Raw genomic sequence first — 55581 nt, 5'->3', positions numbered from 1 at the left:
CGATCAGGACGGGCAGCAGCACGCCGGTGGAGGCGCGGGCGGGCAGGACGGCCGCGAAGACCGCGAGGCTGACCGTGTTGGCGCCGCTCACCGCGGTCTTGGAGAAGCCGACGAGCAGGGCCGCGGTGGCGAGCGCCGCGAACCCCCAGCCGGATATGTGCCAGAGCGTCATCGTGTTCATGCGGGGACCGATGCTATGTCCGGACAAGCCTCCGGCGTAAGGACCGTCTCGCCAGGTGATCCCCGCCGGGCTCCCCGGCTGCCTCCCCGGCTGCCTCCCTGACGGCCGCTTATGGCCGGTTCTCCCCCTTGTCCCCGTAATGCGCGCGGAGTTCCCGCTTCAGCACCTTCATGCTGGGGCCCAGCGGCAGCGTGTCCGTGAACTCGACGCGGCGCGGGTACTTGTACCGGCCCAGGTGCTCCTTGGACCACTCGGTGATCGCGGCGGCGTCGGGGGTGGCGTGCGGCTCCGGTACGACGACGGCGCACACCTCCTCGCCGTGCAGTTCGTCGGGCAGGCCGATGACCGCGACCTGGGCGATCGACGGGTGGCGCATCAGGACCTCCTCGACCTCCCTCGGGTACACGTTGTAGCCGCCGCGGATGATGACGTCCTTCTTGCGGTCGACGATCCTGAGGAAGCCCTCGTCGTCCTTGGTGCCGAGGTCGCCGGTGCGGAACCAGCCGTCGACCAGGGCCTCGGCGGTGGCCTCGGGCCGGCCGAGATAGCCGGAGAAGACGTTGTGGCCGCGGACGACGACCTCGCCCAGCTCGCCGGCCGGCAGCAGTTCGACGCGGTCCTCCAGCTCGGCGCGGGCGATCTCCACGTCGACGCCCCACAGCGGGTGCCCGATGGTGCCGGCCCGGGTGCCGAACAGCGGCTGGTTGACGGCGGCCGCCGGCGAGGTCTCCGACAGGCCGTACCCCTCGTAGACCTTCGCGCCGAACGCCTCCTCGAACCGCTCCAGCACGGCCACGGGCAGCGAGGCGCCGCCGGAGACGCAGACCCGCAGGTCGGGCAGCCGCTCGGCCCGCGCCGCCGCGGCGGCCAGGGAGACGTACATCGTCGGCACGCCGTGGAAGGTGTTCACCCCCTCCGCGACCATCAGCTCGATGGCGCGGGCCGCGTCGAAGCGGGGCAGCAGGACGAGCGTGGCGCCCGCCCGCCAGGTGGAGTTGAGGGACACGGTCTGCCCGAAGGCGTGGAAGAGGGGCAGCGCGCCGAGGGCGATGTCGTCGGCGCGGATGTCGTTGGCGTCGAAGGCGTTGACGGTCGCGTTCATCACGATGTTGAAGTGACTGAGGACCGCGCCCTTGGGGACGCCGGTGGTGCCGCTGGTGTAGAAGATCACCGCCGGGTCGTCGGCAACGCGGGTGACGTACGACCGGAGCGGCTCGGCGTCCGCCGCCAGCGCGTCGAACTCCGCGCCCAGGGTGACCACGCGGACCCCGAGCACGTCGGCGGCGGCCCGGCCGGTCTCCGCCTGGGCCGGGTGGACGAGCAGCAGGCTCGCCCCGCTGTCCCTGAGCACGTGCTCGACCTCGCCCGCCGACAGCAGCAGGTGCACCGGTACGACGACCCCGCCCGCCGCGGCGACGGCGAAGTAGGCGATCGGGAACTCGGCGGTGTTGGGCGCCATGAGGGCGACCCGGTCCCCCGGCCGTACCCCGAGCGCGCCGGCGAGGGTGCCCGCCCGGGCGAGGGACCGCCGCCACACCTCGGCGAAGGACAGCCGCAGATCGCCCTCGACGAGCGCCGTCTTCTCGGGACGGCGTTTGGCGTTCTCGGCGAGGATGGCGGCGACGGACAGGGTTGCCATGCCAGTGGTGCTCCGTTTCCTTGCTGCGGCCCGTGGGGCCGGTGGCTCCCGTGCGAGGAGCCGGGGTTGATGGGGCGTCAGACGCTCTCGACCAGCACCGCGCTGCCCTGGCCCACGCCCACGCACATGGTCGCGAGCCCGCGCCGCGCGCCCGTGCGGCGCATCCGGTGCAGCAGGGTCGCAAGGATGCGGGCGCCGGAGCAGCCGAGGGGGTGGCCGAGGGCGATGGCGCCGCCGGTCGGGTTGACCAGGTCCGGGTCGATGCCCAGCTGGTCGACGCAGGCGAGGGCCTGCGCGGCGAACGCCTCGTTGAACTCGGCCTCCTCGAGGCCGGCGACGTCCCAGCCGGCCCGGGCCAGTGCCTTGCGGGTGGCGGGGACCGGGCCGATGCCCATGACGTCGGGGTGGACGCCGGCGGAGGCGCCCGCGACATAGCGGCCGAGGGACTCAAGGCCGAGTGCGGCCAGGGCCTCCTCGCTGACCAGCAGCAGCCCGGCCGCGCCGTCGTTCATCGGCGAGGCGTTGCCCGCCGTGACGGTGCCGCCCTGGCGGAAGACCGGCTTGAGGCGAGCGAGTTTCTCCAGCGAGGTGTCCTCGCGGACGCACTCGTCGTGCTCGACCGCGCTGCCGTCCGGGCACGCCACGGGCAGGAGTTCGGCGTCGAAGTGGCCGTTCTTGCGTGCGTCGGCGGCGCGTCGGTGGCTGCGCAGGGCGAACTCGTCCTGCCGCTCGCGGGAGATGCCGTAGCGTGCGGCGACCTCCTCGGCGGTCTCGCCCATGGACAGCAGGCCGTGCAGGTCCCTCATCGCCGGGTTGACCAGCCGCCAGCCCAGGCGGGTGTCGTGGGTCTCGATGCGCTGCGGCAGGGCCTCGTCGGGGCGGGGCAGCACGAAGGGGGCGCGGCTCATGGACTCGGAGCCGCCCGCGATCACGATGTCGGCCTCGCCGGCGGCGATCGTGCGGGCGGCGGTGGTGACCGCTTCCAGGCCGGAGGCGCACAGCCGGTTGACGGTGGCACCGGGCACGGACTCGGGCAGCCCGGCCAGGAGGGCGGCCATGCGGGCGACGTTGCGGTTGTCCTCGCCGGACTGGTTGGCCGCGCCCCAGTAGACGTCGTCGACACGGGCCGGGTCGAGGGCGGGCACACCGGCGACCAGGCCGCGGATCACCGTGGCGGCCAGGTCGTCGGGCCGGACGCCGGACAGGGCTCCGCGCAGCTTGCCGATGGGGGTGCGGCGAGCGGCCGCGAAGTGGACGGGACGCACGGCTTCGACTCCTGACCTCCGACCGGCCGACGGCACTGTCGGCCGGCGACCACACAGGGACGCTGACTTAATTAGCACTGCTAGTTTTCGACTATAGACCTCCGACCCGCCCGCTGGGAAGATCCCCTCGGACCGCCACCGCCGCGCCGCGCCCCTTCCGGAGGAGACATGCCCCACGTCCGCGAGCACACCCTCGACGGCACCCACGGCTCGATCGCCGTACGGGAGTGGCCGCACCCTGCGCCGCGCTGCCTGGTCCTCGTGGTGCACGGGTACGGCGAGCACGCGGGCCGGTACGACGAGCTGGCGGCCGTGCTCACCGGGCACGGGGCGGCCGTCTACGCGCCCGATCACATGGGTCACGGCAGATCGGCCGGGGAACGGGTGGTGATCGAGGACTTCGAGGACGTCGTCACCGATGTGCACGCGGCGGCGGAGCTGGCCCGGGCCGCGCACCCCGGTCTGCCGCTGGTCCTGCTCGGCCACTCCATGGGCGGGCTGATCGCCGCCCGCTACGCGCAGCGGTACGGCGCCGAACCGAGCGCGCTGATCCTGTCCGGGCCGGTGATCGGCGCCTGGGAGCTGCCGGCACGGCTGCTGGCCCTGCCGGAGATCCCGGACACCCCGGTCAGCCCGGCCGCGCTCGCCCGGGACCCGGCCGTGGGCGCCGCCTACGCCGCCGACCCGCTGGTGTGGCACGGGCCGATGAAGCGGCCGACGCTGGAGGCGTTCGTCCGCACCCTGCGGACCGTCGAGAAGGGCGGTGACGTCGGCGGGCTGCCGCTGCTGTGGCTGCACGGCGACGACGACCGGCTGGTGCCGCTGCCCGGCAGCCGGATCGGAGTGGAGCGGCTGAGCGGCGGGCGGCTGACCGAGCGGATCTTCCCCGGGGCGCGGCACGAGGTGTTCCACGAGGCGGAGAAGGCGCGGGCCTTCGCCGAGGTGCTGCGCTTCCTGGACCGTACGCTGCCCCGCTGATCCCGCCAACCCGCTTGCGTGAGGGCCGGGTTGGGCCTGCGCCGTACGTCATGATCGTGTCAGACTGCTGACCGCACCTCCCGGCCTGAGCGCCGGGACCAGCCGAGCGGAGGAGCAGCACGTGACGGGGACCGGGCCGGCCGGATCACGCATCGACACCACCCGGCCGCATCCGGCCCGGGTCTACGACTGGTTCCTCGGCGGCAAGGACAACTACCCCGTCGACGAGGAACTGGGCCGCCGGATCGCGGCGATCGACGGCGGCGCCCCGCGGGCCGCGCGCGCCAACCGGGCGTTCATGCGGCGCACCGCACGGGCGCTCGCCCAGGACGGCATCCGCCAGTTCCTGGACATCGGCACCGGCATACCGACCGAGCCCAATCTGCACCAGATCGCGCAGTCGGTGGTCCCGGACAGCCGGGTGGTCTACGTCGACAACGACCCGATCGTGCTGGCCCACGCGAACGCGCTGCTGCGGGGCACCCCGGACGGGGTCACCGAGTACGTCCAGGCCGACGCCCGCGATCCGCGCGCCATCCTCGAACAGGCCGCCCGCGTCCTGGACTTCGACCGCCCGGTGGCCCTGTCCCTGATCGCCCTGCTGCACTTCGTGGCCGACGAGGACGGCGCCCACGAGGTGATCTCCACCCTGGTCGACGCGCTGGCGCCGGGCAGCCGGCTCGTGCTGTCGATGATGACGGCCGACTTCGAGCCCGAGAACGTCGGGAAGGGCATCGCCGCCTACGCGGCGGGCGGGGTGACCCTGGTGGCCCGCTCCCACGCCGAGGTGGCCGCGTTCTTCCAGGGCCTGGACCTGCTGGAGCCGGGCATCGTGCCGATCACCGACTGGCGCCCCGACGAGGCACCGGACGGCCGCGGACCCGTCTCCCTGTACGGCGGCGTCGGCCGCAAGCCCTGAGCGCCCCGCGCTCCCCCGCCGGCCCTACAGTCCGAGCACGCGGGCGATGGTGCGCAGGACGCCGTCGTCGTTGTTGGACGGGGCGAGGTGGCGGGCCCGGCGCACGACCTCCGGGTGGGCGCCCGCCATGGCGAAGGACCAGTCGGCCGCGTCCAGCATCTCCAGGTCGTTGAGGTAGTCGCCGAAGACCATGGTCTGCGCGGGCGTGATGCCGAGCGCCCGCTGCAGGCCGCGCAGCGCGGTGCCCTTGTTGGCGGTGCGGTTCATGACGTCCACCCAGTGCTCGCCGGAGACGACGACCTGGTGGCTCCCGGCGAACTCGGCGAGCGCGGGGGCCGTGGAGCGCTCGGCCGGACCGAAGTCGAACAGCGCGATCTTGATCACGTCGTCGTCCACGGCGGTGAGGTCCTCGACGATCCGGTGTTCGACGTAGTACCTGCGCACCTCCGCCAGGAACGCCTCGTCGGTCCGCTCGACGTACGCCGCCCGCTTGCCGCACACCACGGCACCGGCGTCCACGCCGTCCGCGACCAGCCGCCGTACCGTCCGCACGATCCGCGCCGGCACGGCCGCGTCGAGGGTGTCGGAGCTGAGTTCCACGCCGTCGCGGACCACGTACGTGCCGTTCTCCGCGATGAACACCATGCCCTCGGCGACCTCGGCGAACTGCCGGGCCAGCGTGGCGTACTGGCGGCCGCTCGCGGGGCTGAACAGGATCCCGCGGCGGCGCAGTTCGGCGAGCATCGGCCACAGGCCGTCCGGTATCCGCTTGGCGTCGTCCAGCAGCGTGCCGTCCATGTCGGTGACGATCAGCCGGATGTCGGCGGGGCCCGCGGGCAGGCCGGGGGTGTCCAGGAGGGGCGGGGGCGTGGCGGGCATGTCCTGCTTCCGGTCGGGGAGGGTGGCGCCGCCCAGTGTTCCCCATGCGACGCGGCGCCCCGGACCCGCCCCCGGACCGCCCGGACCGGGTGGTTCCCGGGACAGCGCGATCAACGGGCGGCACAATGACGGCGGGCAACCACGTACGAGAAGGGCGGCGACGTGACCGAGGGATCCCCCACGGCCGGACCGGCGAGACTGAACACCTCCGTGGCGCACAACGCGAGGGTGTGGAACTACTGGATCGGCGGCAAGGACAACTACGAGGTCGACCAGCAGGTCGGTGAGCACGTCGCCGGGATGTTCCCGGTCATCCGCGACGTGGCCCGCGCGGACCGGGAGTTCCTCGCGCGGGCGGTCACGTACCTGGCCGCCGAGCGCGGGATCCGCCAGTTCCTGGACGTCGGCACCGGCCTGCCGACCGTGGACAACACCCACGAGATCGCGCAGCGGATCGCGCCCGAGTCCCGGATCGTGTACGTCGACAACGACCCGATCGTGCTCGTGCACGCCCGCTCGCTGCTCACCAGCTCCCCCGAGGGCGTCACGGACTACGTCGACGCCGATGTGCACGACCCGGACGCCATCGTGCAGCGCGCCGCCGAGACCCTGGACCTGAGCCGGCCGGTCGCGCTGATGATGCTGGGCATCCTGAACTTCGTCCTGGACACCGGCGAGGCCCGGGAGATCGTGCGGCGGCTCATGGCGGCCCTGCCGTCCGGCAGCTGCCTGGTGCTGACCCATCCGACGTACGACGGCGACGTGGGCGGCGAGGGCAACCGCGCGGCGATGGAGTTCTGGAACGCCCACGCCACCCCGCCGATCACCGCCCGCGGCCGGGCCGAGATCGCCGCGTTCCTCGACGGTCTGGAGCCGGTCGAACCGGGGCTCGTGCCCTGCTCGCAGTGGCGCGCCGACCAGGCCGCCGCGGCGCCGGTGCCGCAGTTCGGGGCGGTGGCCGTGAAACCCTGACGCCCGTCGACGCCAGCATCGCGCGGACCGCGCCGAGGAGGACGTGATGACCACCCTTGCCGACCCCGTGCCCGGCGGGCGCCCCGAGGATCTGCGCCGGGTCGCCGCACTCACCGCCGGCCTGGCCGCGCGGGGCGTGAGCGGGATCGTCCTAAGTTACGTGGACACCTCGGGCGTCTGCCGGATCAAGACCGTCCCCACGGCGCGGCTGGCGGCGGCCGTGTCCTGGGGCGTCGGCATGTCCCCGGTGTTCGACACGTTCCTCGCCGGCGACGCGATCGTCACCACCGACGTCCTCGGCTCGCCGGACGGCGACCTGAGGCTCTACCCGGACCTCGACCAGCTGGTGGTGCTGGCCGGCCAGCCCGGCTGGGCGTGGGCGCCGGTGGACCGCGTCACGCAGGAGGGCGCCCGCCACCCCGGCTGTGCCCGGACCTTTCTGCGCCGGATCGTGGCCGAGGCGGCCGAGCGGCACGGCCTCGCCTTCAAGGCGGCGGTCGAGGTCGAGTGGTCCGTGGGCCTCGGCTCGGCGCCCGACGGGGAGTTCGTCCCGGCGGTCTCCGGTCCGGCGTACGGCGCGATCCGGCAGGTCGGGCTGAGCGACTACACCGCCGACCTGCTGGCCGCGTTCACCGCGCAGGACGTGCCCGTCGACCAGCTCCACCCCGAGTACGCGCCGGGGCAGTTCGAGATCTCGGTGGGCGCGCTGGACCCGGTGGCGGCGGCCGACCGCAGCGTGCTGGTCCGGCAGACGATCCGCGCGGTCGCGCAGCGGCACGGCCTGAGGGTCTCCTTCGCACCCGCGGTGTCCGCCGAGGGCGTCGGCAACGGCGGCCACCTGCACCTGTCGTCCTGGCGGGACGGGGTGAACCTGCACGCGGGCGGGGAGCGGCGCTACGGCATGACGGCCGAGGCGGAGTCCTTCACGGCCGGGATCCTGGCCCGGCTGCCCGCGCTGACGGCGGTGACCGCCCCGAGCCCGGCGAGCTACCTGCGGCTGCGGCCGTCGCAGTGGGCGGGGGTGTTCACCGCCTGGGGCCGGGAGACCCGGGAGGCGGCGCTGCGGGTCATCACCGGTACGGCGGGCCGCGCCGAGCAGGACGCCAACCTGGAGGTCAAGCCCGTCGACCTGGCCGCCAACCCGTATCTCGCGCTCGGCTGCGTCATCGCCGCGGGCCTCGACGGCCTGGCCGGGGCACAGCACCTGCCCGGGGAGATCACCGGCGATCCGGCCCGCTACGGCCCGGACGAGGCGGCCGCCCTCGGGGTGCGCCGGCTGCCGCGGTCCCTGCCGGAGGCCGTCGGGGAGTTCCGCGCCGACGAGGTGCTGCGGGCCGCGCTGGGCCCGGTGCTCGCGGACGCGGTGAGCGCCGTACGGCTCGGTGAGGCGGCGGCCGTCGAGGGCCTGGACGACGCGCGGGTGGCGGCGGCCTACCGCTGGGTGTACTGACCATGACCGCGCCCGGACCGGTCCACGAGGCCCTGGCCGGCCTCGCCCTGGTGGATCACCACTGCCACGGTGCCGTGCCGGCCGCTCTGGCGCCGCAGGAGTTCGCCCCGCTCCTGACGGAGGGGGAGGCCTGGCCCGGCCTGTCGCCCTTCGACACCCCCGCCGGGGTGGCCGTGCGCCGGCACTGCGCGCCGCTGCTGGACCTGCCGCGGCACGCCCCGCCCGACGCCTACGTGACCCGCCGCGCGGAGCTGGGCGGGCGGGAGGTCAACCGCCGCTTCCTGACCGCCGTCGGCGCCGAGGCGTTCTTCGTGGACACCGGCTACACCGCGCACCCGCTGACCTCCCCCGCCGAGCTGGCCGAGGCCGCCGGCGCCACGGCGTGGGAGGTCGTACGCCTGGAGCAGCTGGCGGAGGCGGTGGCGGCGCGGGGCGTCGAGCCCGACGCGTACGGGGAGGGGGTCCGTGCGGCGGCCGAGGAGGCGGCGGGCCGGCCGGGTGTGGTGGCGGTGAAGTCGGTGGCCGCCTACCGCACGGGATTCGCCCTGGACCCGGCCCGCCCGGCGCCGCGTGAGGTGACGCGCGCAGCACGGGACTGGCTGGCGGCCGGGGGCGGCCGGCTGACCGATCCGGTCCTGATACGGCACCTGCTGTGGACCGCCGTGGACCTCGGCCTGCCCCTGCAACTGCACACCGGCTTCGGCGACGCCGACCTGCGCCTGCACCACGCGGACCCGGCCCTGCTGACCGACTGGCTGCGGCTGACCGCCGGCACCGTCCCGGTCATGCTGCTGCACTGCTGGCCGTACCACCGCCAAGCGGCCTACCTGGCGGCGGTGTTCGAGCAGGTGTACCTGGACGTCGGCCTCGCCCTGCACCACACCGGCCCGGCCCGCTGCCGGGCGGTGCTGGAGGAGGCGCTGGAGATCACCCCGTTCCGGAAACTGCTGTACAGCTCCGACGCCTACGGCGTGGCCGAATTCCACTTCCTGGGCGCCCTGTGCTTCCGCCAGGGGCTGGCCGATCTGCTCCAAGTCCGCGTCGACCGCGACGAGTTGAGCCTGCCCGACGCGCTGCGCATCGCCGCCTGGACGGGCCGTGACAATGCCCGCCGCGTCTACGGCCGCTACGTACCGCCCGCAACCGAACCGGCCCGCGACCCCTGCGGGCGCCCGACCCGGAAAGTATGATCAAGCAATGTCAGACATGACCGAAACCACGCCCGGCTGGCTCACCACGGACGAGCTGGAAATGGCCCGGGCCCGCATGCCGATCCTGTACGTCGAGGCCGTGCCCGTGCGCGTGGACGACAGCGGTGAAGTCACGAGCATCGGCCTGCTGCTGCGCATCGGCCCGGACGGGACGGTCAGCCGGACCCTGGTCTCCGGCCGCGTCCTGCACCACGAGCGGGTCCGCGACGCCCTGCTGCGCCATCTGGAGAAGGACCTCGGCCCGGTCGCGCTCCCCCGCATCCCCACCTCGCTGCAGCCCTTCACCGTCGCCGAGTACTTCCCGACGGCGGGCATCACCCCGTACCACGATCCGCGCCAGCACGCGGTCTCCCTCGCCTACATCGTCCCGGTCACCGGCGACTGCCGACCCCGGCAGGACGCGCTGGACCTGGTGTGGTTCAGCCCCCAGGAGGCGGCGTCCGCGGCCGTGCAGGGCGAGATGCCGGGCGGCCACGGAGTACTGCTGAAGCAGGCGCTCGCGCACGTGGGCCTGACGTACTGATCCCGGCGGCCGCCCGACCGGCCTGTCTATCAGGCCAGCGGGCCTTCCGGCCAGAGGCTCCCGGCAGGTGTTCAGGTTGCGTTCAGGTTCACCGGCCGCCGTGGCAACAGCTGCACCAGAAGCCATAAAACAATGGCAAAGCGGGCTGGGTCGACCGCAGTTGGGCATGCGAAGGTGCGGATCATGAGCACAGAGCACGCCCTCCAGGACCGGCCACGCGGCCGCACACGCGCGCGCATACGCGAGAGCGCGAACAAGGTGCCGGAGGTCACCGTCTACTTCTGGATCATCAAGGTCCTCACCACCGGCATGGGCGAGACCGCGTCCGACTTCCTGGCCCACACGCTGGGCAACATCCCGGCGGTCGGCCTCGGTGGTCTCGCCTTCGTGGCGTCGCTCGTGCTGCAGTTCGCGGTCCGCCGGTACGTGGCCTGGGTCTACTGGACGGCGATCGTCATGGTCAGCGTGTTCGGCACGATGGCCGCGGACGCGCTCCACGTGGTCGTCGGCGTCCCGTACACCCTGTCCACCCCGCTGTTCATGATCGCCCTGGCCGCCGTCTTCGTCCTCTGGTACAAGTCCGAGCGCACCCTGTCCATCCACTCCATCCGCACCCGGCGCCGTGAGTCCTTCTACTGGGCGGCCGTCCTCGCGACCTTCGCGCTGGGCACCGCCGCGGGCGACCTCACCGCGACGATCGGCCTCGGCTACCTGGGCTCGGTCGTGCTGTTCGCCGTGGCGATCTGCGTCCCGGCGATCGCCCACCGCGGCGGCCTGCTGGGCGCGGTGACCGCGTTCTGGACGGCCTACGTCATCACCCGCCCGCTCGGCGCGTCCCTCGCCGACTGGATGGCGCTGCCGACCAAGCGCGGCGGCCTGGACTGGGGCCTCGGGCCGGTGACCCTGTCGTGGACGGTGGCGATCGTCGGGTTCGTGGCCTTCCTCGCGCTGTCGCGCCGGGACACCCGGCCGGCGAGCTGAACCGAGCGGAAAGGGGCCGCGTCCGGATCGCTCCGGACGCGGCCCCCGGCGTGTGTCCGCCCGGTTCGTCACCTGCCCGGGTGCGGGGCGTTCGCGGGGAGTTCCACAGTGATGCGGAGCCCGCCGGCAGGCCGCGGGGTGAGGGTGGGCTCCGGGACGGCCTCGCGGGACAGAGGCGTACAGGCGCTCGGCAGGGCTGTCGCCGCGGATCCGAGTCAGCGGGTGGTGCTGCTCGGCGACCTGAACGGCACCATGGACGACCGCGCGTTTCAACGCCATCGCCTCACGGACGCGCTCGGCCCGGGACGCGGCCGGCGACGGCTTCGGCTTCACCTGGCCGGCGGGGTTCCCGGTGGTGCGGATCGACCACATCCTGGTCAGGGGTGTGAAGCCGGACCGTTCATGGGTGCTGCCGGCCACCGGGAGCGACCACCTGCCGGTGATGGCCGGAATCAGCTGGTGAACCCGGGGGCATGGGCCGGCGCCTGCCTGCTGCGACGTGAGAAGGAAGCGGAAGGAACGCGTCGCCCGGCCCGGGGGTCAGGGGCGGGTACCGGCCGCGGAGGGGGTGGCGGAGCGCGCCGGGCCCGCCGATGGCTCCACGGTGCGCGGGCGTGGGGTGCGGGTCGGGGGCCGGGGTTCTGTCGGGGTTGCCGAGGGGGCGGCGGAGGGTGAGGCCGTGGCGGCCGGCGGGCGGGTGGGGACGGTCGTCGTACCCGCCGAAGGGCGAGGGGTGACACTCACGGGAGCCGACTCGGCCGGGGTCGGTGAGACCGCGGGGCTGCTCGCGGGGGCGAGCGGGACCGTCGGGGAGGCGGGGTCGTGGTGGGTGGTGCGCAGCAACGGCACGGCCAGGAGGGCCGCGACCGCGCAGGTCGCGCCGGCTCCGGCGGCAGCGCGCAGGACACGGCGGCGGGCCGCGCCACGGCGGATCTCCTCGAACCGGCCGGGCGGCGGGGCGAGATGCTCCGAGGGCGGCCGCATGAGGACGGCGAGCGGGTCGTCGGGGTCGAAGACCGGACCGTCGTCACTGTATGTGATCAAGGCTTCTCCTCAGATGGGCGCGGAGCAGTTCGCGGGCCGCGTGCAGGTCGGCCTTGACGGTTCCTTCCTTGCGCCCGGTCAGCACGGCCACCTCCCGGATCGGCATGTCAGCGTAGTAGTGCAGGAGGGTCGGTATGCGCAGTCGTTCGGGAAGCGCCTGGACCAGCAGACGGACCGAGGGGTCGGTCTGCTCGGTGGGCGGGCGGACGGACGCCTCCACGGTGGCGCGCCGCACCGCCCTGCGCTCGCGCTCCAGCTTGCGCCAGTGGTCCCGGACGATGTTGGCGGCCGTGACGTAGAGGAAGCCTCGGGGCTCCGAGACGGATGTCCAGCGGGCCCAGAGACGGGTGAACGCCTCCGAGGCGATCTCGTGGGCGGTCTCGTCGTCGTCGACCAGACGACGGCACCAGCCGGCCAGGCGGGGGTAGAGAGCGGCGAACAGCTCTGCTGCCGCCTTCTCGCGGGACCGTTTCAACGCACTCCATGGGGGATGGGGGCGCGCCCCTCGGCGCGCCCCTCGTCACGTCAGGGGGCGCGCGGGGCGCCCGTGGGGAAGACCCCGGGCCGGTGGCGTCCGTTCCATCGACCCGGGGTCGGGGCGGGCGCGGGCCGGTCAGTGGCTCGCGGGGTTCAGCACGGCGAAGACGATCACGTTGTCGAGGTAGCCGTCGCCGGTGCGGGGTCCGCCGCACGTGATGAGCCGCAGCTCGGGCCGGTCGACGTCGCCGTAGACCGCCTTCGTCGGAAAGGCGCTCTTGGCGACGGTCCGTACCGAGGTGACGGTGAACTCGGCCGATCTGCCGTTCTCCAGGCGCACCGTGATCCCGTCGCCGCGGCGCAGCCGGTCGAGGTGGCGGAAGACGCCGTCCCCGTAGGCGCCGACCGTGACATGGCCGAGGATCACCGCCGGACCCGTCTGGCCCGGCGTCGGAGAGTGCTGGTACCAGCCCGCCTGGTCGTGCGCGGTGATCGGGGGCACCTGCACGCTGCCGTCCTGTGCCAGCCCGAGCCGCATGACCGGCGTGTCGACGCCGATCTCGGGGATCCGCAGCCGCGCCGGTACCGAACGGCCAAGGGCATGCGGCTCGTTCGCCGGGTCCGCGGAGGACCCGGCGGACATGGGCGTGCCGCTGGGGCGGGTGGCCGACGCTCCGTCGCCGCCGTGGCCGGCGCAGCTCACGAGCAGCGTGGCCAGTGCCGCGGTGACGAACGCGCGCCTGGAGAGGTGAGTCATGCCCTGCTCGCCCGTCGGCGGCGCACGAGGAAGGCCGCCGCGCCGCCGACCGCGAGGGCGCCGGCGGCACCGCCGCCGATCAGCATGCCGTCCGGGCCGGAGCCGTCGGAGCCGGTGGTCACACCGGTGTCGGGGGCGCCACTCGGTACGACACCGACCTGGCCCCGCCCCTCGCTCGGGGAGGCGGTCGGCACGGGGGTGGCCGCTCGGCCGGGCACCCGGGTGGGGACCGCGCTCGGCTCCGCACCGGCCGGCGCGCTCGGCCGGGCCGACGGCTCGGACGTGGCGGAGGGGCGGGGGGTCGCAGACGCGCTGGCCCCGTGGGCGAACGCGGGCACCGTGCTCGCCAGCACGGCGACGCACGCGGCCGCCGTGGCGCTGAGGACTGTTCGGCGCATGAATCGCTCTCTTTCGTCGGCCGGCCCGGCCGGGCGGCCGGGCAGACTGTGTGATGGGTCGAGCCGAGAGACGAGACAGGATCACCACGAGTTGTAAAGAGTCGGCAAAGTCGGGCCGGGTGCAGGCTGCGGGCACGGTCGGTCGCCGCGTCGGCGAGTCGCTTGCGTCGGCGGTCAGCCGGCGACGTGGAGAGTCGTGGCGATCCATGCGTAGGGGACTGGGACACTCGGGGTGTCCTCGTGGGATGTCCCGTTGATGGTGGCCACCAGCGACAGGTACCTGCCGTGGGTGCCGGCGAACCGGGACGCGGTGTGCGCGGCGCGCTGCTGGAGTGCCTGTCGGTGGAGGTCTGCGGCGAGCAGGAGGTTCGCGGCCAGCCGGCGCCGCAGCCCGGGGGTGTCCCGCTGTCCGGCGACCTCGGCGAGCCAGGCCGCGTAGCGGTCGCCGATGTCCTGGGCCTGCGGACAGGCCGCGGGCAACCCGGCCCGGTATGCCGCCTGGGCGTCCCGGATGATCGCCGTCCCCCTGTCGATCGAGCCCAGTACCGGCGGCGTCGCCATGAGGCGTCCCTGGTCCGTGGCGTGGGTCTCGTGCAGGTACGCACGGACCGAGCGGCGGAAGTCGTCGTCCTGGACCAGGTCGGCCAACTCGATCCAGGCTTCGAGCTGTTCCGTGGTGGGCTCCGCCGGCAGATGCGGTCGCACGGCCCGTAGCCGGCCCGCGAAGGCGGCAGGGACGTCGAGGCCGTCGGTGATGTCGTTCCAGAACTCGTCGATGAGGCGGTCGCGGTCGTCGTCGGACGGGGACGCCGGCTTGTGCATGAGATTCCTCTCCTCGGTCGGGCTGTCGTCGTCACGGGCCGGCGACCTCCTCGCGCACCCGCGAAGCCCTCCGCCGCCGACGCGTCGGACAGGTGGGCCGGCGTCTCATGCCGCTCGGCGCCGGACGGACGACGTCGTGGCCGGCGGCCCGCGCAACACCCTGATCCTGCAGAACCGCCGGGACAACGCCACCCCGCGGGAAAGCGGCCTAGGGCTGCGCAAGGCCCTCGGCGACGGCTCCGCCTTCGTCGGCGCCGACAACGGCGGGCACTACGTCTACCACGAAGGCTCCGCCTGCGCCGACAAGGCCACCGGCGGCTTCCTGGCCACCGGCCACCTGCCGGCCAGGGACGTCTACTGCACCGACGTCACACGGAAGCGACCCGCCGGAACGCGGTGTTCCCCACAACGGGCTGGTCGGGCCTCCCTGTTCTGCACGGCCGGCTGCCCGGCAGGTGGCCGTACGGCATCCCGCGACACCGCGGACCGGGCCCCCTCGGCCCGGTCCCGCACCGCATCCGATCTCAGGACGCCCGCGGCGTCCGCGTCCCCGTCGCGGGGCTGCGAACGCCGGGGCGCAGTGCCGTTCGAGTCCGGCGATCCGGCCCTGGCCGCCGCGCTCGGGCCAGCCGGCGGTGGCGGTGTCGGGGCAGGCCGGAGCGGTGGCCACGATCACCTGCCCACGCAGGTGCTTCTTCAGGTGGACGGCCCGCAGACTGGGGCTCGTGGGGATCAGCCGGGCAAAGGCGAGACCGCGCCCGCTCGGAGATTCCCGCCGCGTCGGCCACCTGATCGCCGTCGTTTCCTCGCCCCCCTTCCAGGAAGAGCTCCAGTGTGACGCCGCAACAGGTCGTCGGGACCGCCTTGCGCCGCAGACAACCGGTCACGCGACCGCGCGTCCCGCACACTCCCCAGGAATGGCCAAGAGGCCGTGCCGGATCACTCCAGCACGGCCTCCGACCTGCGTCTTCCGCACGTCGGGACGACAGGATTTGAACCTGCGACCCCTTGACCCCCAGTCAAGTGCGCTACCAAGCTGCGCCACGTCCCGTTGCCCGCTTGACCTGGGGTTTCCCCGGCCGAAACGCGCAGGGAAACCATACCGCACTCGGCCCGGTGATCGCGCCCGGCTTTCCTGTTGACCTCAAGTTTGGTTGAGGTTGCACGATCGACGGCATGACGATCACAGCGGACTACGGCCGTACGTACGGCTACGACGATCTGACCGGGCTGATGAGCCTGATGACCGGCGACGAGAAGCACGGACCGGCGGCCACCTCCACGCTCGACGTGCTGTGGGTGCTCTACGACCGGGTGCTGCGGGTGACACCGCGGCGGCGGGACGACCCGGCCCGGGACCGGTTCCTGCTGAGCAAGGGGCACGGGCCGATGGCGTACTACGCGGTGCTGGCCGCGAAGGGGTTCGTGCCGGTCGACTGGCTGCCCGGCTTCGGCTCCTACGACTCCCCGCTCGGGCACCACCCCGACCGGGTACTGGTGCCGGGGGCCGAGATCGCCAGCGGCTCGCTCGGCCACGGGCTGCCCATCGCCGTGGGCAACGCGCTGGGGCTGCGGGCGCAGGGGCTGCACGACCCGGCGGTCTGGGTGCTGATCGGCGACGCCGAGCTGGACGAGGGCAGCAACCACGAGGCGATCGCCTTCGCCGGGCCCGCCGGGCTGGAGCGGCTGCACACGGTCGTGGTCGACAACTCCTCCGCCAGCCATGCCCGGCCCGGCGGGATCGCCGCCCGGTTCGAGGCCGCGGGCTGGTCCGCGGTGACCGCCGACGGACGCGACCACGCGGCCCTGTACGCCGCGTTCACCGCGCCGCACCCCGGGCGGCCGCACGTGGTCGTGGCCCGGGTCGAGCCGAAGGCCCGGGCCGCCTGATGGCCGGCCCCCGTCCCGCCGCATCCGCACCGGACCCCGACCTCCACTCCGACTGGAAAGGCTCCTTCGTCATGGAGACCATGCGTGACCGCTTCGCCCCCGTCGTCTCCCGGATGCTGGACGAGGATCCGCGGATCGCGGTCGTCCTCGCCGAGATCGGCAAGGACGGCTTCCACGAGGCCATGGCCCGGCATCCCGACCGGGTGATCAACGTCGGCATCCGGGAACAACTGCTGGTCGGGGCGGCGGCCGGGCTGGCGCTGACCGGGCTGCGGCCGGTCGTGCACACCTTCGCCAGCTTCCTGGTGGAGCGGCCGTTCGAACAGGTCAAACTGGATCTGGGGCACCAGGACGCGGGCGCGGTGCTGGTCAGCGCGGCGGCCTCGTTCGACTGGCCGGCGGGCGGCTACACGCACATGTCGCCCGGGGACGTGGCGCTCCTCGACACCCTGGACGGCTGGACCGTGCATGTACCCGGCCATCCGGACGAGGCCGAGACCCTGCTGCACCACGCGGTCGCCGCGGGCGACGACAAGGTGTACGTGCGGCTCTCCGTGCAGTCGAACCGGCGGGGGCGGATCACCGACGGACGGCACCTCGTCACGGTCCGCGAGGGCCGCTCCGGGGTCGTCGTGGCCGTCGGTCCGACGCTGGACGCCGTCCTCGCCGCCACCGAGGGACTGGACGTGACGGTGCTGTACGCGACGACCGTACGGCCCTTCGACGCGGCGGGCCTGCGCCGGGCCACGGACGCGGCGGGTACCGACGTGGTCCTGGTCGAGCCGTACCTCGCGGGCACCTCGACGGCCGCGGTGAACGAGGCCCTGTGCGAGGCGCCGCACCGGGTGCTCGGCCTGGGCGTGGGGCGCCGTGAGCTGCGCCGCTACGGGACGATCGAGGAGCACGTGGCCGCGCACGGACTGGACGCGCGCAGTGTGCGCGAGCGGATCCGCGCGTTCGTGGGGCCGGCGGCGAACGTGGCCGCCGGGGTGTGAACCGGTGCCGCTGCGGGGGTGGCTCGGGGAGGCGGCGCGCACGGGATGTGCCGGCGTGGGGGATCAGGGGGCGCTTTCGCCGGTGGGGTGCCGGGCGCGCTGGGTGGTGGGTCAGTGCGCGGGTACGGTCGCGTCGGCCCGGACCAGGTCGCGTACCGCCGGGATCGCCAGCAGTGCCGTGGCCACCGCCAGGCTGGTCGCGGCGGAGACCAGCAGGACGTGGTCGGCGCCGAGGGCCCCGGCCGCCGGGCCGGCGAGGGCCTGGCCGACCGGCATCATGGCGAGGGAGCCGGCGACGTCGTAGGCGTGGATGCGGTTGAGGACGTCGGCCGGGACCTGGGTCTGCACGCTCGTCGCCCACATCACGCCCCAGAAGGACATGCCGGCGCCGGCGACGGCCGCCCCGGCCGCCATCGCCGGTACGCCGAGGCCCGCGCCGACGGTCGCCGGGAAGCCGAAGAACGCGAACAGGGCGAGCGCCCCCGCGCGGAGCATGCGGCGCGGGCGCAGCCGCAGGGCCAGTACGCCGCCGACGACGGTGCCGGCGCCGAGAGCCGAGTTGACCAGACCGTAGGCGCGTGGGCCGTGGTGCTGGACGACCTCCGTGGCCACGAGAGGGACGGTCGGACCCCAGACGGCGATCATGTACAGGCACCAGACGGCGATGACGCCCCACAGCCAGCCGCGGGACCTGAACTCCCGCCAGCCCTGCGCCAGATCGGCGCGGAAGGCGCGCGTCCCGCGGCCGGCGGCCGGCCGGGCGCCCTCGGGCAGCGGGGGCAGCCGGAGCAGCAGCAGGCACAGGGCGCTGGCCGCGTAGGTCGCGGCGTGCGCGGCGAAGACACCGCCGGGTGAGGCGAAGCCGACCAGGAGGCCGGCGACGGCCGGTCCGGCGAGCTGGGCCGCGGACTCGGCGATGCGGATGGCGCCGTTCGCGCCCTGGATGTCGGCGGCCAGCCGGGGCACCGTACTGGCCACACCGGGCTGGAAGACCGCTCCCGCGACACCGTTGACGAACCCGATGGCGCAGATCTGCCACAGCACCACGTGCCCGGCGAAGAACAGCCCCGCGGCGAGGGACTGGGTGCCGAGCCGGACCAGGTCGGCGCCGATCATCAGCCGGCGGGTGCTGAACCGGTCGGCGATGACACCGCCGAAGACGACGAGTCCGGCGAACGCGGCCGCCGTCGAGGCCATGGCGAGACCGACCGCGCCCGCGCCGTACCCGTGTTCCAGCAGGCCGGCGGCGAGGGCCACGGGCAGCATGGTGTCGCCGAGCCGGGCGACGGCCCGGGCCGCGAAGAACAGGGCGAAGTTCCGCGACCAGACGGCCGGGCCGCCGCTCTTGCTCCGCTGTGTCACCCAAGTCACCCGACTGCCCCAAGTCCCCGGCCTCCCGCGTGGGTTGCGGCTGGTGGTGTCGTCGTGCCGTGCGTCCGTGCCCGTCATGGCGGATGCGCCCCCTTCCCGCCGACCCGGCCGGCAGCCCGCGCCGCGCGGGATCATGCCACGCCGGGCCCGCGCGCGCCGGTCATTTCACTCCGCGGGCGGGCGGCCCAACGCGGGGTGGGCGTCGAGGAGTCGGGGCGGGGCGGCCTGCCGCCAGGAGTCGGCGAGGATGTCGCGCAGCTCGTCCTCGTCCTCCAGCGCGGCGAGTCTCGCTCTCACCCAGGCGAACTGGGCCTCGTGGCCGGCGACCCAGAACTTCTCCGGCTCGGCCAGCACCAGTTCGTCACGCTCCTCCTTGGGGCAGCGCACGGCGATGGACGTCTCCTCCTCGGGGAGGGTCGCGAACATCTTCCCCGCCACCCGGAAGGTGGGCATGGACCAGGCGGTCTTCTCCGTGGTGTCCGGCAGGGACAGGGCGATACGGCGTACGTCTTCTGCGTCCGGCATGCTTCGCACCGTAGCCCCTGCCACTGACAGTCACCCTCCCGGCCGCTCGTCCCCGAGCCGTTTGAAGTACAGCGTCGTCGGCCGCAGCTCGCCCGCCGGGCTGAGCGCGTAGTCGGGGATGACGCCGGCGCGGGTCCAGCCGGCCGTGCGGTAGAGGTGCTCGGCCGGGCTGCCGGTCTCGGTGTCGAGGTGGAGCAGGGTGATGCCGGCGGCGGCCGCGGCCTCCTCGGCCGTGGTGAGGAGGCGGCGGCCGAGTCCCTGCCCGCGCGCGGTGCGGTGCACCATCAGCTTCACCAGCTCCGCCCGGTGGCGGCTGTTCTGCTTGTCGGGGAAGGCGAGGCTGACGGTGCCCGTGACGCGGCCGGTGTCGGCCACGGCCGCCCATACGGCGAGCCGGCCCGCCGCCGTCGCCCGCGCACGCTCGCGCCACCACGCGGCGGCCTCCGCGCGCCCGAGCGGGGCGAGGAATCCGACCGAGGCGCCGCCCGCCACCACGTCGGCCAGCAGGTCCGCCAGCTCGTCGGCCCGCTCCCCCAGGCGGTCCGCGTCCCAGCGTTGCGTCCTCACGGCCGCACCACCACCAGCGCGTACCGCGTCTGCTCCGCTCCGGCACAGCGGAACCGGGTCGGGCCGGCCACGCGCATCCGCAGGCAGTCGCCGGTGGCCAGGTGGTGCGCCTGTTCGCCGACGGTCACTTCCAGGGCGCCGTCGAGCACCCACAGGTGCTGCTCCAGGCCGGTCACGGGCGGGCGGTCGTAGGCGATGTCGGCGCCCGGGGCGAGCCGGCCCTCGACGAGTTCGCCGCGCAGGCCCGGGTGCGGCGGCGAGACGGAGCGCCGGACGAACCCCGAGGCGGGGTCCTGCCACAGCAGCTGGTCGGCGGCCCGCACCAGCGCGGCCGGCTCGGCCTCGACCTCGCTGAGCAGCTGGGACATGGTGCGGCCGTAGACATGGCAGAGCCGGTTCAGCAGCGCGGCGGTGGGGCTGGTCTCGGCGCGTTCGGCGCGCGAGAGGGTCGACCGGCTCACCCCGCTGAGCTCGGCCAACTCCCCCAGGGACCAACCGTGTTGGGCGCGCAGCTCGGCCAGCCGGGTGCCGAGCCGGGCGTCGAGGGGATCCCCCGGGATTCCGTTGTCGCCTCTCATGTCCGGGACGCTATCCCGGATATGAGACGACCGCGTTACGGAAGGCTCACCTCCCGTTCGCCGCTTCGGCTCACTCCCCCAGCGCCGCCCGCCCCAGCGCCTCCAGCACCGGGCGGATCAGCGGGTGTCCCTCGGCGCCGCGTCGTACGGCGGCGAAGACGCGGCGGGTCGGGGCCACGCCGTCGACGGGGCGGACCACGACGCCGGTGAGGTCCATGCCGTTCAGCGCGGAGCGCGGTACGAGCGCCACGCCCGCGTCCGCCGAGGCGAGCGCGACAACCGCGCGGAAGTCGTCCGAGGAATGCTCCAGACGGGGCTGGAAGCCGGCGCTCTCGCAGGCGAGGACGACCACGTCGTGGCAGGGGTTGCCGGGGTACGGCCCGATCCAGGGGTCCTTGGCCAGCTCGGCGAGGGGGACCTCGGCGGCGTCCGCGAGGCGGTGGCCGACGGGTACGACCGCGTCGAACGGTTCGGCGTAGAGCGGGACATGGGTGAGCCGGGGGTCGTCGGCGGGCGGGGCTCCCCGGTACTCCACGGCCACCGCCACGTCGACCTGCCGGTCGAGCACCATGGGCAGGCTCGCGTCGCCCTCGGCGTCCTGGACGCGGATGCGGATGCCGGGCGCGCGGTGGGCGAGCCGGGCCACGGCCGGGGCCACGACCTGAGCGATGCCGGTCGCGAAGGCGGCCACGGTGACCGTGCCCGCCTCGCCCGAGCCGTAGGCCGCGAGTTCCGCCTCGGCCCGCTCCAGCTGGGCGAGTACGGCGTTGGTGTGGCTGAGCAGGATCTCGCCGGCCGGGGTGAGCCGTACCCCCTTGGCGCCGCGCTCGACCAGGCGGTGGCCGGTCTCCTGCTCCAGGGCCGTCAGCTGCTGGGAGACGGCCGAGGGGGTGAGATAGAGCGCGGCGGCTGCCGCGGTGACCGTGCGGTGGTCGGCCACCGCACGGAGGATGTGGAGCCGCCGTGCCTCGATCATGGGCTCAATTATCCCCATACGTCGTGTGTGGTCAGGCCGCCAGTTCCGCTCGGGCGGCGACGAACGCGTCCACCGCGCGGTTGACGTCCTGCGTTGAGTGCGCGGCGGACAGCTGGACGCGGATGCGGGCCTGGCCCTGCGGGACGACGGGGTAGGAGAAGCCGATCACGTACACGCCGCGCTCCAGCAGCAGCTCGGCCATGCGGCCCGCCTGCGCCGCGTCGCCGATCATGACGGGGGCGATGGCGTGGTCGCCGGGGAGGATGTCGAAGCCCTCATTCGTCATCCGGCGGCGGAAGAGCGCGGTGTTCTCGTTCAGCCGCACGCGCAGGTCGTCCGCCGATTCCAGCAGGTCGAGCACCTTCAGGGAGGCGGCCGCGATCACCGGGGCGAGGGTGTTGGAGAACAGGTACGGCCGGGAGCGCTGGCGCAGCAGGGCGACGATCTCGGCGCGGGCGGCGACATAGCCGCCGGAGGCGCCGCCGAGGGCCTTGCCGAGGGTGCCGGTGATGATGTCGACGCGGTCCATGACGCCGTGCAGCTCGGGGGTGCCGCGGCCGGTGGGGCCGACGAAGCCGACGGCGTGCGAGTCGTCGACCATCACCATGGCGTCGTAGCGGTCGGCGAGGTCGCAGATCTCGGCGAGCGGGGCGACGTAGCCGTCCATGGAGAAGACGCCGTCGGTGACGATCAGCTTGCGCCGCGCGCCGCCCTCGGTCGCCTCCTTGAGCCTGGCCTCCAGGTCGGTGAGGTCGCGGTTGGCGTAGCGGAAGCGGCGGGCCTTGGACAGGCGGATGCCGTCGATGATGGAGGCGTGGTTGAGGGCGTCGGAGATCACCGCGTCCTCCTCGCCGAGCAGCGTCTCGAAGACACCGCCGTTGGCGTCGAAGCAGGAGGAGTACAGGATCGTGTCCTCCTGGCCGAGGAAGGCGGAAAGGCGCGCCTCCAGTTCCTTGTGCACCTCCTGGGTGCCGCAGATGAAGCGGACGGAGGCCATGCCGTAGCCCCAGCGGTCCAGGGCCTGGTGGGCGGCGGCGATCACCTCGGGGTGGTCGGCGAGGCCGAGGTAGTTGTTGGCGCAGAAGTTGAGGACCTCGCCGGGGCGGCCGCCGGCGGTGACGCCGACGGTCGCGGACTGCGGGGTGCCGATGACCCGCTCGGGCTTGTGCAGTCCGGCGGCGCGGATCTCGTCGAGGGTGGCGCGCAGGTCGTCGCGGACGGTGTCGAACATGGGGAAGCTCCTGAAAGTGCTCGCGCTGAGGGGGAGGTACGTGTCTTACGCGGTCCAGTCGAGGATGACCTTGCCGCCCTTGCCGCTCGCGGCGTCGGCGAAGGCCGCCTCGAAGTCGCGGTAGCCGTAGCGGCCGGTGATCACGGGGGCGAGGTCCAGGCCGCCCTCCAGCAGCACCGACATCGCGTACCAGGTCTCGAACATCTCGCGGCCGTAGATGCCCTTGATGGTGATCATCGAGGTGACGATCCGGGACCAGTCGACCGCGAACTCCTCGGACGGCAGGCCGAGCATGGCGATCCGGCCGCCGTGCGTCATGTTGGCGATCATGTCCCGCATAGCCTCGGGGCGGCCGGACATCTCCAGGCCGATGTCGAAGCCCTCACGCAGGCCCAGCTCGCGCTGGCCGTCGGCGATGGGGGACCGCGCGACGTTCAGGGCGAGGCTGACCCCTATCTTGCGGGCCAGCTCCAGGCGCTCCTCGCTGACGTCGGTGATGACGACGTTGCGGGCGCCGGCGTGCCGGGCGACGGCGGCGGCCATGAGGCCGATCGGTCCGGCGCCGGTGATCAGGACGTCCTCGCCGACCAGCGGGAAGGACAGGGCGGTGTGCACGGCGTTGCCGAACGGGTCGAAGATCGCGGCGACGTCGAGGTCGACGGGGACGCGGTGCACCCAGACGTTGGACGCGGGCAGGGCGACGTACTCGGCGAACGCGCCGTCGCGGCCGACCCCGAGGCCGATGGTGGCCCGGCACAGATGGCGGCGGCCGGCCAGGCAGTTGCGGCACTTTCCGCACACCAGATGGCCCTCGCCGCTGACCCGGTCCCCTATGCGGATGTCGGTCACGTCCCGGCCGGTCTCGACGACCTGCCCGACGAACTCGTGCCCGACCGTGAGCGGGGTGCGGATCGCCTGCTGCGCCCAGCCGTCCCAGGCCCGGATGTGCAGGTCGGTGCCGCAGATACCGGTCCGCATGACCTTGATCAGTACGTCCCCCGGGCCGATCTCGGGCTCCGGGACGTCCGTCAGCCAGAGTCCCGGCTCCGCCTTCTCCTTGACCAGCGCCTTCACGCGTGCGGCTCCTGTTGGGTGAGGTCCCGGCCCGCGGGCAGACGTGAGGAGCCCGCACCGGGTCAGAGGGGTGGAATCACCCTGCAATCTGCCGTATGCGCGGGCCGCGGGTCCATCGAGCTTTTCTTAACCGCCGCCTCAGCTTTCCTTCACGCCTGAGGGTTTCCCGCACGCCGGTCGGGGCCGGTGCGCGGCCTGTCGGGCTCGGCGGGCCGGTCCGCCGCCCCGGCGGGCCGCCCGCGGGGGCCGCCCGTCCGTCGGCGCAGGTCACCCGTCCGGCAGGGCGGAGATCACCCGTCCGGCTCAGAGCGGCAGCCCGTCCTGGGCGCTGCGTTCGAGGCGTACGACGAGGTCGGCGGCGAGCGCCTTGATGGTCTCCAGGCCGGCCCTCCCCCACACGCGGGGCTCGATGTCGGCCGCGCACACGGTGCCGAGCGCCATGCCGGAGCTGTCGATGAGCGGGGCGCCGAGGTAGGAGCGGATGCCGTAGGCGTCGACGACCGGGTTGCCGGCGAAGCGCGGGTAGTCGCGGACGTCGTCCAGCACCAGTGCCTTGTGTCGGACCACCACATGGGGGCAGAAGCCATGGTCGCGGGGCAGAAGCCGGCCGACCTCGGCCCTGGTGCCGTCCTCCCGGACGACCGGGGCGACGGCGGGGGCGCTCAGGCCGGCGAAGAACTGGTGCTCCTCGCCGACGAAGTTGACCATGGCGTACGGCGCGCCGGTGAGCCGGGCGAGATGGTCCGCGAAGGAGTCGAGCGCCGGGTCGGGGCGGTCCGCGAGCCCGAGTCGGCGCAGCCGGTGGACGCGGGCGGGGGCTTCTCTGTCCTCGGGGGTGAGCAGCAGACCCCGGACCGGCCGGGGCGGCTCGTAGCTCATGGCCGGGCTCCGTGCCGTACTCCTGGGCGCGCCTCCGGCCGGGGTTCGGGCCGGGCTTTGGCACTGTGGGCGTACCTCATACAGGAACTCCGTGGGCAGTAGGGCGGGATCACATGTGGGCGCCATGGCTCGGCGCGGTCGCCGGAGCGTGGGCGAGCAGGTGGCGTACGAGGGTGAGCAGGGTCTGCACGCCGGAGCTGGAGATGCGGGCGTCGCAGCGGACGACGGGGATCCCGGGGTCCAGGTCGATGGCGGCGCGGACCTCCTCGGGGTCGTAGCGGTAGGACCCGTCGAACTCGTTGATCGCGACGATGAAGCCGAGCCCGCGCTCCTCGAAGAAGTCCACGGCGGCGAAGCAGTCCTCCAGGCGCCGGGTGTCGGCGAGGATCACCGCGCCGAGCGCGCCCTCCGACAGCTCGTCCCACATGAACCAGAAGCGCTCCTGCCCCGGTGTGCCGAACAGGTAGAGCACATGGTCCTGATCGAGGGTGATCCGGCCGAAGTCCATGGCGACCGTGGTCTCCATCTTGTTCTCGATGCCGTCGAGGCTGTCCGTGCCGACGCTGACCGTGGTGAGCAGCTCCTCCGTACTGAGCGGGGCGATCTCGCTGACCGCGCCCACGAAGGTCGTCTTGCCGACCCCGAACCCGCCCGCGACCAGGATCTTCAGCGCGGTCGGGAACGGGTCAGAGCTGTCGTCGTAGTCCATCGAGCACTGCCTCCAGCAGAGACCGGTCAGTGGGTGTGTGGTGGAAGACGGGGGGCTTGGTGGTCAGCGCCCCGCAGTCGACGAGGTCCGAGAGCAGCACCTTGGTGACCACCGCGGGCAGCTTCAGCTGCGCGGCGACCTCGGCGACCGAGACGGGTGCGCGGCACAGGTCCAGCGCCTGGGCGTGCTCGGGGCCGAGGTAGCCGAGTGGGGCGACGCCCGTGGCCCTCACCTGCGACATCAGGTCGAGGGCGACGCTGGGCTCGGTGCGTCCGTTGCTGACCGTGAACGGGCGCACGAGGCGTCCGGCCGCGTCGTCCAGCCAGGGCCCGTCGCCGGCTGCGGCCACGTTCAAGGCCTCGTCGCCGCGGAGTCGACGGGGTGCTGGCGGGGCGCGGTCACCAGGTAGGGGCGCACGCTCTTGACGAGCATCGCCATCTCGTAGCCGAGCACGGCGGCGTCGGCCTCGCGTCCGGCGAGCACGGCGAGACAGGTCCCGGAGCCGGCGGTGGTGACGAACAGCAGGGTCGAGTCGAGTTCGACGACGACCTGGCGGACGTCGCCGCCGTCGCCGAACCGGACGCCCGCGCTGCGGCCGAGGGAGTACAGGCCCGAGGCCAGGGCCGCCATGTGGTCGGCGCTGTCGATGTCGAGGCCGTGCACGGACTTCACCAGTCCGTCACAGGACAGGAGCACCGCGCTGGTGGTGTGCGGTACGCGCTGCACGAGGCCGCTCAGCAGCCAGTCGAGGTCGGATGCATGGGCGGTCGGCGCATCGCTGGCCATGGTGGATCGACTCCTTGGGGGTACGAAGGTCTGCGCAAGCGCGGGCAGTTGAGGGGGGAAGGGGACGATGGGGCGCAGGGGGTGCGGTGCGCGGGGTCAGCCGGCCGGTGCGCTCCCGTCGGGCCGGCCGGCACCCTGGGCACCGTCGACTCCGGGCGCGGGGCCGTGCCCTTGGGGTATGGGCGCCGGGCCCAGGTGCTCGGCCCCGTTCATGGGTACGGGCTCCATGGGTGCGGCCGACGTACTGTGGCTGTGCTCCATGTGCCCGAGGTGCTCGACGTGTTCGAGGTGCTCCATGTGCTGCTGCGCCTCGGCGAGTCCGATCCCGCGCTGGAAGGCGGCCATCAGCCCGGGGTCGTGCCCCGGCACGGTGTCGGCGTCCTGGCGGGGTGCCGGACCGCCGCGCAGCTGGGGAACGATGTGCTCCTGGGCGCGGCGGCGGGGCAGTTGGGGCTTGCCCATGGTGCCGCGCACGGTGCCGACGCGCGGGGTGGGCAGGACGCCCGCGTGCGCCTCGACGGCGGACCGGTCCCCGGCGCTGATGCCGGGCAGCGCCGCGGCCGGGGTGGGCCGGTCCTGCCGTGCACCCCGCACGGGCAGCGGCGCCGGGGCACCGGCAACGCGCCCGCCACGAGCGGCCTCGGCAGCGGGCTGACCGGGGCCGGGCTGACCCGGGCCGGTACCGGTCGCGGGTCCGTGCCCGGTTGCGGTCCCGCTGCCGGTCGCCGTGCCGGATTCGGTTTCGGTTCGTGCGGGGCGGCTGTGGTCGAAGCCGGCGCCGGCGACGGTGGGACCGGCTTCGGAGTCCGCTGCTGTCCCGGCACCGAAACCCGCTTGCGAGCCGGACTGCGCCGCGGCGCCCGAGCGGGTCCCCACGGCGGTCTCCTCGCCGCCGCGTGCCGCGGTTTCGGCGCCGCGCGGGGCGGGACCACGCTGGGCGTGCCGGCGTCGTCCGGTGCCGGGGGCCGGCGCGGCGTCGGGCTGTGCACCGGCGGCCCCGGTCCCCGGTCGGTCTCCCGCCGGCTGCGGGGAGGCGGGCGCGGAGGCCTGCGCCCGGGCGTCCGCTCGCCCGGCGGCGACGGGCGAGTGGGGTCCCGTCCGTGGCGGGGCGGCGGTGCCGACCGCCTCCCGCGCCCGGGGCGGTGCCTGGGCCGTGGCCGTCGTCGGTTCGCCGGGGATCCGGGCCGCCGAGCCCAACAGGGCCTGCGGGACGACGAGTACGGCCTGGACACCGCCGTAGATGTTCGTCTGCAGGCGCACCTGGATGCCGTGCCGGCGGGCGAGCTGGGAGACGACGTAGAGGCCGATGCGGCCGTCGGCCAGCAGGCTGGCGACGTTGACCTGGTCGGGGTCGGCGAGCAGGGCGTTCATCCGGTCCTGCTCGCCGACGGGCATGCCGAGGCCGCGGTCCTCGACCTCCACGGCGAGCCCGGAGGTGACGAGGGTGGCGCGCAGCAGCACCTGGGTGTGCGGGGCGGAGAACACCGAGGCGTTCTCGATGAGTTCGGCGAGCAGGTGGATGACGTCGGCGACGGCGTGGCCGCGCAGTTCGCCGTCGATCGGCGGCACCAGTTTGACCCGGGAGTACTGCTCGACCTCGGCGATGGCGGAGCGCAGCACCTCGGTCATGCTCACGGGGTTGCTCCACTGCCGCCGGGAGACGGCGCCGCCGAGCACGGCGAGGTTCTCGGCGTGCCGCCGGATGCGCGTGGCCAGGTGGTCCACGTGGAACAGGCCCTTGAGCAGGTCGGGGTCCTCGATCTCGTTCTCCAGCTCGTCGAGGATCGAGATCTCCCGGTGCACGAGGGACTGGAGCCGGCGGGCGAGGTTGACGAAGACCTCCAGCTTCTGCTCGCTGCCCGCCTGGCTGGAGAGCTGCGCGGCGCGCACGACGGCGGTGACGGCGCCGTCGTGCGCGCGGGCGAGGTCGGCCGCGAGCAGCTCGAAGTCGTCGGCGTCGGCGGGCGGCCGGCGCCGTGCGGAGCGCTGCGGCGGGGCCTCGCCCTGGCGCAGCGCGTCGACCAGCGCGTGCAGATCGGCCTCGCCGCGTGCCGCGGTGCGGCGCAGGGCCTCGACGCGGTCGGCGACCGAGCGGGCGGCGCGGTCGGCGGCCACGGCGGCGATGAGGACCCCGGCGACGGCCACGGTGACCGCCCCGGCGAGCACGGCCCACAGGACGGGGCCGGTGCGGACACCGGTGGAGCGGATGCTGAACAAGACCGCGGCGGTGGCGCTGAGGGCGACCGCGACGGGCGGCAGTACGGCGAGCCGCATGAGCTGGGGCCGTATGTGCGTTTCGGGCAGTGCGGGAGCGGTTCGGGCGCCCGGCCGCCCGTGCCGCCCGCCCTCCCGGCGGTCGGCGCGCGTGGCCGGTGCTCGGAGGTGAGACATCTGCGTCCTCGTACTGGTCCGTCGGGCCTGTCCTCGCGGGCTGCGCGAGGCGGGCATGCGTCATCGCGGCGTCGACCGACGGAACCGGGGAATCCGTCCCCACGCCGACCGACGGACACTCACAGTAGTTGCCTGAGCATCATGTGCGGTGGGCAGTTGACAAACTCCCCCGAGGAGCGTCCCGCTCTGGTATGAAGCCTCGTACGACAGACCGATAACCGGTCGTACCGGTCTGACGGACGCGATCGGCAAGCCGGGTGCGGTTACGCAGAGTGGCGGCATTGGCCTTGGGTTTCGGTGCGGGGATGCGGGCCGGCCCGCGCGGACGGGGGGCGGGCGTCCGCCCGTGGTGCCGTGCCGGGCGGCGCGAGGCGCAGCGGCCGGGCCGGGGCGGTGTCGCGACGGCGAGGCGCGGGACAGGACGCGCGGAGACACACGCCGGCCGCGCGGGAGGAGCCCGTCGTGCTCCTCCCGCGCGGCCGACGGACGGCGTCGGGGCGCGTCAGCCCCGCGCGGGCGGCTCGGCCACCAGGGCTCCGACCGAGCGCCAGGTCCGGCGCTCGGTGCCCGCGACGCCCCGCCACCAGGCCTCCGCCGGGAGCTTGCCCGCCGGTTCGAAGGGCTCGCCGGGCCGGGGCAGGGCCACCGCCTGGCCGACCTCCTCGGCCGCCTCCTTGGTCCACTCCCCCGGCTCCGCCCACGCGTGCGGGGCGAGGTTGAAGGTGCCCCAGTGGATCGGCAGCAGCGCGCCGTGCGGTGCGCCGCCCTGCAGGTCCAGGTGGGCGCGCAGGCCTTCGTCGGGACGCATGTGGATGTCGGGCCAGAAGTCGCTGTACGCGCCAATCTGGATCATCGTGGCGTCGAACGGGCCGTGGGCGGCGCCGATGTCCTTGAAGCCCTCGAAATAGCCGGTGTCGCCGCTGTGGTAGATCCGGTGCTCCTCACCGGCGACGGCCCAGGAGGCCCAGAGGGTGTGCTGGGTGTTGCGCAGGGCGCGGCCGCAGAAGTGGCGGGCCGGGGTGGCGGTGAGGGTGAGGCCGCCCACCCTGGTCGACTCGTGCCAGTCCAACTCCCGCAGCCGGTCCGGGGAGACGCCCCAGTGTTCGAGATGGGCGCCGACGCCGAGGGGCACGGCGAACAGGGTGCCGGTGCCGGCCAGCGCCTTGATCGTGGGCAGGTCGAGGTGGTCGTAGTGGTCGTGCGAGATGACCACCACGTCGACCGGGCCGAGCGCGGCGAGCGGCAGCGGCACGGGGTGCAGCCGCCGGGGACCGGCGAACGGGAAGGGGGAGCAGCGCTCGCCCCAGACCGGGTCGAACAGGACCCGGTGGCCGTCGATCTCCGCGAGCACGCTGGAGTGGCCCATCCAGGTCAGCCGCAGCCCCGTGGCGGGCGGCTTGGCCAGGTCGGCGAAGGTCGTGGGATACACCGGGACGGTGCCCTTGGGGGCGCGCAGCGGCCGCGTCTCCTTGTCGAAGAACACCTTCGCGAAGTCCAGCGTGGAGCCGGAGGGCCGGGTACGCGCGGTGCCGCCGGGGTTCTGGAAGACGCCGTCCTTGAAGTGGGGTGAGCGGCGGATGCGTGCCATGCGCTCACCGCCCGGGTCCGCGCCGAAGGCCTCCGGCCGCAGCGCGCGCAGGCCGCAGATCGCGGAACGCAAACCGGTCACGGTACCTCCCGGTGGAGTGGGTGAGGTTCCCCATTATGGTCGGCGCCTCCGACAACCCGGGGGGCACGGGGGGCCAGTGCGGCACCGGCCGGGATCACCGGGCCAGCAGACCCGCAACTCCGTGGAGACCTCAGGTGATTCCGGTCGTACCGGTGGCGCGAGCCCCCGGTACGACCGGACTGTTTCGGCGCTGCCCATGACAACGGACTAGGGTGACCGCGTGGCGAGAGTGCGGTTGAGCGTGGCCGAGCGGCGGGAGGAGCTGTTGCGGGCCGCCATCGGGCAGATCGAGGCGCGGGGCGTGGCGGCGGTCAGGATCGCCGACGTGGCCGCGACGCTCGGGGTGAGCAGCGCGCTGGTGCTGTACCACTTCTCGACCAAGGAGAAGCTGGTCGCCGCGGCGTTCGCCTACGCGGCCGAGGACGATCTCGCGCACCTGCGCACGCTGCTGGGGCGGCGTACGTCCGCGCTGCGCCGGTTGCGCGCGGCGGTGCGGTGGTACGCGCCGACGGGTCAGGCCAAGGGCTGGCGGCTGTGGATCGAGGGCTGGGCCGTCGCGCTGCGCGAACCCGCGCTGCGGGACGTCACCCGGAACCTGGACAAGCAGTGGAAGGCGGCGATCACCGAGGTGATCGCCGAGGGCGTCGCGGCGGGCGAGTTCGCGTGTGCCGACCCGGCCGGCGCCGCCCTGCGGCTGACCGCGCTGCTGGACGGACTGGCGGTGCAGCTGACCTCGTATCCGGGCGCCGTACCGCGGGCCCGGGCACAGCAGTGGGTGGACGACGCCCTTGCCCGCGAACTGGAGCTGCCCACAACGGCGTTGGCCGAACGCTAGTGCCCCGGGCAGGCATCGTTTGCCCGTCGAGGAGCGGCGTCCGGTGCGTGCTGTCGGCGTGCCGGCCGGAAGTCCTCGTACTGGGCGTACTCGGGCTTTCGGCCGGTGCGGCGAGTGGGGGCACCTCCCGCGCAGCGGGGGAGCGTGCCGGGCGTCGCGACGGGGCGGACGCTGCCTGTTGGGGCACTAGCGACGCCCGGCCCACGTGCACAGCGGACGGGCGCGGGCCGCGGGGCGGAAGAACGCGGACGAGACGGCGGACGGGCGCGAGCCGCGCCGCGGACGCACCCGAGCCGCACCGCAGCCCACCCGACCGGGGCCGGCCCGGCCGGGAACCGACTCAAGCACGACTCACTCGGCCACGACCCACTCGACCGCGAGCCACGCGACCAGGGCCGCTCGACAGTGACCGGCCCGACCGCGGCCGCTCGCACCCCTGCGTCTCGCCCCTCGGCGACCTGCTTGCGACTCGCCACCTCCGGCAGCACCCCCTGGCACCACAACCTCTTCGCGGCGCCACGCGGTACCGGACGCTGACGCCCCTGCCCCGCCTCGCCGAACCGGTGCGGGCGGGGCGGGAACCGGGGGCGTCAGGCCACGGAGGCGATGCGGTGCTTGATGTCGTCCGGGGACAGGGTGCCCTTCGCCGTCACGTGGTCGCCGGAGGACTCGCCGCGCAGTCGGCGGCCGATCCACGGGACGAGGTACTCGCGGGCCCAGTGAACGTCGTCGCGGCGGATCTCCAGGGTGCCCCGGGGCGGCAGCGGCGGCCACGGCTGCTCCGGGTCGGCCGGGATGTCCAGGCCGAGCACCTGGCCGGCGCGCAGGGCCACGCGCGTGTGCCCCTCGGGCGACAGGTGGAGCCGGTCCCCGTCCCACGCCCTGCGGTCCTGCACGGACTTCAGGGACCACAGGTCGAGCACCGGGCAGCCGTACCGGTCGGCGATGGCGCGCACATGGCCGTTGTACGTCGCGATCTTGCCGCGCAGATGCTTGAGCACCGGTACGCCCCGGGTGTCGAAGCCGGTCGTCACCATCACCGTGCCCGCGACCTCGGCCAGCCGGGCCACGGCCCGCTCGAAGCGCTCGGCCACCTCGTCCGGATCGGTGCCCGGGCGGATGATGTCGTTGCCGCCCGCGCAGAAGGAGACCAGGTCCGGGGCGAGTTCGACGGCCTTCGGGAGCTGGTCCTCCACGATCTGGTCGAGGAGCTTCCCGCGGACCGCGAGGTTGGTGTACTTGAAGTCGCCCTCGGGGCACCGGTCGGCGAGCAGGACCGCGAACCTGTCAGCCCAGCCCACGAAGGCCCCGTCGGGGCCGGGATCGCCGACGCCCTCGGTGAAGCTGTCCCCCACCGCCACGTACGACCCGATCACTGATCTGTTGTCATTCTTCGAATCGTCTGCCACGTCGGACCATGATTCCTTTTCGGATGTGACCTACGCGACCGTAGGAAGGGGTTGACGAACGGTGAGAATTGCCACTCCAAAAGAATTTGCCATTCAGGAATAGACCGGCCGTCAGGCGCGTTGAGCGTGCGACGGCCACACCCTGAAGCCCGTCACCCTGAAGTGGCTCCACACGGTCCGGAAGGCGAAGTACCCGGCGGTGGACGCGTGCGGGTCCCGGTAGTCGAACACCGGGCGGCCGTTGTTCCACCACTGCACGAGCGAGCCGTCCGAGACGATCCGCACATGGTTGGGCCGGTTCGGGACGAGCAGCGGTCCGGTGCAGTCGTAGACGAGCGGGCGGACACCGGGCTCCCCGACGTAGCGGCGCAGCCGGGTCGTGGTGTTGCCGTTGGCGCCGTAGCCCGCGTAGTACGTCGCGAGGTAGTCGTACTCGGCCAGGGCGCCGCCGCGGCGGGTGGCGAAGAGGTCGTCCGGGGAGCGGGCGTCGGTGGCATTTTAGAAGTTGTTCAGGTCCGAGACGCGGTCGTTGGGCCCGCCTTCCGACACCGCGGGCGGCGGTGACACTGCCCCCGTCCTGCAGTTCTGTCACCCACCGACCGAGACCGTGCCGGAAGTCGTCATGGGCGAGGAGGCGACGGCGGCGCGGCTCGGCTTCGGCGGGGGCGGGGGTGAGCGCGGCGAGAGCCGCCGAGGCGGCGACGGCGGTGAACGCCCGGAGGGTGGTCGTCATGGGCGGGACTCCTTGCGGAGGGTCAGGGGTGGGCCGACAGCAGACACACGGAAAGCGCTTGCCATGCGCCCGGCGACCACTGTGGCCCCAGCACACTCCCTCTGGCGACACCCCGAGCGCGTCCGCCATGTGACCGCAACACACGGCGAACGGGGGCGCGATGGTGGCCCCCCGGACGACGCGCGTGCGGCACACCGATACCGATCGCCGGCGCTCCGCGTGAACCGAGGTGCCGGAACGCTCAGGCGCGTCGCAGCCGGAACACCGTCGCGTCCAGGTCGCCCTTGAGCCCGGTGCGCAGTCCGTGGTGCATCAGCACGGCCCCGCGGTGCACGTCGCCGGTGTCGCGGCATGCGTACGAGGCGGTCGGGTCGAGGCCGCGCAGCCGCAGCGCCGGCACCGGCTCTCCGTAGCTCTGCGCCTGCAGCCAGGCGAGGACCACCACCTCCTCGCCCCGGACGTACTGGACGGCGCTCAGAGCGCCGGCCGGGGGCCGCAGCCGGTACAGCTCGCCGTGCTGGACGATCGGCCGGATCTCCTTGTACAGGTCCACCCAGCGCCGCGCCTCGGCCAGTTCCTCGCCGCTCCACTCGGTGAGGTCGCCACCGACGCCGAGTACGCCCGCCATGGCACTGACGAACCGGAAGCGCAGGGTACTGGCCCGGCCGTTGAGCTGGGTGTTCGGGCTGTCGGTGACCCAGGCGGCCATGACGCGGGCGGGATGGATCTGGCTGAAGCCGTGCTGGATGGCGAGCCGGTCGAGGGGGTCGGTGTTGTCGGATGTCCACACCTGGTCCGTGCGGCTGAGCACTCCGAGGTCGATCCGGCCGCCGCCGCCCGAGCAGGACTCGAACGCGACACCGGGGTGAGCCGCCCGCAGCCGGTCCAGCAGCGCGTACAGGGCGCGGACGTGGTCCACCCACAGCCGCTGCGGGTAGGCCTCGCCGGGCCAGCCGGCGTCGGTGAAGCAGCGGTTGAAGTCCCACTTCACGTAGTCGACCGGGGCGCTGGACAGGAGGGCGTCCAACTGGTCCCACAGGTACTGCTGGACGTCCTCGCGGGCGAGGTTGAGGACGAGCTGGTTGCGCAGTTCCGTCCGTGTGCGTCCGGGCTGGTGCTGCACCCAGTCCGGGTGCGCGCGGTACAGGTCGCTGTCGGGGTTGACCATCTCCGGCTCGACCCAGATGCCGAACTGCATCCCGAGGTTGTGCACCTGGTCGGCCAGCGGCTTGAGGCCCTGCGGGAAGCGGCGGGGATTGGGCGTCCAGTCGCCGAGCCCGGCACGGTCGCTGGTGCGGGCGCCGAACCAGCCGTCGTCCACCACGAACAGCTCGACCCCGATCTCGGCGGCCCGGCGGGCGAGGGCGAGCTGCTGTTCCTCGGAGATGTCGAAGTTCGTCGCCTCCCAGGAGTTGAACAGCACCGGCCGGTCCCGCTCCGCGTCCGGGATGACGTGCGCGCGCTGGTACGCGTGCCAGGCGCGGCTCGCGCCGCCGAAGCCGGCGTCGCTCCACAGGCCCGCGAAGACGGGGGTGGTGTACGACTCCCCCGGCCGCAGGAGCAGCAGCCCGGAGTCGTCGTGGCCCGCGCCGCCCGTGATCTGCACGCGCGCGTCCGGGAGTTGGGCGACCGCGATCCGCCAGGAGCCGGACCAGCCGAGTGCGCAGCCGTAGACCTCCCCCCGCTCCTCGGTGGCGTCGGTGTCCAGGGCCACCCAGGGCAGGTGCTGGTGGCCGGTGTGGCCGCGGCGGCTGCCGATGACCTTCTCGCCGTAGGTGAGGGGGGCGGTGGTGAGCCGGGACTCGGCGGCCCAGCGGCCGTGCAGCTGGGACAGCCGCCAGCCCTCGCGGTCGGGCAGCGTCCAGGTGGCCGCGTCGGCCCGCAGCAGCTCCACGCGCGCGTGCCCGCCGTTCTCCACGCTCACCCAGCGTTCCACGACATCGCCGCGCATCCGGTAGTGCAGGTCGATCAGGATCCCGTCGTCCGCGAAGCGCAGCCGCAGCCCGCCCTCCTCGACGTCGGTGTCGTACGACACGAAACGCCACTCGGTGCCGCGGCGCTCCTCGGTGCGCACGGACAGGGCGGGGCGGACGAAACGGGGGCCGCCCTCGACGGGATACTCCTCGCGGCCGTCGAGCGGGGACTCGAAGGGCCAGTAGCCGGGCAGCGGGTCCCGCGCCAGGGCCTCGGCGTCCGCGAGGGCGATCCGCGGACCCCAGTGGAGGTGGAGCAGCTCGTCGGCACCGGTGAGATGCAGGGCGTAACTGCTGTGGGGCCCCGAGAGGAGCCAGGTACGACCGTCTTCGGCGATGTCCAGCACGTAAGACCTCACAGGTGCCAACAGATGCGCTCAACAACCGACATCATCGAGTGCCCGGCCCCTGGTGACAATGCCTGTGGACCACGGGTTTCCGCGCCTGTGGACAACTCCTTGCCTCGGGAAACCGATGTCGTATGGTCGACTGAGCGCCCGCCGACGACCCGCGACGGCGGGGCCCGACCGGGAGGAGCCCCCCGTGACGCAACAGGTCCCGTCGACCGAGCCCGAGCTGGACGGCGTGCGCAATTTCCGTGACGTGGGCGGACTGCCGACCGCGGACGGGCGCCGGGTGCGCCACGGCATGCTGTTCCGCAGCGGGCATCTGGCGCACGCGACCGAGAGCGACACGGCCTTCCTCGCTTCCCTGGGCCTGCACACGATCTTCGACTTCCGCAACGCGGCCGACCAGAAGCTGGAGGGCCCGGACGTCACGCTGCCGGGCGTGCGGAACGTGAACCTGCCGCTGAGCGACCCGGCCGACGGCGCCGAGTTCTGGACGATGGTCCGCGACGGCGACCTCGACCAGCTGCGCGGGATCCTCGGCGACGGCCAGGGCGCGGCCCGGATGACCGCCTCGTACCGGAAGATCGTCAAGGAGCGCACCGCCGAGCACTCCCGGGTGCTGCACTCACTCGTCGAGGACAGCGTGCCCGCGCTCATGCACTGCGCGGCCGGCAAGGACCGCGCGGGCATCTCCATAGCCGTGACGCTCCTGGCCCTCGGCGTGGAGCGGGACGCGATCGTGGCCGACTACCTGGAGTCCAACGCCAAGCACCGCCGCTACCGGGTCCGGCGCAGCGGCAGCGCCGACACGGCCTACACCCCGGAGGTGATGGAGCTGCTCAGCCCGCTCTTCGACGCCCGCGCGGAGTACCTGCAGGCGGCGTTCGACAGCATCGAGGAGACCTGGGGCGGGGTCGAGACCTACCTGGAGCGGGGCCTCGCGCTCACCTCCGCGCACCGCGACCGGCTGCGCGAGCGCCTGCTGGACTGACCGGCCTGCCCCTCTGCGCCCGGCGCCGCCGCCCGGTCATCCCTTGCCGCCGAGCGCGAAGAGCAGGTAGAGGAACGCGGCCAGGAGATGGCCGACGGCGATGTAGATGATCAGGCGGATCCACAGGGATCGGGGGAACTTGGTCTCCAGGTCGCTCATGGCAGCTCTCCGGTGAACGGGCCCAGGCACAGCGCGGCCATGGGGCTCTGCAGCAGGGTGTGGACGAACAGCAGCTCGACGCCGTCCTGGTCCTCGGCGGCGAGGCGGTGCGGGGTGAGCGAGTCGAAGTGGGCGCTGTCGCCGGGCGCGAGCAGATGCGCGGTGTCGCCGAGGCGCAGGCGCAGGCGGCCCCTGAGGACATGGAGCCACTCCTCACCGGGGTGTACGCGCACGATGTCGCCCTGCGAGCCGTACGGCACCCGCACCCTCAGGGCCTGCATGCCCCGGCCGGACGCCCCGGCCTGGAAGTACGTCCAGCCGCCCGCGCGCGTCGGCTCCATGTCGTCGGCCCGGACGATCGCGTCCCGGTCGGCCACCGTCTCGCCGAGCAGGTCGGAGACCGTCGTACCGTAGATGCGCGCGAGGGCGAGCAGCATCGGCAGGGAGGGCTGGCGCTGCCCGGTCTCCAGCCGCGACAGATGGGCAGGCGAGAGCCCGGCGGCGCGGGCCGCGGCCTCCAGGGTGAGACCGGCGCGCCGGCGCAGCGCCCGCAGTTGCGGCGCGACGGCGGGCAGCGCGCCGCCCGGCTCCGCCGGCGGCCCGGCGTCTGAGGCGTTCATGCCTCCATTCAGCCGGAGTTTTGCCTTTATGGCAATTCCCTTGCCTCTGAGGCAAACCTCGATCTGGCCCGGTCGGCAGCGGGTGTTCGCCCTGCGGGCGGCTCTCGCTGCTACGCTCGCCCCAGTCTTGAACGCGTTCATAAAACGGGGGCCGCATCATGTCCGCGTCGGGCACACCCCGTCCGACCGGCTCGCCCGCCGCGGCGCTCGGCCCGCTGTCCGCCACCCTCGGGGCCGTCGCGGCCGCGAGCGTGTGTCCGGCGCTCACTTTTCTCCTGCTGCCCTGGGGTGTGCTCGCCGGCGCTTTCGCCGTGACGTTCGGCTGTACGGGAATCCACTACGCCGGCCGCGGGCACGGCCGGCTGTGGACCTCGGCGGCGGGGACCGCCCTGGGCGCGGCCGGGCTCGGCGCCTTGCTCCTCCTTCTCGCGCTGATGTCCTAGGCGCCCGTGCCGCTCAGCGGTTCGCCACCGCCTGCTTGATCAGGGTCTTGCCGAAGTCCCACATCAGGCCGCCGCCGCTGTGCGCGTCGTCCATGACGGCGGTGAAGGCGTCCATGAACCGGTCGACGTCGGCCGTGTCGAGGACCAGTGGCGGAATCAGCTTGATCACCTCCAGGTGGTCGCCGGAGACCTGGGTGAGGATCCGGTGCCGCTGGAGCAGCGGCACGACGACCATCTGCGCGAACAGCCCCTTGCGGGCCGCCTGGAGCATGGTCCAGCGGCTGCGCAGCTTCAGCGAGGTGGGCCTGCCGAACTCGATGCCGATCATCAGGCCGCGGCCGCGGACGTCGGCGAGCAGCTCGTACGTGTCGATCAGCGCGGTCAGCCGGGACTTCAGCAGCTCGCCCGTGGTGCGCACGTTCGCCACGATCTGCTCGTTCTCCATGACCGACAGCACCGCGAGGCCGCACGCCATCGCCTGGGCGTTGGAGCCGAAGCTCGCCGAGTGGACCAGGACGCGGTCCATCGAGGAGTAGACCTTCTTGAAGATCCAGTCCTTGCCCACGGTGGCGCTGACCGGGACGTAGCCACCGGAGAGCGCCTTCGAGACGCACACCAGGTCGGGTTCCACTCCGTCCTCGTGCTGGTAGGCGTAGAAGTCGCCGGTGCGGCCGAGGCCGGTCTGCACCTCGTCGGCGATGAGCAGCGCCTTGTGCCGGTGCAGCAGCTCCTGCGCCGCGCGCAGATAGCCCGGCGGTGCCTCGTGCACGCCCTTGCCCTGGATCGGCTCGACGATCAGGGCGGCGACGTCGCCCTTCTTCAACTCCCGGGCCAGGGCGTCGAGATCGCCGAGAGGTACGGCGGTGTCGGGCAGCAGCGGGGCGAAGCCGTCGCGGAAGCCGCCTTCGCCGTTGACCGACAGCGAGCCGGTGGTCAGACCGTGGAAGGCGTGGTCGCAGTACAGGATCCGCGGCTTGCCGGTGGCGTACCGGGCGAACTTCAGCGCGGTCTCCACCGCCTCCGTACCGCTGTTGCCGAAGAACACCCGGTCCAGGTGCGGGCTGTGCCCGAGCAGCCGCTCGGCGAGCAGACCGGGCAGCGGCTGGCAGTCGAAGCGGGTGAGGTCGGCGAGGTCGAGGTCGAGGACGTCGTGCAGCGCCTTGCGGACGACCGGGTGGTGACGGCCGAGGCCCATGACCCCGAACCCGGCGAGCATGTCCAGGTAGTCGTTGCCGTCCGCGTCGTAGAAGTGCGCGCCCTCGGCCCGTTCGTAGACCTTGTCGAAGCCGATGGTGTGCAGCATGCGCGGGAGCTGCGGGTTGAGGTGCCTGGTGTGCAGCTCGTAGCGTTCGGCTCCGCGCTCGGCGAGCAGGGCGCCGAGGTCGAACTCCGTGCTCATTCCTTCTCCTTGTCAACGCCCCGCGGGAGCGCGGCGCGTCCGGTCGCGCCCCCGGCGTCCCGCACCGCGAGGGACGCGCCGATCCGCCCGGCGATCTCGACGGGGGTGAGTCCGATGTCGGCCAGCACCTCGCTGCGTTTGGCGTGCGCGAGGAACTGCTCCGGGATGCCGAACCGCCGTACCGGCACGTCCACGTCGGCGTCGCCGAGGGCAAGGGCGACGGCCGAACCGACGCCCGCGGCACGGCTGTTGTCCTCCACGACGGCCACCATCCGGTGTGCGGCGGCGAGGTGGGGCAGGGCGGGGTCGACGGGCTTGACCCAACGGGGGTCGACCACCGTGCAGTTGACACCGCGCGCCTGGAGCAGATCGGCGGCCTGCAGGCACACCGGCGCCATCACGCCGACGGCGACGAGCAGCACGTCGGGGTGCTCGGTGCGGTGCAGCACGTCCATGCCGCCGACGCGGTCGAGCGCCGGGATGTCCGGGCCGACCGACTCCTTCGGATAGCGCAGCAGCGTGGGAGCGTCGTCCACGGCGACGGCCTCGCGCAGCTGGGCGCGCAGCTGGCCGGCGTCGCGCGGCGCGGCGATCCTGAGACCCGGTACGACCTGGAGGACCGACATGTCCCACATGCCGTTGTGCGAGGCGCCGTCCACGCCGGTGACACCGGCCCGGTCGAGCACGAAGGTGACCCCGCAGCGGTGCAGGGCGACGTCCATGAGCAGCTGGTCGAAGGCGCGGTTGAGGAAGGTGGCGTAGACGGCGAAGACCGGGTGCAGACCACCGGTCGCGAGGCCGGCCGCCGACACGGCCGCGTGCTGCTCGGCGATGCCCACGTCCCACACCCGGTCGGGGAAGCGCTCGGCGAACTCGGCGAGTCCGACCGGGTGCAGCATGGCCGCGGTGATGGCGACGACGTCGTCCCGCTCCTCGCCGATCCTCACCATCTCGTCGCCGAACACCGAGGTCCAGGACGGGCCGCGGGACGGCGCGAGGGGCTCGCAGGTGAGCGGGTCCATCACGCCGACGGTGTGGAAGTGGTCCTCCTCGTGGGCGAGGGCGGGCTCGTAGCCGCGGCCCTTCTCGGTCAGGCAGTGCACCAGGACCGGGCCGTGGAAGCGCTTCGCGCGGCGCAGCGCCGACTCGACGGCCTTGATGTCATGGCCGTCGATCGGGCCGACGTACTTCAGGCCCAGGTCCTCGAACATGCCCTGCGGGGCGAAGGCGTCCTTGAAGCCCTTCTTCGCGCCGTGCAGGGACTCGTAGACGGTGCTGCCGACGACCGGGGTCCTCAGCAGGACCTCCTTGCCCCAGGCGAGGACCTTCTCGTAGCCGTCCGTCGTGCGCAGGGTGGCGAGGTGGTTGGCGAGCCCGCCGATGGTGGGGCCGTAGGAGCGCTCGTTGTCGTTGACGACGATGATCAGCGGGCGGTCCTTGGCGGCCGCGATGTTGTTCAGCGCCTCCCAGGCCATGCCGCCGGTCAGCGCCCCGTCGCCGATGACCGCGACCACATGGCCCTTCTCCCCCTGCACCTGGCGGGCCTTGGCGAGGCCGTCGGCCCAGCCGAGCGCGGTGGAGGCGTGGCTGTTCTCGATGACGTCGTGCTCGGACTCCTCACGCGAGGGATAGCCGGACAGGCCGCCCTTGCCGCGCAGCTTGGAGAAGTCCTGACGGCCGGTCAGCAACTTGTGTACGTAACTCTGGTGGCCGGTGTCCCACAGGATCCGGTCGACCGGTGACTCGAAGACCCGGTGGAGCGCGACGGACAGCTCCACCACACCCAGATTGGGTCCGAGATGACCGCCGGTCCGCGAGACCGCCTGCACCAGGAAGTCGCGTATCTCTTGGGACAGTTCACCGAGTTCCGCCTCGGACAGCGCCTTCAGGTCGCGTGGTCCCCGGATGGTCTCCAGAATGGTCACGCTCGGCCCCCTCTCGGTCCGTGCCTTGCCTCAATTCGACTGGTCTGCGGGGCTCGTCCGTTCGGCGAGCTTCATGGCCTCCTCGATGAGGGTCTGAACGATCTTGGACTCGGGGACGGTCTTGACGACCTCGCCCTTCACGAAGATCTGCCCCTTTCCGTTGCCCGAGGCAACCCCGAGGTCGGCCTCGCGGGCCTCGCCCGGACCGTTGACCACACATCCCATCACCGCCACCCGGAGCGGCACCTCCATGCCGTCCAGCCCCGCCGTGACCTCCTCGGCGAGCTTGTACACATCCACCTGGGCCCGGCCGCAGGACGGACAGGAGACGATCTCCAGGCGCCGCTGCCGCAGGCCCAGGGATTCGAGGATCTGGATCCCGACCTTGACCTCCTGCGCCGGCGGCGCGCTCAGCGACACCCGGATGGTGTCGCCGATGCCCCGGGACAGCAGCGCGCCGAACGCGACGGCCGACTTGATCGTGCCCTGGAACTCCGGGCCGGCCTCCGTGACCCCCAGGTGCAGGGGGTAGTCGCAACTCTCGGCGAGCTGACGGTAGGCCTCGATCATCACGACCGGGTCGTTGTGCTTGACGGAGATCTTGATGTCGCGGAAGTCGTGCTCCTCGAAGAGGGACGCCTCCCACAGCGCGCTCTCGACCAGCGCCTCGGGCGTCGCCCTGCCGTGCTTCTGCAGCAACCGCCGGTCCAGGGAACCGGCGTTGACCCCGATCCGGACCGGCGTGCCGTGGTCCTTGGCGGTCCGCGCGATCTCCTTGACCTGGTCGTCGAACTTCTTGATGTTGCCCGGGTTCACGCGGACCGCGGCACAGCCGGCCTCGATCGCGGCGAACACGTACTTCGGCTGGAAGTGGATGTCCGCGATCACCGGTATCTGGGACTTCCGCGCGATCGTGGCGAGGGCGTCCGCGTCGTCCTGCGTGGGGCAGGCGACACGGACGATCTGGCAGCCGGAGGCGGTGAGCTCCGCGATCTGCTGGAGGGTGGCGCCGATGTCCGACGTACGGGTCGTCGTCATCGACTGCACCGACACCGGGGCTCCGCCCCCGACCGCCACCGGCCCGACGTGGATCTGCCGCGACGTGCGCCGCGGCGCGACCGGCCGGGCCGGTACCTGGGGGACCCCCAAGGGAACGGCGGCCATGGCGTCAGCCCTGCTTCCCGCTCGACATCGTCTCGCGCGCGGCCCGCAGCGACTCCTTCAGGGAACCCATCGTGGCGAGCACGGCGGTCGGCTCGTAACCGCAGTGGGCCATGCAGTTGGCGCAGCGCGGGTCCTTGCCGCGGCCGTACTTGTCCCAGTCGGTCTCCTCGACCAGTTCGCGGTACGTGGACACGTAGCCGTCGCTCATCAGGTAGCAGGGCTTCTGCCAGCCGAAGAGGGAGTAGCTCGGGATCGCCCACGCCGTGCAGGGGAAGTCGACCTTGCCCTCCAGGAAGTCCAGGAAGAGCGGGCTCTGGTTCAGGCGCCACTTCTTGCGGTTGCCGCCCGCGAAGGCCTTCCGGAACAGCTCGCGGGTCTGCTGCACCCCGAGGAAGTGTTCCTGGTCGGGCGCCTTCTCGTAGGCGTAGGCGGGCGAGAGCATCATCTCGTCCACCTTCAGGTCGTCGTTGAGGTAGTTGAGCACCTCGACGACGGTCTGCGGGGTGTCGGTGTTGAAGAAGGTCGAGTTGGTGGTCACCCGGAAGCCGCGCCGCTTGGCCTCCTTGATGGCCTCCACCGCCTCGTCGAAGGTGCCCTCCTTCGCCACCGAGGCGTCGTGCCGCTCACGCAGCCCGTCGATGTGCACGGCCCACGCGAAGTAGGGCGAGGGCTTGAACTTGTCCATCTTCTTGCGCATGAGAAGGGCGTTCGTGCACAGGAACACGAACTTCTTCTTCGCGACCAACTGCCGGACGATCTCGTCGATCTGAGGGTGCATCAGCGGCTCGCCGCCGGCGATGGACACCATCGGCGCGCCGGACTCCAGCACCGCGCCCACGGCCTGGGCGACCGGCATGCGCTGCTTGAGGACGCCCGCCGGGTGCTGGATCTTGCCGCAGCCCTCGCACTTGAGGTTGCACGCGAACAGCGGCTCCAATTCGACCAGCAGGGCGAACTTGTCCCGCTTCTTGAGCTTCTGTTCGAGCAGATAGGTAGCGACCTTGACGGTCTGACGCAACGGCATGGCCATCTGGCTCACCTCCGGGGGAGCAGCAAAGAACGGTGCCATTCGAAAAATGCGGGAAGTACACAACGAAGAACGCGGAAGGCCGATATGCCCCCGCGCAGTGTGCCGATCCGGACCAGCTCGTGCTCCGGGGCGTCCACGACCACCCGCACGGCCGCGACCGGACGCTCGCCCGCGCGGACGGCGGTGCGGAGCGTGGCCGCCGACTCCATGTCGACCGCGATCGCACCGGTCGCGAGCAGCTCGGAGCGCTCGGGGCCGCGCACGACGTGGTCGGAGCCGGTGAGCGGCCCGGTGTGGACCGTGCGCCCGGGCAGCAGGCGCACGAGTTCCTTGACCAGCAGTTCGGTCGCCACGCAGCCGACGGCGCCGCGCGGGTCCCGGGTCTCCTCGGCGACGACCAGGTCGCCGGGGTGCATGCCGGGCGCGAGCCCGGCACAGAATCCGGTGGCGAGCACGGCCGCGTCGGCGAACGCCGGCACGGCGAGCCGCCGGGTGAGGGAGCGTTCCGCCGCGCGGGGACCCATCCCCGTGCGCAGCAGGGTGACCGGCCCGTCCGCCCCGTTCCGGTCGCCGGTGCGCAGGGCGAGGTGCTCGATGCCGAGCGCGCAGGCGATCAGCAGCGGGGCCGGGGCGGGCCGGGTGCCCACCTCAGCTCACCCTGGCCTCGGCGAGAGGAGTCTGCCCCTCGGCGAGAGGCTTTTTGGCCAGCAGGCGGCGCTCGAAGGGGTCGCCGTGCAGGTACCGGCCGAGCGCGGTGAGCGGGAAGACCTGCCGGTACAGGTGGTAGTTGATGGAGAAGTCCCAGGGGAAACCGGTGCCGGTGAAGTACGGCTCGTCCCAACTGCCGTCCTCACGCTGGGTGTCGGCCAGCCACCGCACGCCGCGCTCGACGGCCTTGGAGTCCTTCTCGCCCGCCGCGAGCAGCGCCATCAGCGCCCACGCGGTCTGCGAGGCGGTGGAGGCGCCCCGGCCGCTCCACTCCTTGGCGTACTTGTAGGAGCGCAGGTCCTCGCCCCAGCCGCCGTCGTCGTTCTGGACCCTCTCCAGCCAGGCGACGGCCCGGCGGATCGCCGGGTGGGAGCCGGGCAGTCCGGCCGCGGTCAGCGCGGGCACGACCGAGCCTGTGCCGTAGATGTAGTTGACGCCCCAGCGGCCGAACCACGAGCCGTCCGGCTCCTGTTCGGCGAGCAGCCAGTCGATGCCGCGCCGGGTGCGCGGGTCGTGGGCGAGCCCTTCGGCGGCGAGCATCTCCACCACGTGCGCGGTGACGTCCGCCGACGGCGGGTCGATGACCTCGCCGAAGTCGCAGAACGGCAGCCGGTTGGGGAACGGACTGGTGTTGTCGACGTCGAAGGCGCCCCAGGCCCCGTTCCTGGACTGCATCCCGAGGTTCCAGCGCACCGCGCGCCCGATGGCCTTGTCCACCCGCTCGGGGTCGTGGTGGCGGACGCGGCGCAGCGCGAGCGCGACCTCGGCGGTGTCGTCGATGTCCGGGTAGTTGTCGTTGTGGAACTCGAACGCCCAGCCGCCCGGCGGCAGTTGGGGACGACGTACGGCCCAGTCGCCGGGCCGGACGATCTCCTCGCCGAGCATCCAGTCGGCCGCCTTGACCAGTTGCGGGTGATCGACCGGGAGCCCCGCGTCGACCAGCGCGATGGTGGCGAGGCAGGTGTCCCACACCGGGGACTGGCAGGCCTCGATCATCCGCGCGCCGTCCTCGCGCCAGACGGCGAAACGGTCCAGCGAGGCGATGCCCTCGCGCAGCACCGGGTGCTGAAGGTCGTAGCCCAGCAGGTGCAGGGCGATGACCGAGTACACGGCCGGGGGCTGGATGCCGCCCCAGCAGCCGTCGTTCTCCTGCCGCTCGATGATCCAGCGGGCCGCGCTGTTCATCGCGGCTCTGCGCAGCCGGCGCACGGCGACGGCGCGGTAGCCGCGGACCACCTTGTCGAGCCGCTGGAAGATCCCGTCCCAGGTCGTCACGGGGGCGAGCGGCTGGGGCGGGTTGGGGTTCGCCGGGTCGGTGTGCAGCTCCTCCAGCGCGAAGGGCGCCGGACGCACCGGGCGCTTGGCGGAGACGACGGTGAGCGGCACGATGGTCTGCCGCGCCCAGCACCCGAAGTTGTAGATGTTGAGCGGGAACCAGGTGGGGAAGTAGATCAGCTCCGGCGGGAGTTCGGGCAGGTCCTCCCACTTCCACCAGCCGAACAGGGCGAGCCAGATCCGGGTGAAGACGCGGGAGGCGGCGATGCCGCCGCGCTCGCGGACCCAGGCGGAGGCCTTCGCCATGTGCGGGGCGTCGGGCGCGTCACCGGCCAGCCGGAGGGCGACGTACGCCTCGACGGTGGTGGACAGTTCGCCGGGCCCGCCGTAGAAGGTGGCCCAGGTGCCGTCCTCGCGCTGCTCGCCGCGGATGAACTTCGCGGCGGCCTGCGCGGTCTCGTCGTCCAGGATGCCGAGGAACTGGCGGAGCAGCAGGTCCTCGGCGTCCATGGTGACGTTGGTCTCCAGGTCGCCCTTCCACCAGCCCTGGGCGTCCTGCCGCGCGAGCAGGAAGTCGGTGGCGCGCCGGGCGGCGCGTGCGGCGGCTTCGTGCACCCCGGCCGCCTCGGGGGTGGTGATGGTGGTGTCGCTGGCCGCGGCCGCGCGGGACGGCGAGGTCGCCCCGGTGCTTCCGTCGGTCGTCGCTGTCATGGCTTCCCCTTCGTGCAGTCGTGCGAGTCGTGCTGCTGTGGGTCCGCCGTCGGCCGGTGTCGTTCGCGTCTGCGAGGCACCGGCCGGCGACTACGCGAGGCTTATCGAGCCGATAATGATCATCTCTTTCGTACGACGACGAAGTCGGCGAGCGCCGCGAAGGCGTCCCGGACCCGGCCGGGCATGTCGACGGCGTCGAGGGCTTGGATGGCGATGGTGTGCTGACGGCGCGCCTCGTCGGCCGTCCAGGCGCGGCCGCCGGCCTCCTCGATCAGGGCCGCGCGGGCCGCGAACTCCTCCTCGGAGAAGTTCTCGAAGTCGCTGCTCTTGGCGTCCGCGGCGAGCATCTCGCCGAGTTTGTCGGAGGCGGAGCCGCCGGCCGCGAGCGCGGCGACGACCGGCAGGGACTTCTTGCGCTGGCGCAGATCGCTCCAGGTCTGCTTGCCGGTGGCCTCCGGGTCGCCCCAGATGCCGAGCAGGTCGTCGACGGCCTGGAAGGCGAGGCCGAGGTGGTAGCCGTACTTCTCCAGGGCGTCCGCGGTCCTGTCGTCCGCGCCGCCGAGCACCGCGCCGATGGAACTGGAGGCGGCGAGCAGCGCGCCGGTCTTGTTGCCCTCCATCTCCAGGCACTCCTCGACGCTGACGCGGTCGCGGTGTTCGTAGGAGATGTCCTGCGCCTGACCGTCGATCAGGGCGCGGGTGGCGGAGGTCAGCCGGCGCGTGGCGCGGCCGGCCTCCACGGTGCCGAGCTCCAGCAGGATCTCGTTGGCGAGCGCGAACAGGGCGTCGCCGACCAGGATGGCCTGGGCGGGACCGTGCACCTTCCAGACGGTGTCACGGTGCCGGCGCTGTTCGTCGCCGTCCATCAGGTCGTCGTGCAACAGCGAGAAGTTGTGGACGAGTTCGACGGCGACGGCCCCCGGGACGCCCACCTCGGGTGCGGCGCCGGTGACCTCGGCGGAGAGTACGGCGAGGGCGGGCCGGACGGCCTTGCCGCCGTCGCCGTCGGCGGGGTTGCCGGCCGCGTCGATCCAGCCGAAGTGGTAGGCGGCGACGGTGTCCATGGGAGGCGCCAGGCGGTCGACGGCCGTACGCAGGACCGGTGTGGCCAGGGTCCGGCCGCGCTCCAGCAGCGCGGTCACGTCCACCGCGGTCCTCCGAGCGGGTGTCGAGGCCGGGGGCACAGTGGGCACAGTCTCTCCTCTTGTTGCGGTACCGGGGGTGCGGGGGCCTGCCGCGTGCTCGTCGAGCATCAGGCCGCCTCCTCGAACGCGAAGAGACGGCGGGGGCGGGGCCGGCCCAGGGCGTCGAGCGCGGCGCCGGCCGCGCTCACACCGCTGCGGACCGCACTCTCCATGGTCGCGGGCCACCCGGTGGCGGTCCACGCTCCGGCCAGGTACAGGCCGGGGGCCTTGGTGCGGGCGCCGGGCCGCAGCCGTCCGACGCCGGGGGTGGGGGCGAACGTCGCCGCGCGCTCCCGGGTTACGAAGAAGTCCTTCACCACGGCGCCGCGTGTACCCGGAATCAGCCGCTCCAACTCTGGCAGATAGCGCTCGCGCAGTTCGGCGACCGGGAGGTCGATCTCGTCCTGCGCGGCCGACTGCGACAGCGCCAGGTACTGCCCGTGCCCGAGCCCGGAGGCCTCCGTGCGGTCGAAGACCCACTGCACGGGAGTGCCGAGGGCGGCGAAGAAGGGGCGGGCGAGCACCTTGCGGTCGTAGACGACGTGCACGTTGAGGATCGGCGCGGTGCCGATGCGCAGCAGTTGCTCGGGGGCGTCGAGGGCGCCGGGCGGCAGCAGGTCGTGGGCCTCGCGCTGGGGTACGGCGAGGACGACCGCGTCCGTACGCAGTGTCTCGCCGGGAACCTGAACGCTCCACGTCCCGCTCTCGTTGATGGAGACGGAGGTGACGCGTGTACGGACCTCGGTACGGACCCCCGCGGAGTCGAGCGCCTTGCGGGCCAGCCGGTCGTGCAGTTCGCCCAGGGGGACGCGGGCCCAGCCGATGTCGGCCGCGCCCGGGTCGGACAGCAGACCGGTCTTGAACACCATCGCGGCGAGTCCCAGCGAGGCGTCGCCCGCGACCGCGTTGAGGGTGGCGACCCCGACCAGGTCCCACAGGGCCTCGACGGCGCGCGCCGACTGGCCGTGCGCGGCCAGCCAGCTGCCGAAGTCCTGGGCGTCAAGGGCGGGATCGGCGAGGTCGAGCCCCTTGAGCGCGAGCGCGGCCCGCCCCACGGCGGCACGCTCGGCGAGCGAGAGATGCGGATACGTGGCGAGGCTGCGTCCCAGATGGAGCGGGACGGGCAGCGCGTCGCGCCGCAGTCTGCCGAGCCGGCTGCCCTCGGGCCGGGCGACGTCGACGACGGGCACGTCCAGGCGGTCCTGCAGCGGTGCCAGCGCCGTGCCCTCGATCCGGTCGAGGAACGAGCGGTAGGCGGTGCAGCAGCGCAGGTACACGTGCTGGCCGTTGTCGACGGTCAGTTCGCCGCGCTGGAAGGAGAAGGCGAGGCCGCCGAGCCTCGGCCTGCCTTCGAGCAGAGTGACGCGGACGCCCGCGTCCGCAAGGGCGAGCGCGGCGGTGATGCCCGCCAGTCCGCCGCCGACCACGACGGCGCTGCGGCCTGCCGCGGCTTCGGCCTCCGCCGTGTCAGCGTGCGCCTGCGCGGGGCGCGAGCCGTCGCTCATCGTCGTGCGTCCTTCCGTGCATGCGCTCCGCGGGGAGTGCCGTGACGGGCCGTCGGCCGTCCACAGGTCCGTCGTGGCCGGGCGCGCCCACGCGGCCGCAGCCGCATACCGGACACCGCCCCGCGCCCCTTCGGGGCGCGTGCGTGCAGGTTGAACGGTGCACGGTCGGCCGTCGCATTCTGGGACGCCACGCCGCAGCGGAGGGTTGCCTGCGGCATGTCTCCTGGTTCGGTGAGGTCCATCAGGCGCGCCTCCTGACGGACCGCGGAGCGACATGGCGGGTCACGTTCCGGGTGTCGAGCCCGGACAGGCCGCGCACGGCGACGTAGGCCTTCTCGCGTCCCGGCAGCGAGACCCGGCCGCGCAGCACCGCCTCGGGATCGCGCTCGATGCGGTCCAGCAGCCTGCGGTAGATCCCGGCCATGGCGGCCACGCACGCGCCGCTGCGCCGGTCGAGCATGGGCAGCAGCCGGTAGCCCTCGGCGAACAGGGCGCGGGCCCGCCGCACTTCGAAGTGCACGAGGCCCGCGAAGTCGGAGCCCTCCGGTGGCGTCGGCCCGTCGAACCCGGCCGAGCAGCCGAACTTGGCCAGGTCGTCGGCGGGCAGATAGGTACGGCCGCCCTGGGCGTCCTCGCGGACGTCTCTGAGGATGTTGGTGAGCTGCAGGGCGAGGCCCAGCGTGTCGGCGTACTCGGAGGCGCGTTCGGCGCCGCGCGCCCCCGGCTCGGTGCCGAACACACCGAGCGAGAGGCGGCCGATGGCACCGGCCACACACCGGCAGTAGACCTTCAGGTCGTCCCAGCTCTCGTACGTCTGTCCGCGCACGTCCATCTGGACGCCGTCGATCAGCTCGTCCAGACCGCCGAGCGGGATCGGGAAGGCGCGCGCGGCATGGTCGAGGGCGACGGCCACCGGGTCGGTGTCGTCCTCGGCGACCTCGCCGGCGCGGACCCGGGCGAGCAGGGCCCTGGTGTCCTCCAGGCGGGTGAGCTTGGTCTCGCCGGGCAGGTCGCCGTCGCCGATGTCGTCCACCCGCCGCGAGAAGGCGTACAGCGCCGACATGGCGCGGCGCTTGGGCGTGGGCAGCAGCCGGATGCCGTACGCGAAGTTACGGGCCTGCTGCCCGGTGACGGCCTCGCAGTAGCTGTAGGCGGCGAGTACCGGCGCGGACACGTGCGACGGAGACTCCACGGTCCGTTTCACCCCTCTCCTCGCAGGATCACGCCCGCCTCACGCAGCAACTGGACCTTGCCGGGTCTGGGCGGGCCGGGAAGTACGTCGTATTCGGCGGCGGCGATCGCCCGGATCGCCGCCCTTCCCCCCGCCACGAACCCTGCGAGCAGCAGCTTCAACCTGCCGTGGACGCTACCCACCAGGGGGGCGCCTTCATTCAGCAGATCGCGGGCGCGTTGTGCTTCGTATGCAACCAGGGCGCGCACCGATGCGCCCGCGGTTTTCGCGCCAAGATCCGCTTCCCGCACGTGAAAGCGCTTCATATCCGCGGCGGGGAGGTAGATCCGGTCCCGGCCGAGGTCCTCGGCGACGTCCTGGAGGTGCTCGACGATCTGCAGCGCGGTGCAGATGGCGTCGGAGAGGCGGATCCGCTCGGGGGTCGAGGTGCCGGTGACGCCGAGCACGAGACGGCCGACGGGGTTGGCGGACAGTTCGCAGTAGGCGAGCAGGTCGTCGTAGGTCTCGTACCGGCTGACGAGCTGGTCCTGGCGGTTGGCGGCGATCAGGCCGAGGAAGGGTTCGGGGGTCAGGCCGCGGCGGCGGACGGTGGGCTGCAGGCGGCGCAGCAGCGGATGGCGCGGGGTGCCGTCGAAGACGCGGCGCAGGTCCGCCTCGAAGGCGTCGAGCAGGACCAGGCGGTCCTCGGCAGCGGCGGGCGACACGCCGAGCAGACGGGCGTCGGCGCCGCCGGGGGCGAGGTCGCCGTCGCCGATGTCGTCGACGAGACGGGCGAAGCCGTAGACGGCCATGAGGTCGTCGCGCCAGGCCCGCGGCAGGAAGAAGGGGGCCACGGGGAAGTTCTCGCTCGCCGCCTTGTCCAGGGTGGCGCGTTCCAGGCCGGGCGCCGTCTCGGTGGCCGTCATCGGTCGCTGCCCGGGGCGGGGACGGCACATGCTGCGTTGAGCTGGGGAGTCTCCGTAGCCATTGCCGTCACATCTCCCGTTCTACACTGCCGACCCAATACACACTATTTCGGACACGCCGCCCGGCATTCCGCGGGGTGCCATGGCGTAGGGTGTCGCGCAATATCGCCCCACTTGCCGCTTTCCGGCACCGGTACAGCTTACGTTGTACAACGCATCGAGGTTCGTCGGGGTGTCCTGCACATCACAACAACACACCGATTGGCGTCAAGATTCCTTGCGCCAGCCCGAGTTGACGTTTCCTTTGCGTGGGGCGGGGCCCGGTCGGCGAACGCCGCCGCGCCCCTGGCCGAAAACCGGCTACTTGCCCGTGAACTTCTCGTACTCCCTGAGCACCTCGTCGGTCGGCCCGTCCATCCGCAGCTCGCCGCGTTCCAGCCACAGGACGCGGTTACAGGTGTCACGGATGGACTTGTTGTTGTGGCTGACCAGAAAGACGGTTCCGGCTTCCTTGCGCAGCTCCCGGATGCGCTCTTCGGAACGCTTCTGGAACTTGCGGTCACCGGTGGCGAGGGCCTCGTCGATCATGAGGACGTCGTGGTCCTTGGCGGCGGCGATGGAAAACCGCAGCCGGGCAGCCATGCCGGAGGAGTACGTGCGCATCGGCAGGGTGATGAAGTCGCCCTTCTCGTTGATGCCCGAGAAGTCGACGATCTCCTCGTAACGCGCCTTGATCTGCTCCCGCGACATGCCCATGGCGAGACCGCCCAGGATGACGTTGCGCTCGCCGGTGAGGTCGTTCATCAGTGCGGCGTTGACGCCCAGCAGCGAGGGCTGGCCGTCGGTGTAGACCCTGCCGCGCTCCGCGGGCAGCAGACCGGCGATGGCCCGCAGCAGCGTGGACTTGCCCGAGCCGTTGGAGCCGATCAGGCCGATCGCCTCGCCCCGGTAGGCGACGAAGGACACCCCGCGCACCGCGTGCACCTTGCGCACGCCCCGCGCCGCGTCGTCCTTGCCGCGCCTCAGGATCCGGCTGAGCGCGGCCGTCGCGCTGCCCCGGCCTGATCCGCCGCCGTTGACGCGGTAGACGATGTGCAGGTCGTCCGCGATGACGGTGGGCCGGCGCTCGCCCGGTGCGCTCGACTGCTCAGCCACGGCCGTACCTCTCCTCCGCCTTCCAGAAGTAGACGAACCCGCCGGCGAACACGGCCACCGCCCAGAACAGCGCGATCGCCCACACGTGCGGCGGCAGGTTCTCGGCGCCGTAGCCGTCGATGAGCGCGTAGCGCATCAGGTCCATGTAGAGGGCGGCCGGGTTGACCTGGAGCAGCCGGACCGCCAGCTCGGAGCGGCCCTCCATCATCTTGTGGATGGAGAACATCACGCCCGAGGTGTACATCCAGGTGCGCAGGACGAACGGCATCAGCTGGGCCAGGTCGGGCGTCCTGGCGCCCATGCGGGCCACGATCAGCGCTAGCCCGGTGTTGAACAGGAACTGCAGCACCAGGACCGGCACGATCAGCAGCCAGGCCGGACCGGGGTAGCTGCCGAACCCGATCGCCACGACGAACATCACGATCATCGAGAAGAGCAGCTGCTGGAGCTGCTGGAGCGAGAAGGAGATCGGCAGCGAGGCGCGCGGGAAATGCAGGGCGCGCACCAGGCCGAGGTTGCCGGAGATCGCCCGGACACCCGACATGACCGAACTCTGCGTGAAGGTGAACACGAACACGCCCGTGACCAGGAACGGGATGTAGACGTCCTGGGACAGACCGCGGCTCGCGTGCAGGATGACGCCGAAGATGAAGTAGTACACGCCCGCGTTCAGCAGCGGGGTCGCCACCTGCCAGAGCTGGCCGAGCTTGGCCTGGCTGTACTGCGCCGTCAGCTTCGCCCGGGAGAACGCGAGGATGAAGTGGCGTCTGCCCCACAGCTGACGGACGTACTGGGCGAGCGAGGGACGGGCGCCGCTGACGGCGAGCCCGTGCCTGGCGGCCAGCTGCGCGGCCGTGGGCCCCTCGTCGGGCGGCGGTGTCGCGTGCACCGCGACACCGCCGTCTTGGGTTGTGTGACTCACGAGTGGGAATCCGGAATCTCTCGGTAAGAAGCTTGCTCTCTTCAGGTAAGAGAAGCTTCTCAGATCACCGGAGGCCGGCCCAGCCGGGTCAGCCGCCACACCGTGCGCCAGCGCATGGGACGGCGCGGGCCGCACGCGGTGGTCCAGCCCTCCTTGAAGCCGCCGAACCAGGCCTTCAGGGCCGGTGCGGACGGGCGGCGCAGCAGCGTGAGCAGCAGCCAGACGCCGAGATAGACGGGGACGAGGAGCGCGGGCAGGTTGCGGCGGGCCAGCCAGACGCGGTTGCGGGCGACCATGCGGTGGTAGACCGCGTGCCGCGAGGGCGCCGTCGTCGGGTGGTAAAGGACCATGTCCGACCGGTAGTCGATCATCCAGCCGGCGTCCAGGGCCCGCCAGGCCAGGTCGGTCTCCTCGTGGGCGTAGAAGAACTCGCCCGGCAGGGTGCCGGCCTCGGCGAAGACACGGGTGCGCACGGCGTTGGCGCCGCCGAGGAAGGTGGTGACGCGCGAGGAGCGCATCGGGTCGGAGGCGCGCAGCCGGGGCACGTGGCGGCGCTGGGTCTCGCCGGTGTCAGGGTCGGCGATGCGGAAGCTGATGATGCCGAGCTTCGGGTCGGCCTGGAACGCCTCACGGCACAGCTGGGCGGTGTCGTGCCGGGCGAGCAGGCCGTCGTCGTCGAGGAACAGCAGGATGTCGACGTCGCGGCCGCTGGGCCCGAAGGCCTCTATGCCGACGTTGCGGCCGCCGGGGATGCCCAGGTTCTCGGGCAGCTCGATCGTCCGGACGCCCTCGGGGACGTCCGGGACGGGCGAGCCATTGCCCACGACGACCACCTCGACCGGGTCGCCGTCCTGCCCCGCGACCGAGTCGAGCAGGGCCCGCAGCTCCTCGGGCCGGTTGCCCATGGTGATGACGACGGCGCCGACCTTCACGGCGCTCACTTCAACCTGCTGGAGGCGAGGATGGACACCAGGTGCAGCAGTGTCTGGAGCAGGGCGATGCCGGCCAGCACCGCGACACCCAGCCGGGAGAAGAACAGGTCGCCGCGCACGTGGTCGACGATCGCCAGCACCAGGATCAGCAGGGACGCCTCGATGCCGAGGATCAGCCGGTGGAACTTCAGGGCCGCGGCGGCCCGGCGGGCCAGCGCCATGCCGGAGGAGCGCATCTCGGCGGCGGCCTCCTTGACCGGCGGCTTGCCGGCCTGGTGCCGGGCGACGCCGACGAGGTCGGTCTCGGCCTTGATCAGGATGGCGCCGAGGGCCGCCAGCGTGCCGAGGAAGGCCCACAGCCAGTCGATACGGCCGCTGCCCCACAGGTCGGCGGCGCGCAGCCCGAAGCCGGTGAGCACCGCGGCGTCGGTCAGATAGGCGCCGACCCGGTCCAGGTAGACACCGCTGAGCGAGTACTGCTTCTTCCAGCGCGCGATCTCGCCGTCGACGCAGTCCAGCAGCAGGTACATCTGGACGCAGACCACGCCGAGCACGGCGCCCCAGATCCCGGGTACCAGGAGTGCCGGGGCCGCGAGGGCGCCGAAGACGGTCATCAGGTACGTGAGCTGGTTGGGCGTGACCCGGGTGTTCACCAGGTAGCGGTCGACCCGCAGGGACACCTCGCGCATGTAGAGGCGTCCCATCCAGTGCTCACCGCTGCGCCGGTCCTTCACCCCGGCGGGGTGGACGACCGGACGGAGTTCAGCTACCGATGGCCTTGACATAGTCGGCGTAGGAGTCCTTGATCTGGTTCGGCTTGAGTTCGAGGTGTTCGAGGATCGTGTAGCGGCCCGGCCGGGTCTCGGGGGCGAACTCCACGGCGCGGACGAACTCGTCCACGGTGAAGCCGATCTCCTCCGGCAGCACCGGAAGCCCGTGCCGGCGCAGCACCCCGGCCGTGTGGACGGCCTCCTCGTGGGCCCCGCGCAGGTACATCGCGAAGGCCGCGCCGAGCCCGCACTGTTCGCCGTGGGCGGCGGCCCGCTTGGGGAACAGCAGGTCGAAGGCGTGGTTGATCTCGTGGCAGGAACCGGAGGACGGGCGGGAGTCGCCGGAGATCGACATCGAGATACCGCTGAGGACCAGCGCCTCGGCGAGCACCTGGAGGAAGCCGTTGTCGCCGATGCCACCGGGGTGGCGCAGAACCGCCTCACCGGCCTGCCGGGCCATCGCGGCGGCGAGGCCGTCGATCTTCTCGCCGTTGACCCGGTTCGACAGCTCCCAGTCCGCGACCGCGTTGATGTTGGAGATCGCGTCGCCGATGCCGGCCCGGACGAAGCGGGCCGGGGCCTCGCGGATCACGTCCAGGTCGATGACGACCGCGATCGGGTTCGGCACGCCGTAGGAGCCGCGTCCCGCGTCGTTGTCGAGGGTGGCGACCGGCGAGCACAGACCGTCGTGCGCGAGGTTCGTCGGCACGGCGACCAGGGGCAGGCCGACGCGCGCCGCGGCGAACTTGGCGCAGTCGATGATCTTGCCGCCGCCGAGTCCGACCACCGCGTCGTAGTGGCCGGACTTCATCTCGCCGGCCAGCCGGATGGCGTCGTCGAGGGTGCCGCCACCGACCTCGTACCAGGTGGCGCCGGGCAGCGAGGGGGCGATGCGCTCGCGCAGCTTGGCGCCCGAGCCGCCGCTGACGGCGACGGCGAGCCGGCCAGACTGCGCGACGCGCTCGTCGGCGAGGACGGCGCCCAGGTCGTCCAGGGCACCCGGGCGGATGTCCACGACGACCGGCGACGGGATGAGCCGGGTCAGTAGCGGCACGCGATCTCCCGGCCCTTGGCGAGGTCGTCGTGGTTGTCGATCTCGACCCACCGGACGTCGCCGATCGGCGCCACGTCGATCCTGAAGCCCCGGTCGACCA

At 72.8% G+C, this 55581-nt stretch carries 54 protein-coding genes, 1 tRNA gene and 3 pseudogenes (1 of these 58 only partly in view); 14 read left to right on the top strand and 44 right to left on the bottom strand.

Features of this window, described 5'->3' with window-relative positions:
• The 3 genes from ACZ60X_RS37740 to ACZ60X_RS37730 all read right to left on the bottom strand — a co-directional run.
• Window positions 1-181: the start of a sulfite exporter TauE/SafE family protein gene (locus tag ACZ60X_RS37740; protein ID WP_469608740.1), read on the bottom strand. It extends 602 nt beyond the left edge of the window; only the first 181 of its 783 coding nucleotides appear in the window; its start codon is at window positions 179-181; the stop codon falls past the left edge of the window.
• Window positions 182-290: 109 nt separating this feature from the next.
• Window positions 291-1820 carry a long-chain-fatty-acid--CoA ligase gene (locus ACZ60X_RS37735; protein WP_469608738.1) on the bottom strand — a complete coding sequence of 510 codons (1530 nt, stop codon included), beginning with the start codon at window positions 1818-1820 and terminating at the stop codon, window positions 291-293.
• 77 nt (window positions 1821-1897) lie between these two features.
• Window positions 1898-3085, bottom strand: a complete 1188-nt coding sequence (locus ACZ60X_RS37730; protein WP_469608734.1) for a thiolase family protein — start codon at window positions 3083-3085, stop codon at window positions 1898-1900.
• Between the two features lie 168 nt (window positions 3086-3253).
• On the opposite strand from ACZ60X_RS37730, the gene ACZ60X_RS37725 reads away from it, so the two are divergent.
• Together ACZ60X_RS37725 and ACZ60X_RS37720 are read left to right on the top strand one after the other, a co-directional pair.
• Window positions 3254-4063 carry an alpha/beta hydrolase gene (locus tag ACZ60X_RS37725; protein WP_469608731.1) on the top strand — a complete coding sequence of 270 codons (810 nt, stop codon included), beginning with the start codon at window positions 3254-3256 and terminating at the stop codon, window positions 4061-4063.
• 121 nt (window positions 4064-4184) lie between these two features.
• A complete protein-coding gene (locus ACZ60X_RS37720) occupies window positions 4185-4982 on the top strand; it encodes an SAM-dependent methyltransferase (RefSeq protein WP_469608728.1) in 798 nt (265 codons plus the stop codon).
• Between the two features lie 24 nt (window positions 4983-5006).
• Here ACZ60X_RS37720 and ACZ60X_RS37715 read toward each other — a convergent pair whose 3' ends face one another.
• Window positions 5007-5861, bottom strand: a complete 855-nt coding sequence (locus ACZ60X_RS37715) for a Cof-type HAD-IIB family hydrolase (RefSeq protein ID WP_469608726.1) — start codon at window positions 5859-5861, stop codon at window positions 5007-5009.
• A gap of 162 nt (window positions 5862-6023) precedes the next feature.
• On the opposite strand from ACZ60X_RS37715, the gene ACZ60X_RS37710 reads away from it, so the two are divergent.
• The 6 genes and pseudogenes from ACZ60X_RS37710 to ACZ60X_RS37685 form a co-directional block, all read left to right on the top strand.
• Entirely contained in the window at window positions 6024-6833 is an 810-nt protein-coding gene (locus tag ACZ60X_RS37710; protein WP_469608723.1) for an SAM-dependent methyltransferase, read from the top strand.
• A gap of 46 nt (window positions 6834-6879) precedes the next feature.
• Complete coding sequence (locus ACZ60X_RS37705; protein WP_469608720.1) at window positions 6880-8283, top strand: type I glutamate--ammonia ligase; 1404 nt, start codon at window positions 6880-6882, stop codon at window positions 8281-8283.
• 2 nt (window positions 8284-8285) lie between these two features.
• Window positions 8286-9473, top strand: coding sequence for an amidohydrolase family protein (locus ACZ60X_RS37700; protein WP_469608718.1), 1188 nt, complete (start codon window positions 8286-8288; stop codon window positions 9471-9473).
• Window positions 9474-9489: 16 nt separating this feature from the next.
• Entirely contained in the window at window positions 9490-10017 is a 528-nt protein-coding gene (locus tag ACZ60X_RS37695; protein WP_469608715.1) for an NUDIX hydrolase family protein, read from the top strand.
• A gap of 183 nt (window positions 10018-10200) precedes the next feature.
• The gene (locus tag ACZ60X_RS37690; RefSeq protein WP_469608712.1) at window positions 10201-10998 is read left to right on the top strand and encodes a COG4705 family protein; all 798 of its coding nucleotides are present in this window, start codon (window positions 10201-10203) and stop codon (window positions 10996-10998) included.
• Between the two features lie 141 nt (window positions 10999-11139).
• Window positions 11140-11461 (top strand): annotated as a pseudogene (locus ACZ60X_RS37685) (endonuclease/exonuclease/phosphatase family protein); the annotation flags it as partial.
• A gap of 77 nt (window positions 11462-11538) precedes the next feature.
• Here the strand turns inward: ACZ60X_RS37685 and ACZ60X_RS37680 are convergent.
• The 5 genes from ACZ60X_RS37680 to ACZ60X_RS37660 form a co-directional block, all read right to left on the bottom strand.
• Window positions 11539-12042, bottom strand: a complete 504-nt coding sequence (locus tag ACZ60X_RS37680) for a hypothetical protein (RefSeq protein WP_469608709.1) — start codon at window positions 12040-12042, stop codon at window positions 11539-11541.
• Window positions 12026-12517 (bottom strand): RNA polymerase sigma factor, encoded by a 492-nt coding sequence (locus ACZ60X_RS37675; protein WP_469608706.1) that lies wholly within the window; start codon window positions 12515-12517, stop codon window positions 12026-12028. Before ACZ60X_RS37675 ends, ACZ60X_RS37680 begins: the two co-directional genes overlap by 17 nt.
• Window positions 12518-12655: 138 nt before the next feature.
• Window positions 12656-13276, bottom strand: a complete 621-nt coding sequence (locus ACZ60X_RS37670) for a class F sortase (RefSeq protein ID WP_469608703.1) — start codon at window positions 13274-13276, stop codon at window positions 12656-12658.
• Window positions 13273-13674: a sortase-dependent protein gene (locus ACZ60X_RS37665; protein ID WP_469608700.1), complete on the bottom strand. Its 402-nt coding sequence runs from the start codon at window positions 13672-13674 to the stop codon at window positions 13273-13275. Before ACZ60X_RS37665 ends, ACZ60X_RS37670 begins: the two co-directional genes overlap by 4 nt.
• 174 nt (window positions 13675-13848) lie before the next feature.
• On the bottom strand, window positions 13849-14496 hold the full coding sequence (locus tag ACZ60X_RS37660; protein ID WP_469608697.1) for a hypothetical protein: 648 nt from the start codon (window positions 14494-14496) through the stop codon (window positions 13849-13851).
• On the opposite strand from ACZ60X_RS37660, the gene ACZ60X_RS37655 reads away from it, so the two are divergent.
• A complete protein-coding gene (locus tag ACZ60X_RS37655; protein WP_469608694.1) occupies window positions 14429-15334 on the top strand; it encodes an alpha/beta hydrolase in 906 nt (301 codons plus the stop codon). The genes ACZ60X_RS37660 and ACZ60X_RS37655 overlap by 68 nt on opposite strands.
• A 139-nt stretch (window positions 15335-15473) precedes the next feature.
• Here ACZ60X_RS37655 and ACZ60X_RS37650 read toward each other — a convergent pair.
• Window positions 15474-15547: transfer RNA gene (locus ACZ60X_RS37650), tRNA-Pro, on the bottom strand.
• A gap of 125 nt (window positions 15548-15672) precedes the next feature.
• Here ACZ60X_RS37650 and ACZ60X_RS37645 point away from each other — a divergent pair.
• Window positions 15673-16386 carry a transketolase gene (locus tag ACZ60X_RS37645; protein WP_469608690.1) on the top strand — a complete coding sequence of 238 codons (714 nt, stop codon included), beginning with the start codon at window positions 15673-15675 and terminating at the stop codon, window positions 16384-16386.
• Window positions 16387-16457: 71 nt separating this feature from the next.
• Window positions 16458-17381, top strand: a complete 924-nt coding sequence (locus tag ACZ60X_RS37640) for a transketolase family protein (RefSeq protein WP_469608688.1) — start codon at window positions 16458-16460, stop codon at window positions 17379-17381.
• Between the two features lie 111 nt (window positions 17382-17492).
• On the opposite strand, the gene ACZ60X_RS37635 is transcribed toward ACZ60X_RS37640, so the two are convergent.
• The 13 genes from ACZ60X_RS37635 to ACZ60X_RS37575 form a co-directional block, all read right to left on the bottom strand.
• On the bottom strand, window positions 17493-18830 hold the full coding sequence (locus tag ACZ60X_RS37635; protein WP_469608686.1) for an MFS transporter: 1338 nt from the start codon (window positions 18828-18830) through the stop codon (window positions 17493-17495).
• Window positions 18831-18917: 87 nt separating this feature from the next.
• Entirely contained in the window at window positions 18918-19277 is a 360-nt protein-coding gene (locus ACZ60X_RS37630; protein ID WP_469608683.1) for an MmcQ/YjbR family DNA-binding protein, read from the bottom strand.
• A 30-nt stretch (window positions 19278-19307) separates the two neighbouring features.
• Window positions 19308-19844: a GNAT family N-acetyltransferase gene (locus ACZ60X_RS37625; protein ID WP_469608680.1), complete on the bottom strand. Its 537-nt coding sequence runs from the start codon at window positions 19842-19844 to the stop codon at window positions 19308-19310.
• On the bottom strand, window positions 19841-20422 hold the full coding sequence (locus tag ACZ60X_RS37620) for a helix-turn-helix domain-containing protein (RefSeq protein WP_469608677.1): 582 nt from the start codon (window positions 20420-20422) through the stop codon (window positions 19841-19843). The genes ACZ60X_RS37625 and ACZ60X_RS37620 overlap by 4 nt, the downstream gene beginning before the upstream one ends.
• A gap of 70 nt (window positions 20423-20492) precedes the next feature.
• Entirely contained in the window at window positions 20493-21398 is a 906-nt protein-coding gene (locus ACZ60X_RS37615) for a LysR substrate-binding domain-containing protein (RefSeq protein ID WP_469608674.1), read from the bottom strand.
• 31 nt (window positions 21399-21429) lie between these two features.
• On the bottom strand, window positions 21430-22629 hold the full coding sequence (locus tag ACZ60X_RS37610) for a glycine C-acetyltransferase (RefSeq protein ID WP_469608671.1): 1200 nt from the start codon (window positions 22627-22629) through the stop codon (window positions 21430-21432).
• A gap of 45 nt (window positions 22630-22674) precedes the next feature.
• Window positions 22675-23703 (bottom strand): L-threonine 3-dehydrogenase, encoded by a 1029-nt coding sequence (gene tdh, locus ACZ60X_RS37605; RefSeq protein ID WP_469608667.1) that lies wholly within the window; start codon window positions 23701-23703, stop codon window positions 22675-22677.
• A 303-nt stretch (window positions 23704-24006) separates the two neighbouring features.
• On the bottom strand, window positions 24007-24582 hold the full coding sequence (locus ACZ60X_RS37600; protein WP_469608665.1) for a GAF domain-containing protein: 576 nt from the start codon (window positions 24580-24582) through the stop codon (window positions 24007-24009).
• A gap of 109 nt (window positions 24583-24691) precedes the next feature.
• Entirely contained in the window at window positions 24692-25291 is a 600-nt protein-coding gene (locus ACZ60X_RS37595; RefSeq protein ID WP_469608663.1) for a GTP-binding protein, read from the bottom strand.
• Window positions 25269-25640: a DUF742 domain-containing protein gene (locus ACZ60X_RS37590; protein WP_469608661.1), complete on the bottom strand. Its 372-nt coding sequence runs from the start codon at window positions 25638-25640 to the stop codon at window positions 25269-25271. Before ACZ60X_RS37590 ends, ACZ60X_RS37595 begins: the two co-directional genes overlap by 23 nt.
• Before the next feature lie 2 nt (window positions 25641-25642).
• Window positions 25643-26077, bottom strand: a complete 435-nt coding sequence (locus ACZ60X_RS37585; protein ID WP_067053810.1) for a roadblock/LC7 domain-containing protein — start codon at window positions 26075-26077, stop codon at window positions 25643-25645.
• Between the two features lie 96 nt (window positions 26078-26173).
• Window positions 26174-28468, bottom strand: a complete 2295-nt coding sequence (locus tag ACZ60X_RS37580) for a sensor histidine kinase (protein ID WP_469608657.1) — start codon at window positions 28466-28468, stop codon at window positions 26174-26176.
• Window positions 28469-28970: 502 nt separating this feature from the next.
• Entirely contained in the window at window positions 28971-30137 is a 1167-nt protein-coding gene (locus ACZ60X_RS37575) for an MBL fold metallo-hydrolase (RefSeq protein WP_469608655.1), read from the bottom strand.
• A 220-nt stretch (window positions 30138-30357) separates the two neighbouring features.
• On the opposite strand from ACZ60X_RS37575, the gene ACZ60X_RS37570 reads away from it, so the two are divergent.
• Complete coding sequence (locus ACZ60X_RS37570) at window positions 30358-30972, top strand: TetR/AcrR family transcriptional regulator (protein ID WP_469608653.1); 615 nt, start codon at window positions 30358-30360, stop codon at window positions 30970-30972.
• Between the two features lie 590 nt (window positions 30973-31562).
• On the opposite strand, the gene ACZ60X_RS37565 is transcribed toward ACZ60X_RS37570, so the two are convergent.
• From ACZ60X_RS37565 to ACZ60X_RS37555, 3 genes and pseudogenes are all read right to left on the bottom strand, one after another.
• Window positions 31563-32348 (bottom strand): SGNH/GDSL hydrolase family protein, encoded by a 786-nt coding sequence (locus ACZ60X_RS37565; protein WP_469608929.1) that lies wholly within the window; start codon window positions 32346-32348, stop codon window positions 31563-31565.
• 144 nt (window positions 32349-32492) lie between these two features.
• Window positions 32493-33114, bottom strand: a pseudogene (locus tag ACZ60X_RS37560) (DUF6250 domain-containing protein).
• A gap of 241 nt (window positions 33115-33355) precedes the next feature.
• Entirely contained in the window at window positions 33356-35434 is a 2079-nt protein-coding gene (locus ACZ60X_RS37555) for an alpha-galactosidase (protein ID WP_469608926.1), read from the bottom strand.
• A gap of 196 nt (window positions 35435-35630) precedes the next feature.
• Here ACZ60X_RS37555 and ACZ60X_RS37550 point away from each other — a divergent pair, with 196 nt between their 5' ends.
• Window positions 35631-36428, top strand: a complete 798-nt coding sequence (locus ACZ60X_RS37550; RefSeq protein WP_469608650.1) for a tyrosine-protein phosphatase — start codon at window positions 35631-35633, stop codon at window positions 36426-36428.
• A 36-nt stretch (window positions 36429-36464) separates the two neighbouring features.
• On the opposite strand, the gene ACZ60X_RS37545 is transcribed toward ACZ60X_RS37550, so the two are convergent.
• Window positions 36465-36587, bottom strand: coding sequence for a DUF6126 family protein (locus ACZ60X_RS37545; protein ID WP_469608647.1), 123 nt, complete (start codon window positions 36585-36587; stop codon window positions 36465-36467).
• A complete protein-coding gene (locus tag ACZ60X_RS37540; RefSeq protein WP_469608645.1) occupies window positions 36584-37207 on the bottom strand; it encodes a helix-turn-helix domain-containing protein in 624 nt (207 codons plus the stop codon). The genes ACZ60X_RS37545 and ACZ60X_RS37540 overlap by 4 nt, the downstream gene beginning before the upstream one ends.
• Before the next feature lie 158 nt (window positions 37208-37365).
• On the opposite strand from ACZ60X_RS37540, the gene ACZ60X_RS37535 reads away from it, so the two are divergent.
• Window positions 37366-37650: a hypothetical protein gene (locus ACZ60X_RS37535; RefSeq protein WP_469608642.1), complete on the top strand. Its 285-nt coding sequence runs from the start codon at window positions 37366-37368 to the stop codon at window positions 37648-37650.
• 13 nt (window positions 37651-37663) lie between these two features.
• On the opposite strand, the gene ACZ60X_RS37530 is transcribed toward ACZ60X_RS37535, so the two are convergent.
• The 16 genes and pseudogenes from ACZ60X_RS37530 to ACZ60X_RS37455 all read right to left on the bottom strand — a co-directional run.
• Window positions 37664-39049, bottom strand: a complete 1386-nt coding sequence (locus tag ACZ60X_RS37530) for an aspartate aminotransferase family protein (protein ID WP_469608640.1) — start codon at window positions 39047-39049, stop codon at window positions 37664-37666.
• Window positions 39046-40974: a 1-deoxy-D-xylulose-5-phosphate synthase gene (gene dxs, locus ACZ60X_RS37525; protein ID WP_469608637.1), complete on the bottom strand. Its 1929-nt coding sequence runs from the start codon at window positions 40972-40974 to the stop codon at window positions 39046-39048. The genes ACZ60X_RS37530 and dxs overlap by 4 nt, the downstream gene beginning before the upstream one ends.
• A 30-nt stretch (window positions 40975-41004) precedes the next feature.
• Window positions 41005-42138: a flavodoxin-dependent (E)-4-hydroxy-3-methylbut-2-enyl-diphosphate synthase gene (ispG, locus tag ACZ60X_RS37520; RefSeq protein WP_469608634.1), complete on the bottom strand. Its 1134-nt coding sequence runs from the start codon at window positions 42136-42138 to the stop codon at window positions 41005-41007.
• A 4-nt stretch (window positions 42139-42142) separates the two neighbouring features.
• Window positions 42143-43168 (bottom strand): adenosyl-hopene transferase HpnH, encoded by a 1026-nt coding sequence (hpnH, locus tag ACZ60X_RS37515; RefSeq protein ID WP_469608631.1) that lies wholly within the window; start codon window positions 43166-43168, stop codon window positions 42143-42145.
• 5 nt (window positions 43169-43173) lie between these two features.
• Complete coding sequence (locus ACZ60X_RS37510; protein ID WP_469608628.1) at window positions 43174-43815, bottom strand: phosphorylase family protein; 642 nt, start codon at window positions 43813-43815, stop codon at window positions 43174-43176.
• Window position 43816: 1 nt separating this feature from the next.
• On the bottom strand, window positions 43817-45862 hold the full coding sequence (gene shc / locus ACZ60X_RS37505) for a squalene--hopene cyclase (protein ID WP_469608626.1): 2046 nt from the start codon (window positions 45860-45862) through the stop codon (window positions 43817-43819).
• 119 nt (window positions 45863-45981) lie between these two features.
• On the bottom strand, window positions 45982-47046 hold the full coding sequence (locus ACZ60X_RS37500; RefSeq protein WP_469608923.1) for a polyprenyl synthetase family protein: 1065 nt from the start codon (window positions 47044-47046) through the stop codon (window positions 45982-45984).
• 68 nt (window positions 47047-47114) lie between these two features.
• On the bottom strand, window positions 47115-48551 hold the full coding sequence (gene hpnE, locus ACZ60X_RS37495) for a hydroxysqualene dehydroxylase HpnE (protein ID WP_469608622.1): 1437 nt from the start codon (window positions 48549-48551) through the stop codon (window positions 47115-47117).
• Between the two features lie 241 nt (window positions 48552-48792).
• The gene (hpnD, locus tag ACZ60X_RS37490; RefSeq protein ID WP_469608620.1) at window positions 48793-49755 is read right to left on the bottom strand and encodes a presqualene diphosphate synthase HpnD; all 963 of its coding nucleotides are present in this window, start codon (window positions 49753-49755) and stop codon (window positions 48793-48795) included.
• Window positions 49752-50648: a squalene synthase HpnC gene (gene hpnC, locus ACZ60X_RS37485; RefSeq protein WP_469608617.1), complete on the bottom strand. Its 897-nt coding sequence runs from the start codon at window positions 50646-50648 to the stop codon at window positions 49752-49754. Before hpnC ends, hpnD begins: the two co-directional genes overlap by 4 nt.
• Window positions 50649-51008: 360 nt before the next feature.
• A complete protein-coding gene (locus ACZ60X_RS37480) occupies window positions 51009-51803 on the bottom strand; it encodes an ABC transporter ATP-binding protein (protein WP_469608614.1) in 795 nt (264 codons plus the stop codon).
• Window positions 51796-52725, bottom strand: coding sequence for an ABC transporter permease (locus ACZ60X_RS37475; protein WP_469608612.1), 930 nt, complete (start codon window positions 52723-52725; stop codon window positions 51796-51798). The genes ACZ60X_RS37480 and ACZ60X_RS37475 overlap by 8 nt, the downstream gene beginning before the upstream one ends.
• A gap of 59 nt (window positions 52726-52784) precedes the next feature.
• Window positions 52785-53657, bottom strand: a complete 873-nt coding sequence (locus ACZ60X_RS37470) for a glycosyltransferase family 2 protein (RefSeq protein ID WP_469608920.1) — start codon at window positions 53655-53657, stop codon at window positions 52785-52787.
• Between the two features lie 5 nt (window positions 53658-53662).
• Complete coding sequence (locus ACZ60X_RS37465; protein WP_469608609.1) at window positions 53663-54442, bottom strand: CDP-alcohol phosphatidyltransferase family protein; 780 nt, start codon at window positions 54440-54442, stop codon at window positions 53663-53665.
• Window positions 54420-55481 (bottom strand): iron-containing alcohol dehydrogenase family protein, encoded by a 1062-nt coding sequence (locus ACZ60X_RS37460; protein ID WP_469608607.1) that lies wholly within the window; start codon window positions 55479-55481, stop codon window positions 54420-54422. Before ACZ60X_RS37460 ends, ACZ60X_RS37465 begins: the two co-directional genes overlap by 23 nt.
• Window positions 55469-55581: pseudogene (locus ACZ60X_RS37455) on the bottom strand (phosphocholine cytidylyltransferase family protein); the annotation flags it as partial. The gene ACZ60X_RS37460 and the pseudogene ACZ60X_RS37455, both read right to left, overlap by 13 nt.

The sequence above is a fragment of the Streptomyces sp. NPDC104106 genome (genome assembly GCF_055584345.1).
The sequence above is the reverse complement of the archived record's forward strand: the minus strand, read 5'-3'. Positions and strand labels throughout refer to the sequence as shown.

Excerpts from the sequence above, each read along its gene's own strand:
- ACZ60X_RS37615 (WP_469608674.1), bottom strand. The coding sequence starts at position 21,398 with ATGATCGAGGCACGGCGGCTCCACATCCTCCGTGCGGTGGCCGACCAC.
- ispG (WP_469608634.1), bottom strand. The coding sequence starts at position 42,138 with ATGGCCGCCGTTCCCTTGGGGGTCCCCCAGGTACCGGCCCGGCCGGTC.
- ACZ60X_RS37645 (WP_469608690.1), top strand. The coding sequence starts at position 15,673 with ATGACGATCACAGCGGACTACGGCCGTACGTACGGCTACGACGATCTG.
- ACZ60X_RS37545 (WP_469608647.1), bottom strand. The coding sequence starts at position 36,587 with ATGAGCGACCTGGAGACCAAGTTCCCCCGATCCCTGTGGATCCGCCTG.
- ACZ60X_RS37640 (WP_469608688.1), top strand. The coding sequence starts at position 16,458 with ATGGAGACCATGCGTGACCGCTTCGCCCCCGTCGTCTCCCGGATGCTG.
- hpnC (WP_469608617.1), bottom strand. The coding sequence starts at position 50,648 with ATGACGGCCACCGAGACGGCGCCCGGCCTGGAACGCGCCACCCTGGAC.
- ACZ60X_RS37535 (WP_469608642.1), top strand. The coding sequence starts at position 37,366 with ATGTCCGCGTCGGGCACACCCCGTCCGACCGGCTCGCCCGCCGCGGCG.
- ACZ60X_RS37585 (WP_067053810.1), bottom strand. The coding sequence starts at position 26,077 with ATGGCCAGCGATGCGCCGACCGCCCATGCATCCGACCTCGACTGGCTG.
- ACZ60X_RS37540 (WP_469608645.1), bottom strand. The coding sequence starts at position 37,207 with ATGAACGCCTCAGACGCCGGGCCGCCGGCGGAGCCGGGCGGCGCGCTG.
- shc (WP_469608626.1), bottom strand. The coding sequence starts at position 45,862 with ATGACAGCGACGACCGACGGAAGCACCGGGGCGACCTCGCCGTCCCGC.
- ACZ60X_RS37620 (WP_469608677.1), bottom strand. The coding sequence starts at position 20,422 with ATGAGAGGCGACAACGGAATCCCGGGGGATCCCCTCGACGCCCGGCTC.
- ACZ60X_RS37695 (WP_469608715.1), top strand. The coding sequence starts at position 9,490 with ATGACCGAAACCACGCCCGGCTGGCTCACCACGGACGAGCTGGAAATG.
- ACZ60X_RS37700 (WP_469608718.1), top strand. The coding sequence starts at position 8,286 with ATGACCGCGCCCGGACCGGTCCACGAGGCCCTGGCCGGCCTCGCCCTG.
- ACZ60X_RS37630 (WP_469608683.1), bottom strand. The coding sequence starts at position 19,277 with ATGCCGGACGCAGAAGACGTACGCCGTATCGCCCTGTCCCTGCCGGAC.
- ACZ60X_RS37635 (WP_469608686.1), bottom strand. The coding sequence starts at position 18,830 with ATGACGGGCACGGACGCACGGCACGACGACACCACCAGCCGCAACCCA.
- hpnH (WP_469608631.1), bottom strand. The coding sequence starts at position 43,168 with ATGGCCATGCCGTTGCGTCAGACCGTCAAGGTCGCTACCTATCTGCTC.
- ACZ60X_RS37530 (WP_469608640.1), bottom strand. The coding sequence starts at position 39,049 with ATGAGCACGGAGTTCGACCTCGGCGCCCTGCTCGCCGAGCGCGGAGCC.
- ACZ60X_RS37715 (WP_469608726.1), bottom strand. The coding sequence starts at position 5,861 with ATGCCCGCCACGCCCCCGCCCCTCCTGGACACCCCCGGCCTGCCCGCG.
- ACZ60X_RS37705 (WP_469608720.1), top strand. The coding sequence starts at position 6,880 with ATGACCACCCTTGCCGACCCCGTGCCCGGCGGGCGCCCCGAGGATCTG.
- ACZ60X_RS37655 (WP_469608694.1), top strand. The coding sequence starts at position 14,429 with ATGTCGTTCCAGAACTCGTCGATGAGGCGGTCGCGGTCGTCGTCGGAC.
- ACZ60X_RS37725 (WP_469608731.1), top strand. The coding sequence starts at position 3,254 with ATGCCCCACGTCCGCGAGCACACCCTCGACGGCACCCACGGCTCGATC.
- ACZ60X_RS37735 (WP_469608738.1), bottom strand. The coding sequence starts at position 1,820 with ATGGCAACCCTGTCCGTCGCCGCCATCCTCGCCGAGAACGCCAAACGC.
- ACZ60X_RS37690 (WP_469608712.1), top strand. The coding sequence starts at position 10,201 with ATGAGCACAGAGCACGCCCTCCAGGACCGGCCACGCGGCCGCACACGC.
- ACZ60X_RS37660 (WP_469608697.1), bottom strand. The coding sequence starts at position 14,496 with ATGCACAAGCCGGCGTCCCCGTCCGACGACGACCGCGACCGCCTCATC.
- ACZ60X_RS37670 (WP_469608703.1), bottom strand. The coding sequence starts at position 13,276 with ATGACTCACCTCTCCAGGCGCGCGTTCGTCACCGCGGCACTGGCCACG.
- ACZ60X_RS37465 (WP_469608609.1), bottom strand. The coding sequence starts at position 54,442 with ATGTCAAGGCCATCGGTAGCTGAACTCCGTCCGGTCGTCCACCCCGCC.
- ACZ60X_RS37595 (WP_469608663.1), bottom strand. The coding sequence starts at position 25,291 with ATGGACTACGACGACAGCTCTGACCCGTTCCCGACCGCGCTGAAGATC.
- hpnE (WP_469608622.1), bottom strand. The coding sequence starts at position 48,551 with ATGAGCGACGGCTCGCGCCCCGCGCAGGCGCACGCTGACACGGCGGAG.
- ACZ60X_RS37600 (WP_469608665.1), bottom strand. The coding sequence starts at position 24,582 with ATGAGCTACGAGCCGCCCCGGCCGGTCCGGGGTCTGCTGCTCACCCCC.
- ACZ60X_RS37665 (WP_469608700.1), bottom strand. The coding sequence starts at position 13,674 with ATGCGCCGAACAGTCCTCAGCGCCACGGCGGCCGCGTGCGTCGCCGTG.
- ACZ60X_RS37580 (WP_469608657.1), bottom strand. The coding sequence starts at position 28,468 with ATGTCTCACCTCCGAGCACCGGCCACGCGCGCCGACCGCCGGGAGGGC.
- ACZ60X_RS37610 (WP_469608671.1), bottom strand. The coding sequence starts at position 22,629 with ATGTTCGACACCGTCCGCGACGACCTGCGCGCCACCCTCGACGAGATC.